46 protein-coding genes and 8 pseudogenes (2 of these 54 only partly in view) are annotated in these 57671 nt (G+C 66.7%); 22 read left to right on the forward strand and 32 right to left on the reverse strand.

Translation table 11 applies throughout. From position 1 onward, the window contains the following. Both LV780_RS18065 and LV780_RS18070 read right to left on the reverse strand, forming a co-directional pair. A protein-coding gene (locus tag LV780_RS18065; protein WP_233864034.1) for a Mu transposase C-terminal domain-containing protein crosses the window boundary here: on the reverse strand, window positions 1-423 show its 5' portion. It extends 1827 nt beyond the left edge of the window; only the first 423 of its 2250 coding nucleotides appear in the window; it begins with the start codon at window positions 421-423; its stop codon lies off the left edge, out of view. Between the two features lie 70 nt (window positions 424-493). Then, complete coding sequence (locus tag LV780_RS18070; protein ID WP_117345088.1) at window positions 494-1183, reverse strand: hypothetical protein; 690 nt, start codon at window positions 1181-1183, stop codon at window positions 494-496. A 477-nt stretch (window positions 1184-1660) separates the two neighbouring features. Between LV780_RS18070 and istA (LV780_RS18075) the strand changes: the two genes are divergently transcribed. Further along, window positions 1661-3199, forward strand: coding sequence for an IS21 family transposase (istA, locus tag LV780_RS18075; protein WP_117345026.1), 1539 nt, complete (start codon window positions 1661-1663; stop codon window positions 3197-3199). Between the two features lie 13 nt (window positions 3200-3212). Then, a complete protein-coding gene (istB, locus tag LV780_RS18080) occupies window positions 3213-3977 on the forward strand; it encodes an IS21-like element helper ATPase IstB (RefSeq protein ID WP_117345027.1) in 765 nt (254 codons plus the stop codon). 210 nt (window positions 3978-4187) lie between these two features. Here the strand turns inward: istB (LV780_RS18080) and LV780_RS18085 are convergent, their stop codons facing one another. From LV780_RS18085 to LV780_RS18110, 6 genes are read right to left on the reverse strand one after another with little or no spacing between them, the layout of a single operon-like run. Further along, window positions 4188-5237 carry a hypothetical protein gene (locus LV780_RS18085; protein WP_117345087.1) on the reverse strand — a complete coding sequence of 350 codons (1050 nt, stop codon included), beginning with the start codon at window positions 5235-5237 and terminating at the stop codon, window positions 4188-4190. Between the two features lie 41 nt (window positions 5238-5278). After that, entirely contained in the window at window positions 5279-8410 is a 3132-nt protein-coding gene (locus LV780_RS18090; RefSeq protein ID WP_117345086.1) for a type I restriction endonuclease subunit R, read from the reverse strand. Continuing rightward, window positions 8410-9630 (reverse strand): restriction endonuclease subunit S, encoded by a 1221-nt coding sequence (locus tag LV780_RS18095; protein ID WP_117345085.1) that lies wholly within the window; start codon window positions 9628-9630, stop codon window positions 8410-8412. Before LV780_RS18095 ends, LV780_RS18090 begins: the two co-directional genes overlap by 1 nt. Then, window positions 9627-11204, reverse strand: coding sequence for a type I restriction-modification system subunit M (locus LV780_RS18100; RefSeq protein ID WP_233864036.1), 1578 nt, complete (start codon window positions 11202-11204; stop codon window positions 9627-9629). The genes LV780_RS18095 and LV780_RS18100 overlap by 4 nt, the downstream gene beginning before the upstream one ends. Further along, window positions 11186-12898 carry an N-6 DNA methylase gene (locus LV780_RS18105; RefSeq protein WP_117345084.1) on the reverse strand — a complete coding sequence of 571 codons (1713 nt, stop codon included), beginning with the start codon at window positions 12896-12898 and terminating at the stop codon, window positions 11186-11188. Before LV780_RS18105 ends, LV780_RS18100 begins: the two co-directional genes overlap by 19 nt. Window positions 12899-12912: 14 nt before the next feature. Next, window positions 12913-13224, reverse strand: coding sequence for a DUF4258 domain-containing protein (locus LV780_RS18110; protein ID WP_117345083.1), 312 nt, complete (start codon window positions 13222-13224; stop codon window positions 12913-12915). A 279-nt stretch (window positions 13225-13503) separates the two neighbouring features. Here LV780_RS18110 and LV780_RS18115 point away from each other — a divergent pair, with 279 nt between their 5' ends. After that, window positions 13504-14493, forward strand: coding sequence for a hypothetical protein (locus LV780_RS18115; RefSeq protein ID WP_147326428.1), 990 nt, complete (start codon window positions 13504-13506; stop codon window positions 14491-14493). A gap of 267 nt (window positions 14494-14760) precedes the next feature. On the opposite strand, the gene LV780_RS18120 is transcribed toward LV780_RS18115, so the two are convergent. The 4 genes from LV780_RS18120 to LV780_RS22010 form a co-directional block, all read right to left on the reverse strand. Next, window positions 14761-17022, reverse strand: a complete 2262-nt coding sequence (locus tag LV780_RS18120) for an adenosylcobalamin-dependent ribonucleoside-diphosphate reductase (RefSeq protein WP_108222714.1) — start codon at window positions 17020-17022, stop codon at window positions 14761-14763. 139 nt (window positions 17023-17161) lie between these two features. Further along, the gene (locus LV780_RS18125) at window positions 17162-18079 is read right to left on the reverse strand and encodes an MBL fold metallo-hydrolase (protein WP_108222713.1); all 918 of its coding nucleotides are present in this window, start codon (window positions 18077-18079) and stop codon (window positions 17162-17164) included. A gap of 578 nt (window positions 18080-18657) precedes the next feature. Beyond that, window positions 18658-19362, reverse strand: coding sequence for a hypothetical protein (locus LV780_RS18130; RefSeq protein ID WP_205025768.1), 705 nt, complete (start codon window positions 19360-19362; stop codon window positions 18658-18660). Continuing rightward, window positions 19332-20012: a DUF6880 family protein gene (locus tag LV780_RS22010; RefSeq protein WP_326489523.1), complete on the reverse strand. Its 681-nt coding sequence runs from the start codon at window positions 20010-20012 to the stop codon at window positions 19332-19334. The genes LV780_RS18130 and LV780_RS22010 overlap by 31 nt, the downstream gene beginning before the upstream one ends. A 332-nt stretch (window positions 20013-20344) precedes the next feature. On the opposite strand from LV780_RS22010, the gene LV780_RS18140 reads away from it, so the two are divergent. Beyond that, window positions 20345-23761, forward strand: a complete 3417-nt coding sequence (locus LV780_RS18140) for a CheR family methyltransferase (RefSeq protein ID WP_233864205.1) — start codon at window positions 20345-20347, stop codon at window positions 23759-23761. A 65-nt stretch (window positions 23762-23826) separates the two neighbouring features. After that, complete coding sequence (locus LV780_RS18145; protein WP_108222710.1) at window positions 23827-24204, forward strand: response regulator; 378 nt, start codon at window positions 23827-23829, stop codon at window positions 24202-24204. A 310-nt stretch (window positions 24205-24514) separates the two neighbouring features. On the opposite strand, the pseudogene tnpC reads toward LV780_RS18145, so the two are convergent. Continuing rightward, window positions 24515-25558, reverse strand: a pseudogene (tnpC, locus tag LV780_RS18150) (IS66 family transposase); the annotation flags it as partial. Between the two features lie 78 nt (window positions 25559-25636). Between tnpC and LV780_RS18155 the strand changes: the two are divergent. Continuing rightward, entirely contained in the window at window positions 25637-26689 is a 1053-nt protein-coding gene (locus LV780_RS18155; RefSeq protein ID WP_108222804.1) for an IS110 family RNA-guided transposase, read from the forward strand. Between the two features lie 272 nt (window positions 26690-26961). On the opposite strand, the pseudogene LV780_RS18160 reads toward LV780_RS18155, so the two are convergent. The 4 genes and pseudogenes from LV780_RS18160 to LV780_RS18175 form a co-directional block, all read right to left on the reverse strand. Further along, window positions 26962-27654: pseudogene (locus LV780_RS18160) on the reverse strand (IS66 family transposase); the annotation flags it as partial. A 64-nt stretch (window positions 27655-27718) separates the two neighbouring features. Further along, the gene (gene tnpB / locus LV780_RS18165; RefSeq protein WP_108221760.1) at window positions 27719-28072 is read right to left on the reverse strand and encodes an IS66 family insertion sequence element accessory protein TnpB; all 354 of its coding nucleotides are present in this window, start codon (window positions 28070-28072) and stop codon (window positions 27719-27721) included. Next, window positions 28069-28473 carry an IS66-like element accessory protein TnpA gene (gene tnpA / locus LV780_RS18170; protein WP_044247894.1) on the reverse strand — a complete coding sequence of 135 codons (405 nt, stop codon included), beginning with the start codon at window positions 28471-28473 and terminating at the stop codon, window positions 28069-28071. The genes tnpB (LV780_RS18165) and tnpA (LV780_RS18170) overlap by 4 nt, the downstream gene beginning before the upstream one ends. 66 nt (window positions 28474-28539) lie before the next feature. Beyond that, window positions 28540-28857 (reverse strand): DUF2382 domain-containing protein, encoded by a 318-nt coding sequence (locus tag LV780_RS18175; protein WP_108222814.1) that lies wholly within the window; start codon window positions 28855-28857, stop codon window positions 28540-28542. Window positions 28858-28916: 59 nt separating this feature from the next. On the opposite strand from LV780_RS18175, the gene LV780_RS21965 reads away from it, so the two are divergent. The 6 genes from LV780_RS21965 to LV780_RS18200 all read left to right on the forward strand — a co-directional run bounded on the left by LV780_RS21965 (window position 28917) and on the right by LV780_RS18200 (window position 32352). Then, window positions 28917-29039 carry a Mu transposase domain-containing protein gene (locus LV780_RS21965; RefSeq protein ID WP_267964964.1) on the forward strand — a complete coding sequence of 41 codons (123 nt, stop codon included), beginning with the start codon at window positions 28917-28919 and terminating at the stop codon, window positions 29037-29039. A gap of 164 nt (window positions 29040-29203) precedes the next feature. Beyond that, window positions 29204-29707: an ATP-binding protein gene (locus tag LV780_RS18180; protein WP_108222815.1), complete on the forward strand. Its 504-nt coding sequence runs from the start codon at window positions 29204-29206 to the stop codon at window positions 29705-29707. A 168-nt stretch (window positions 29708-29875) separates the two neighbouring features. Continuing rightward, window positions 29876-30088 carry a hypothetical protein gene (locus LV780_RS18185; RefSeq protein ID WP_117344987.1) on the forward strand — a complete coding sequence of 71 codons (213 nt, stop codon included), beginning with the start codon at window positions 29876-29878 and terminating at the stop codon, window positions 30086-30088. An 81-nt stretch (window positions 30089-30169) separates the two neighbouring features. Then, window positions 30170-31231 carry a transposase gene (locus LV780_RS18190; RefSeq protein WP_233864038.1) on the forward strand — a complete coding sequence of 354 codons (1062 nt, stop codon included), beginning with the start codon at window positions 30170-30172 and terminating at the stop codon, window positions 31229-31231. Window positions 31232-31312: 81 nt separating this feature from the next. Next, window positions 31313-31723 carry an ATP-binding protein gene (locus tag LV780_RS18195; protein WP_280523355.1) on the forward strand — a complete coding sequence of 137 codons (411 nt, stop codon included), beginning with the start codon at window positions 31313-31315 and terminating at the stop codon, window positions 31721-31723. A gap of 68 nt (window positions 31724-31791) precedes the next feature. Next, the gene (locus LV780_RS18200; protein WP_407647920.1) at window positions 31792-32352 is read left to right on the forward strand and encodes an AAA family ATPase; all 561 of its coding nucleotides are present in this window, start codon (window positions 31792-31794) and stop codon (window positions 32350-32352) included. 500 nt (window positions 32353-32852) lie between these two features. Here LV780_RS18200 and LV780_RS18205 read toward each other — a convergent pair whose 3' ends face one another. The 5 genes and pseudogenes from LV780_RS18205 to tnpA (LV780_RS18220) form a co-directional block, all read right to left on the reverse strand. After that, entirely contained in the window at window positions 32853-33884 is a 1032-nt protein-coding gene (locus LV780_RS18205; RefSeq protein WP_108222809.1) for an IS110 family RNA-guided transposase, read from the reverse strand. A 112-nt stretch (window positions 33885-33996) separates the two neighbouring features. Beyond that, a pseudogene (locus LV780_RS18210) lies at window positions 33997-34570 on the reverse strand (IS5 family transposase); the annotation flags it as partial. Window positions 34571-34608: 38 nt separating this feature from the next. Beyond that, complete coding sequence (locus LV780_RS22015) at window positions 34609-34851, reverse strand: IS1096 element passenger TnpR family protein (RefSeq protein WP_326489521.1); 243 nt, start codon at window positions 34849-34851, stop codon at window positions 34609-34611. Continuing rightward, window positions 34742-35077 (reverse strand): IS66 family insertion sequence element accessory protein TnpB, encoded by a 336-nt coding sequence (gene tnpB, locus LV780_RS18215; protein WP_108222709.1) that lies wholly within the window; start codon window positions 35075-35077, stop codon window positions 34742-34744. Before tnpB (LV780_RS18215) ends, LV780_RS22015 begins: the two co-directional genes overlap by 110 nt. Beyond that, window positions 35074-35481, reverse strand: coding sequence for an IS66-like element accessory protein TnpA (gene tnpA, locus LV780_RS18220; RefSeq protein ID WP_108222708.1), 408 nt, complete (start codon window positions 35479-35481; stop codon window positions 35074-35076). The genes tnpB (LV780_RS18215) and tnpA (LV780_RS18220) overlap by 4 nt, the downstream gene beginning before the upstream one ends. Window positions 35482-35964: 483 nt before the next feature. On the opposite strand from tnpA (LV780_RS18220), the gene LV780_RS18225 reads away from it, so the two are divergent. From LV780_RS18225 to LV780_RS18235, 3 genes are all read left to right on the forward strand, one after another. Next, complete coding sequence (locus LV780_RS18225; RefSeq protein WP_233864040.1) at window positions 35965-36648, forward strand: SOS response-associated peptidase; 684 nt, start codon at window positions 35965-35967, stop codon at window positions 36646-36648. Then, complete coding sequence (locus tag LV780_RS18230) at window positions 36645-36989, forward strand: hypothetical protein (RefSeq protein ID WP_146172353.1); 345 nt, start codon at window positions 36645-36647, stop codon at window positions 36987-36989. Before LV780_RS18225 ends, LV780_RS18230 begins: the two co-directional genes overlap by 4 nt. A 253-nt stretch (window positions 36990-37242) precedes the next feature. Next, window positions 37243-37656 (forward strand): hypothetical protein, encoded by a 414-nt coding sequence (locus LV780_RS18235; RefSeq protein WP_108222706.1) that lies wholly within the window; start codon window positions 37243-37245, stop codon window positions 37654-37656. 170 nt (window positions 37657-37826) lie between these two features. On the opposite strand, the gene LV780_RS18240 is transcribed toward LV780_RS18235, so the two are convergent. From LV780_RS18240 to LV780_RS18250, 3 genes are read right to left on the reverse strand one after another with little or no spacing between them, the layout of a single operon-like run. Then, the gene (locus tag LV780_RS18240; RefSeq protein ID WP_108222705.1) at window positions 37827-38099 is read right to left on the reverse strand and encodes a hypothetical protein; all 273 of its coding nucleotides are present in this window, start codon (window positions 38097-38099) and stop codon (window positions 37827-37829) included. Window positions 38100-38157: 58 nt separating this feature from the next. Beyond that, window positions 38158-46437 (reverse strand): GH36-type glycosyl hydrolase domain-containing protein, encoded by an 8280-nt coding sequence (locus LV780_RS18245; protein WP_181969647.1) that lies wholly within the window; start codon window positions 46435-46437, stop codon window positions 38158-38160. Between the two features lie 38 nt (window positions 46438-46475). Next, window positions 46476-46646: a hypothetical protein gene (locus tag LV780_RS18250; protein ID WP_181318587.1), complete on the reverse strand. Its 171-nt coding sequence runs from the start codon at window positions 46644-46646 to the stop codon at window positions 46476-46478. Window positions 46647-47116: 470 nt separating this feature from the next. On the opposite strand from LV780_RS18250, the gene LV780_RS18255 reads away from it, so the two are divergent. Next, on the forward strand, window positions 47117-47845 hold the full coding sequence (locus LV780_RS18255; RefSeq protein WP_101342317.1) for a sensor histidine kinase: 729 nt from the start codon (window positions 47117-47119) through the stop codon (window positions 47843-47845). 123 nt (window positions 47846-47968) lie between these two features. Here the strand turns inward: LV780_RS18255 and LV780_RS18260 are convergent, their stop codons facing one another. Next, on the reverse strand, window positions 47969-48208 hold the full coding sequence (locus tag LV780_RS18260) for a hypothetical protein (RefSeq protein ID WP_011910420.1): 240 nt from the start codon (window positions 48206-48208) through the stop codon (window positions 47969-47971). A gap of 176 nt (window positions 48209-48384) precedes the next feature. Between LV780_RS18260 and LV780_RS18265 the strand changes: the two genes are divergently transcribed. Together LV780_RS18265 and LV780_RS18270 are read left to right on the forward strand one after the other, a co-directional pair. Continuing rightward, window positions 48385-49116, forward strand: a complete 732-nt coding sequence (locus LV780_RS18265; RefSeq protein ID WP_101342318.1) for a Crp/Fnr family transcriptional regulator — start codon at window positions 48385-48387, stop codon at window positions 49114-49116. A gap of 22 nt (window positions 49117-49138) precedes the next feature. Continuing rightward, window positions 49139-49264 (forward strand): annotated as a pseudogene (locus LV780_RS18270) (IS5/IS1182 family transposase); the annotation flags it as partial. A 59-nt stretch (window positions 49265-49323) separates the two neighbouring features. Here the strand turns inward: LV780_RS18270 and LV780_RS18275 are convergent. Together LV780_RS18275 and LV780_RS18280 are read right to left on the reverse strand one after the other, a co-directional pair. After that, window positions 49324-49672 (reverse strand): annotated as a pseudogene (locus tag LV780_RS18275) (IS110 family transposase); the annotation flags it as partial. Window positions 49673-49929: 257 nt separating this feature from the next. Further along, window positions 49930-50073 (reverse strand): annotated as a pseudogene (locus LV780_RS18280) (IS256 family transposase); the annotation flags it as partial. Window positions 50074-50134: 61 nt separating this feature from the next. Here LV780_RS18280 and LV780_RS18285 point away from each other — a divergent pair. Next, on the forward strand, window positions 50135-51574 hold the full coding sequence (locus LV780_RS18285; protein ID WP_233864042.1) for an IS1182 family transposase: 1440 nt from the start codon (window positions 50135-50137) through the stop codon (window positions 51572-51574). Window positions 51575-51979: 405 nt separating this feature from the next. Here the strand turns inward: LV780_RS18285 and istB (LV780_RS18295) are convergent, their stop codons facing one another. Next, window positions 51980-52843, reverse strand: coding sequence for an IS21-like element helper ATPase IstB (gene istB / locus LV780_RS18295; protein ID WP_101339570.1), 864 nt, complete (start codon window positions 52841-52843; stop codon window positions 51980-51982). Next, window positions 52840-54373: pseudogene (gene istA, locus LV780_RS18300) on the reverse strand (IS21 family transposase). Before istA (LV780_RS18300) ends, istB (LV780_RS18295) begins: the two are co-directional and overlap by 4 nt. A gap of 373 nt (window positions 54374-54746) precedes the next feature. Here istA (LV780_RS18300) and LV780_RS18305 point away from each other — a divergent pair. Both LV780_RS18305 and LV780_RS18310 read left to right on the forward strand, forming a co-directional pair. After that, complete coding sequence (locus LV780_RS18305; protein ID WP_108222806.1) at window positions 54747-54989, forward strand: FitA-like ribbon-helix-helix domain-containing protein; 243 nt, start codon at window positions 54747-54749, stop codon at window positions 54987-54989. Between the two features lie 3 nt (window positions 54990-54992). After that, window positions 54993-55439 carry a type II toxin-antitoxin system VapC family toxin gene (locus LV780_RS18310; protein WP_108222805.1) on the forward strand — a complete coding sequence of 149 codons (447 nt, stop codon included), beginning with the start codon at window positions 54993-54995 and terminating at the stop codon, window positions 55437-55439. 500 nt (window positions 55440-55939) lie between these two features. Here LV780_RS18310 and LV780_RS18315 read toward each other — a convergent pair whose 3' ends face one another. Continuing rightward, window positions 55940-56179 carry a hypothetical protein gene (locus LV780_RS18315; RefSeq protein WP_205029390.1) on the reverse strand — a complete coding sequence of 80 codons (240 nt, stop codon included), beginning with the start codon at window positions 56177-56179 and terminating at the stop codon, window positions 55940-55942. A 70-nt stretch (window positions 56180-56249) separates the two neighbouring features. Between LV780_RS18315 and LV780_RS18320 the strand changes: the two genes are divergently transcribed. After that, window positions 56250-57337, forward strand: a protein-coding gene (locus LV780_RS18320; protein ID WP_117345046.1) for an IS3 family transposase whose coding sequence is annotated in 2 segments (ribosomal slippage) — window positions 56250-56511 and window positions 56511-57337 — 1089 coding nt in all. Because the reading frame shifts where the segments join, the coding sequence is not laid out codon by codon here. 117 nt (window positions 57338-57454) lie between these two features. Here LV780_RS18320 and LV780_RS18325 read toward each other — a convergent pair. Then, window positions 57455-57671 (reverse strand): annotated as a pseudogene (locus LV780_RS18325) (IS110 family transposase) (its annotated part continues 368 nt past the right edge of the window); the annotation flags it as partial.

A 57671-nucleotide genomic window follows, 5' to 3' on the forward strand; every position in this document is an offset into this window, starting at 1 on the left:
AAGGTATTCCGCGGCCTTTTTCACCAGAAGCGCCATGTTGGCATTGATGGACGCGTCGGAACGCTTCAGCCGCGCTGAATACCAGAGGTCGTAGAAGGCCTGAACGAAGGCATCGCGTCGGCTCATCCGCTGCCTTGCGGGAGCCGTCAGTCGCGAAGTCATCGTTTCGGCAGGATCATGCAGCCGCCGCACCGCACGTTCCGGAAGAAAGTAGTTCGGCTCGTGCTTCAGCTTGCCCTCGGCGGCCAGGCGCCCGAGCTGCGTGTGCGTGAAACTCTCGGCCAGGCCGGAGCCATCGGCGCGCTGCATCACGTGGCCAATGTCATTCTTGAAGCACGGACGCCATTCGATGCCGTGGATCGTCACCCGGTCGTACGTCGTGAAAGCCAGCCGGCGGCCCTCGGGATTGAAGCGGAGCGTCATGGGGAAGGTCTCGCGAAGGCGGATTTCCACGGCCCCTGCTCGGTACCGTGGTGGTAGCGAGGATGGATCATCACGCCGCCATCGCCTCGGGCTCCTGCCCGCGGATGACTTTCATGAGTGGGGTGAAGCGACCAGGCTCGGCCGCGAGGAGGCGCCCTTGCGCGATCAGGCGGAACAGGGCGCGGAGACCCCGGCTGCCGAGACCGATCCGGCGGGTCAGCTCGTCCAGCCCCGCGACCCCGTCGAGAGCGCCGACCGCGGCCGCCGCGCGGGTGTCAGCTTCGGGATCCGGATGCCGCATGCCGTGCAGCAGCCAGGCGTTGTGCAGCTCGACCGGGTCGAGGTCTTCCTTCACCACGAGCCGGACGTCGTCAACGAACCCTCGCTCCATGGCCTGGGCCTTGATCATCCCCATCTTCGTCAGGAACGCCGGCGTGGCATAGCGGCTCGCCTTGAAGGTATAGGCCACCTCGGAGCCGTCGGTGTGGACCGCCACGCAGTCGAAGTAGTGATCGAACACCTCTCCGTTCTCGTCGTGCCACTCGAAGCCCACCTGCTCGAAGATTTCCCGCACGTCCGGACGGTACTGCAGGCACAGGAAGCCCTCGGTCTCGAGATGGCTCTCGGTCAGGCTGACGCGGCCGGGGCCGCTCCCCATCACGACGTGGCCGGTGAAATGGCCCTTGGAGGCGATGGGAACATCCCGGTCGGCGGTGCTCGGGAGGGGAAGCCGGAATTTTCCGGAGGGAAGAATTTGCATGCGAACCTCGCTTCAGCAGAGGTCCACCCCGGCAGTTCATCTGCCGGAGGCGGACGCCAAGCGCTGTTCACCGGGGACGCAGGACCGCCGTGGCGGAGGTCCCGGACCTCAGCAACAGCCTATGCGGCTGAAGGTGAGGAGACGAGAATACAGGGATGCGATGCGGGCCGCGATGGCGGGCTGGCACGGATGGTCGAGGAAAGCGGGGGAGAACATTCAGGCCTCGTCGTATGCGCATCAACCGGCCGGAAGGCCGGGTCTCAAGTCAGGAGAGGGGGATGCGTATGACGGGTCCGTGGCTCATGGTGCGTGTTCCACGGGATGGTGGGCAGGGATTCCACGGGATGATGGGCGCGGGATCCACGTGATCGTGGGCAGCGATTCCACGCGATCGTGGGCGCGCGTTCCACGGGATGGTGGGCAGTTCTGGCCGACAGTCTGAAGCTACGGTGCCCTCGTTTGAGCGAGGGAACCTGAATGCCAACGGAACGACTGTCGATGCGCCTGATACGTGATGTGCTGCGTTTGAAGCATGCCCAGAGGCTGAGCGAGCGGGCGATCGCCGCCTCGCTCGGGCTGGGCAAGGGAACCGTGGGAGCCTACTTGGGCCGGGCGCGGAAGGCCGGCCTGACATGGCCGCTTCCCGAGACATTGACCGACGACGACCTTGAGTTGCTGCTGTTCCCGGCGGCACCTTCCGTTCCGGATCACGAGCGTCCCGTGCCTGACTGGTCCGTGGTCGACAGGGAACTGCGGCGCCCCGGCGTCACGCGGGCCTTGCTCTGGGAGGAATACCGCGCGGCCCATCCCCTCGGGTTTGGCTACGCCTGGTTCTGCGAGCACTATGAGGCCTGGAAGGGCCGGGTCCGCCCCACGATGCGCCAGACGCATGTGGCCGGCGAGAAGGTCTTCGTCGACTTCGCGGGCGACACGGCCGAGCTGATCGACGCGGAGACCGGCGAGGTCCAGGCGGTGAAGCTGTTTGTCGCCGCGATGGGAGCGTCAAACTACACCTACGCGGAAGCCGTGGCATCGGAGGGCCTCGAGGACTGGATCGGCGCACATGTCCGGATGTTTGCCTTCCTGGGCGGCGTGCCGAAGGTGGTGGTGCCTGACAACCTCAAGTCGGCAGTGTTCAAGGCGGATCGGTTCGACCCGGGACTGAACCGAACCTACGCCGAGATGGCCGGCCACTACGGCACCGCTGTCCTGCCGGCGCGTCCCTACCGGCCGCGCGACAAGGCGAAGGTCGAAGTCGCGGTGCAGGTCGCGCAGCGCTGGATCCTGGCGCGTCTGCGCAATCGGCGGTTCTTCTCGCTGGCCGAGCTGAACGCTGCGATCCGGCAGCTGGTCGATGAACTGAACATGCGCGTGATGCGTGGCTACGGCGCCAGCCGTGCCGATCTCTTCGCCACCCTCGACCGACCGAACCTGCAACCGCTGCCGCCGGAGCCCTACATGTTCGCCCGCTGGAAGCGCGCCCGCATCGCACCGGATTACCACGTCGAGGTCGACAGCTGCTGGTATTCCGTGCCGTTCGGGCTGATCCGCCAGGAGGTGGATGTCCGCATCTGCGGCGGAACCGTCGAGATCTTCCACAAGGGCCAACGGGTTGCCAGCCACGCCCGCAGTTCCGGACGGCGCAGCCATGTCACGGTGCCCGAGCACATGCCCTCGGCGCATCGCCGCTACGCCGAATGGACACCGGCACGCATGCTGGCGCAGGCGGCGAAGCTCGGCCCCTCGGTTGCCGCCTTCTGTGAGGTGGTGATGGCCGATCGCCCCCACCCCGAGCAGGGATTTCGCACCTGCCTCGGCGTCCTCGCCCTCGCCAGAAGCTTCGGTCCGGCGCGTCTCGACGCGGCCTGCCGGCGAGGCCTGTCCATCCGCGCGCGTTCGGTCGCCTCGATCCGGTCGATCCTGCAGAGCGGGCTCGACCGCGCCTTTCTTGAGGAGGAGGCCGGGCAGCTTCCCCTGCAGCACCCCAACATCCGCGGCCAAGGCTACTATCATTGAAAGGAGACTGACCTTGCTGACCCATCCCACTTCCGAGCGCCTCACCGCCCTCGGGTTGACCGGCATGGCGAAGGCGCTGGACGAGCAGCGCTACGCCCCGGCCACCTTCGACAGCCTCGGCTTCGAAGAGCGGCTCGGCCTTCTGGTCGATCGCGAGGCCACCGAGCGGGACGCCAAGCGGCTGGTTGCCCGGCTCAAGTTCGCCGCCTTGCGGCAGGCCGCCTGCGTTGAGGATCTCGATCTGCGCACCCCGCGCGGCATAGACCGCACCGTGATGGCCCACTTGGTCGACGGTGCCTGGATCGCCCGCCACGAGAACCTGCTCATCACCGGCCCCACCGGCCTCGGCAAGAGCTGGATCGCCTGCGCACTCGGCCAAAAGGCCTGCCGGGACGGGCGAGTGGTAGTCTACCACCGGGTCCCGCGCCTCTTCGAAGCGCTTGCCATCGCCCGGGGCGACGGACGGCACGCCCGGATGCTCAAGGCTCTGGCGCGGACTGATCTGCTCATTCTCGACGACTGGGGACTTGCCGTCCTGACATCATTCGAGAGGCGCGACCTGCTGGAGATCCTCGAGGACCGCCACGGCCGCGGCGCTACCATCGTCACCAGCCAGCTCCCGCTCGAGCACTGGCACGAGGCCATCGGCGACCCGACGCTGGCCGACGCCATTCTGGACCGGCTCGTTCACAATGCCCACCGCCTGACGCTGGCGGGTGAAAGCATGCGTAGGCGCGCAACGAGGCTGAAACCGCTTGACCCTACCGATCAAGCCTGACTCCATGTGCGGGTCGGCCAAGCTGCCCGAGCCGTGGAACGGCTGCCCACGATGCCGTGGAATCCGTGCCCACCATCGCGTGGAATCGATGCCCATCATCCGTAGAATGCGCATCATGGCGGGCAACGTACGATCGCGGAGAATTTCGCGCAAGCGGTGTCGGTCTTGGCTCGTGCTGTCTTTCGTATGGGCGTAGACGCCGATGCGCGTTCAGCAGCTATCACGAGTTCGCCACAATTCACCGATGTCGTTTGCCGTCAACCAGGCCTTCATGGTGCGGACAGCGTTGTCCGAATACTGCGGGATCCGCTGTTTGCCGAACTCAAACGCGTGGTGGCAGGAAGGGTCCGTATCAATGCCCAGATGGTCGCGTAGGAGCTTGGCCTTTGGTGGGGTGAGGCCGAGCTTCTCTGCAAGCACCGTTCGACTGAGATGAAATTTCTTCTGCAGATCCAACGTTCGTACGGCGGCTGCATCGGTGGGATCATCCCCGCCGATATACCGTACCGGAGCTCCCTCCTTCTTCGAGAAGTGAACCGTCAGTGTAAGGCCTTCGCCTTCAACTCGGGTGCCGATCGTGGCGAGCCGAGGGAAGACGGCATTCACCTCGGCGCCTGCTCGGATCGCCTTCTCGATCCGGCCAATGTCCATCTCTGACACTTCGGACTCCTCCACGGCCACCGCCTCCATCGCGAGAAGAGACCGAATCCGCGCCCGCGCTTCGTCCCGCGCGCGACGGCCTGGCTGCAGAAGCTCGCTGATGACCTTGTATTCCCGGTCCACGAGGAATTCGAAATCGCCGGGCGGCATCGTCGAGACGGGTAGTACCCGCGGCGGAATATGCGAACGCAGATCGTCCCCAAGCGCGCGCTTCAGATACTCATCGAAAGCCGTGATCAGGGCCCGGACATTCAGATACAGGATGTCTTCAGCCACGACGACAAACCAGTGCTGGGCAGCATCTCTCAGGCTGTCCATTGCGCGCATGATGCCGGCCTCCTGTTCCGTCAGCCCGTGTTTTGCCGTGCAGAGGCACACGCAGCGCTCGAAGCCGATCGACTTTCCGGTCTTCAAGTCGAACACGGTCTCGTTTCTCTGCACGAGGACCGCCTTCAGAAGCATCTCGCACGCATGCTGCGAATGCAGCAAGACGCTCGTGATCCGGCCTTCCTCCTCGAACCTGTTGAAGGCGGTCATACCCGCCTTCAACGAGTGAATGGCCTTCGTTTTCAGGGTCTTGGCGTCACGAACAAGCTTCATGGATACTCACTTGAGCCACTGGCATCGCATTCAGCGAGAGGTCAAGCGAACTCTCGGGCCAGCACCTCCGCCTGCTGAACCACCTTCTTGATCGCGTCGGACTGGAGGTCTGGAGGGAAGCCGTGCTTCCGCAGGATGCGCCGGATTGAAACCCGCATCTTTTTCCGTACATCGTCGCGGCGCCACCAGTCGACCCGGGCGTTCTCCCGGACGGTGGTCACCAGTTCTGCAGCAATGATACGCAACTCCTCATTGCCCATGATGTCCCGGGCACTGTCATTGGCCGCCAGCGCATCGTAGAAGGCCACTTCCTCCGGCGAGAGCCCGTCCTCGGGCTCCTTTTGGAGGTCCTTCGCGATCTGGATCATCTCCTGAATGACCTGCAGGGCGTCGACGCTCCGGTTGTGATAGCGCGCCAGTGCCTCCTCGAGTCGTTGCGAGAACGCCTGCTTCTTGGTCGTGTTCGTCCGGGTGCGAGCCTGGATTTCACCGTTGAGGAGCTTCTTCAAGGCTTCGACCGCAAGGTTCTTGTGGGGCGTGTTCTTCAGCCCAAGGAGGAAATCTTCGTTCAGGATACCGATATCGGGCCTATCGACGCCCGCGGCCTCGAGAATGTCGATCACCTCCGTCGAGGCGACCGCGCGGTTCAGAAGCTGCGAGATTGCCAGATCGGCTTCATCAATGGTCATCCCGGAGCGCGATCCGGCATCCATCTTCCGGATCGCCGCCTGCACGGCCATGAAGAAGCCGACCTCGTCCTTCACGTCCTCCGCTTCGGGCGTGCCCGCGGCGATCCGGAACGCTTTCACCAGGCCGGCCACCGCCTTCATGAACCGCTTCTTGGACTCGTTCCGGTCCTTCGGGTTCTCGCCATCCACCGAGAGGTTGAGGACATGCTCGATGGCGACCGGCAGCATCTTGATCCGATCCTTGGGTGACCCGCGGACCGCCGCCATGTAGTCAATGGCGTGGAACATCGACCGCATGATGTCGATCTGGGTCAGTAGGGCGTGGACGGCCTCGCCCTGATCGATGCCGGTCTGCTTCCGGTCGGCGTTCGAATAGTGGTTCAACGCGGCCTTCAGGTCCGCCGCCAGCCCGATGTAATCGACCACCAGCCCCGAGGGCTTCGCGCCGAACACCCGGTTGATCCGGGTGATGGCCTGCATCAGCCCGTGTCCCTTCATCGGTTTGTCGACATAGAGCGTGTGCATGCAGGGCGCGTCGAAGCCGGTGAGCCACATATCCCGGACGATCACCAGCTTGAAGGGATCGGAGGCATCCCTGTAGCGCATCCGCAGTGTCTCGAGGCGGGCCTTCGAGCGGATATGGGGCTGGAACTCGGCCGGATCCTGTGCCGCACCGGTCATGACGACCTTGACCTGGCCGCAGGCGTCGGTCTCGCCATGCCAATCCGGCCGCGCCTCGATGATCCTGTTGTAGACCTCGACACAGATCCGGCGCGACATGCAGACGATCATGGCCTTGCCGCCGTCCATGGCTTCCAGACGGGCATCGAAGTGCTGGAGGATGTCGGCCACCACGGTGTCCAGCCGCGGCCCTGCGCCCACGAGCGCCTCGACACGGCTCCACTTCCGGGCCATGGCGTTCCGGGTCTCGTCGTCGATCTCTGCCCCGGCGTCCTCCGCATCGTCGATGATCTCGTCGTACTCGGCGTCCAGGATTTCCCCGACGTCCTTTTCCAGTTCGATCCTGGCTACCCGGCCTTCATAATAGATCGGCACGGTCGCACCATCCTCGACAGCTTGAGCGATGTCGTAGACGTCGATGTAGTTGCCGAAGACCGACTGGGTGTCGGCGCCGACCAGCGAGATCGGCGTCCCGGTGAATCCGACATGGACCGCATTCGGCAGCGCCTCGCGCAGATAATGGGCGAAGCCATACCGGGTTTCGCCCGTCCTGGCGTCGACCTTGGCCTCGAACCCATACTGCGTGCGATGCGCCTCGTCGGCGAAGACAATCACGTTCGACCGGTCTGTCAGCCGGCCGAACTCCGTCTCTCCCTTGGCGGGACGGAACTTCTGCATGGTGCCGAAGATCACGCCACCAACCTGACGCTGGCCCAGCTTCCTGCGCAGGTCCGGGATGTCCTCGGCCTGCTCGGGCGACTCTCCGAACAGAGCCTCGCACCGGGAGAAGGTGGCGAAGAGCTGGTTGTCGAGGTCGTTGCGGTCGGTGATCACCACCAGCGTCGGGTTCTCAAGCTCGGGGTCCCGCATCAGCCGCCCGGCGAGGAAGGCCATCAACAACGACTTGCCCGAGCCTTGGGTGTGCCACATGACGCCGCCGCGGCCATCGAGCCTGCGAGCCCGGAGGACGGTGGCAACAGCCTTCCGAACGGCGTGGAACTGGTGGTAGCCGGCGATCTTCTTGATCGGCCCCTTGCCTTCATCCTCGAAGACGACACAGAACCGCGTCAACTCCAGGATCGTTGCCGGGTTCAGAAGTCCGCGGATCAGCGTCTGCAGCGCGAGCTCGCTTCCCTCCTCGACCAGCGTCTCTCCATCGACCGTCCGCCATCGCATGAAACGATCAAGGCTTGCCGAGATCGAGCCATAACGTGCCGTCACCCCCTCCGAGATTACCGAGAAGATGTTCGTCCGGAACAGCGCCGGGATCTGGGACTTGTAGGTCTCGATCTGATTGAAGGCACCCTTCAGGCTGCCGGTCTGGGTGCCCTTCAACTCGATCACGATGATCGGGATGCCGTTAAGGAAGATCACGACATCGGGACGGCGGAGGGTCTGACCTGCGACCTCGAACTGGTTCGCCACCAGCCAGTCGTTGGCGTGGTTGGTCCAGTCCGCGAGGCGGGCCACTGCGTTGCGCTCCTCGCCGCCCTCAAACCAGGTGACCGGCACTCCCTTGACCAGCAGGGCGTGGATGCGGCGGTTCTCCGAGATCAGGTCGCCCGCGAATTCGGTATCGCGTACCCTATTCACCACCGTCTGCACGGCGTCCGCCGGCAGAGCCGGATTCAGCTTGCGGATCGCCGCCTCAAGCCGTGGCAACAGCAGCACGTCATGATAGCTTTGCCGGACGGGGTTCTCGATTTCGGGCGAGAGGTCCGCGCCCGAGAGATAGGCGAAGCCCAGATCCCTCAGCTCATCGAGGGCCCATTGCTCGAGGTCGTCTTCCGATGCGAAGGCCATCACGCCACCTCCTCGATCTGCTCCCGGGCTTCGCCGACGCGGAGTTCGCCGGACATGAGCCGGGGCAACAGGCTGTCCCGGAGGGCGGCGAGAGATTTGTTTTCGTGAATCGTTGAAAGGATGCGGTCATGCATCGGCTTCACAATCTCCGAGAATGCTTGGAGCACTGCCGGCGTCGCTATCACAATCCCATAGTCCGCCAGATCCTGCCATCTCGCGCGAGGCATTCGCGTTCCGGTCGACGCTGCATTCACATGCTCGACCAAGTCCACGGAGGAGATCACCGACAGGACGAACTCACGCCAGATGTCGCTCTTAGCCTCGATGACAAGAATATCCGTCGAGCAAATTCCATTGATAGGGACAAGCCCAACCTTATGGAAATAGGGACGAAGCTTGCCGAAAAGAAACTGACCTGTACGCATCAGGGACTTGGTGCTCCCGACGTCATCCGCGACTCCCCAGTCGCTGACGGCGATGGACCGACGCGGGATATGCTCCAGTCCGATGTAAGGTGTGTCGGCGGCAATGGTCCTTGGGTCGGCACCCTGCCTTGGGTTTCTCGCCAGATCACCGAGAACGCCCAACGTCCACCCCTGCGGCAGGCCATCGTCTCCGAAGCTGTCCGGGAAGAGGGCAGCGGTGGCGGGGTCCATATGGGCGGGGGCGCGGCCTTCAAGCTTGGCCCAGATCGGATCGAAATCGACGAACCACGACCGATAGAGCGCCCGCGCCATCGCCTCCAGCGTCGCCGCCGTCTTGCGGTTCACCTCTATCTTGTCATCCAGCGCGCCGAGGATCGTCGCGATCTCCCTTTGTTCGTCGAGCGTAAATACAGCGACCTCAAGATTTCCAAGGTCTTTCTGAGTGACAAGTGGATTTGCGGCTCCTCGGTTGAGCCCAACTGCCTCGAAAATTACTGCCGAAACGGCATATCTGAGAAACCCTGCATCAACAGCATTCAAGATAGGTCTTAGAACCAGGGCGTTATCGGACGGCCAGCAGGGCTGATCAGCGACGTGAAGTTTTCCCAACGTCCCGACTCTTCCCGTAATAAGGACCCCTTTTGGTTCAATGGCACGATCAGTGAAACCGGACACTCCGCCTCCGCCGATGACTGGGACAAAGCACTCTTTCGTCAGATCCTTCGAAATCACAGTTGGACGTTTACCGCTACTGATATTGGCAATTACCGAGAGAGGAACAAACTGAACACTCATCCCAACACCCCCAGCCGCGCCTCGATCTCCGCCTCCAGCCGCCGCCCCTCGGCGAACTGTTCCCTGAGTGTCCCCACCAGGCGCTCGAACTTCTCCTCGAAGGGCTCGTCGTCCTCCTCCGCCGCGCCTGCGCCGACATAGCGGCCTGGCGTCAGGACGAAGTTGTGCTTCTCGATGTCGTCCAGGCTAGCCGATTTGCAGAAACCCGGCTCGTCCTGATAGGCATCCTCGCCCAGTTCGCCCCGCCAGGCGTGGTATGCCCGCGCGATCTTCGCGATCTCGTCATCGGAAAGCTGCTTCTGCTTGCGGCTCCCCGGGATCAGCGCGCCCATCTTGCGCGCGTCGATGAACAGAACCTCGTGCCGGCGGTCCCGCAGCCTGCGCCCCGCCGCCTGACCATTCGACTTGTCCTTGGCCAGGATCCAGAGGCAGGCCGGGATCCCGGTGCCGAAGAACAGCTGCCCGGGCAGCGCCACCATGGCGTCCACGGCGTCCTTCTCGACCATCGCCTTGCGGATGTCACCTTCGCCGGACTGCATCGACGACATCGAGCCGTTCGCCATCACCACACCGGCGATCCCGTTCGCCGACAGGTGATGGTGGATGTGGGACATCCAGGCGAAGTTGGCGTTCCCAACCGGGGGCGTGCCGAACTTCCAGCGCTGATCCTCGCGCAGCTGGTCGCCGTCCCAGTCCGAGATGTTGAACGGTGGGTTGGCGAGGATGAAGTCGAAACGCTCGTCCGGGAAGGCGTCGCGCTTCAGCGTACCTTCCTGGTTCCACCGTAACTCGCCGAGAATGCCGCGGATGGCCAGGTTCATCCGAGCCAGACGGAAGGTGGTGTGGTTCCGTTCCTGCCCATAGACGGCGATGTCACCGACCCGGCCCTGATGCGCCTCGATGAACTTCTCGGACTGGACAAAGAACCCGCCGGTGCCGCAGCACGGGTCGTAGACACGGCCGGTCGTGGGCTCCAGCATCTCGACCAGGATCGAGACGACCGATTTCGGCGTGTAGAACTCGCCGCCGCGCTTGCCCTCGGAAGAGGCGAACTCGCCGATGAAGTATTCGTAGATGCGGCCGATCAGGTCGAAGTCCGCGCTGGTTCCCTTCAGCTCGAAATTGGTGAACAGCTGGATGAGTCCGGAGACGATCGACCTGTCGAGGTTTGCGCGACCGTAAACCTTGGGCAATGCATCCTGCAGCGTCGGGTTGGCCTTTTCGATCTCCCGCATCGCATCGTCGACCTGGACGCCGATGTCGTTCGCCTTCGCATTGGCGGCGATGCCGCTCCATCGGGCCTTTTCTGGAACCCAGAACACGCTCTCAGCCTGATACTCCTCGGGATCCTCGAGATCGATGAGGTCGTCCTTGGTAAACTCGACCCTCTTCGCCTCAAACGCAGCCGACACGTAGCGGAGGAAGAGAAGGCCAAGCGCGACGTGCTTGTATTCGCCGGGATCCATGGCGCCGCGCATCTTGTCCGCGGCCGCGAAGAGCGTTTTCTCGATGCTCACAATCAGTTCCTTACATTCACGAGACAATATATGCGCAATCAGATCCGGTGGGGCCACGCATTTCGAGCGTTCTCCACAGCTTTGCGCAATTCCTTGATTTTACGATGGATTTCTTGGCGGGCCCGGAAGCATTCCTCGGTTTTCTCTTGAATGGTTGCGGCTGGCACGGGGATGCGAAGCGACTTCACGTCCTTGATGGAAAGGGTTTGCACGGCTGTTCCTGCCGCAAGCGACTTCAGGTAGTCACGCATGACCTGGCTGGACAGGAACTCGAAGAAAGTCACCGGGCTCAATGGCACTCCCTTCCGTAGGCGAAGTGCCACCAGGGACTGTCCCGGCACCCAGACCTCGTCCACGACAGCCGAAACTTCCTCCGGGACGAGCCCGACTGCGCCGATCGTGCCTTTTACCGCGAGCACCACATCGCCAGCTACGAGACGCTGGTCCGATGCTTTCGAGAGGCCTGCCAGGGTCATCCGCGAAACCTTGGAAGGAGGCAGAAGGTAACCATCCTCATCGATTTCGGCGGCGGCAGCTTCCCGAGCCAGAATGTCTCCAGCCTCGTCCTTCAACAGAGGCGCCGGCCGAATAACCTCCGCGAGGTCAGACAGCGCGAAGGTGTCCATACCTGCGCAGAGCTTCGCGACTTCATCTTCGGCGTCGGCAGCAAAGAAACGGTCAGGTGTCAGCACCCCCCCGCGTTCTTCGATTTCAGCGATGCTGACATCGCGCGCCCAACTGTCGCCGCTGACGCCCGAGGCCTCCACTGCATCACGCCACGACACCTCAGGACGAACTTCGTGGCGACCTCGTTCTCGTGGGCACGAAAACCGGGGGTTCTGGAGGTCGAGGAAACGGATCAGGGAAGACACTTCGTTCGATCGTGGCTCATCATCGATGACCAGAAGGCTGGAAGGGATCGCGGTCGCTTCGAACGCCATTCCGCTGGGAATGCGCAGCACGGAACGCAGGCGCCCTGAGAAGAGCAGGTTACTACGCGCGATCCTCTCCACCCCGACGTTCCGGAAGAGGGTTCCGGGCGCAACGAGAACCAGTTGGCGGCGAGCAGGATACTCGAGCGCATCTTCAATCGCGAGAACTTCAGCGGTGACCCTGGCCTTTACCTTATCCAGCCCCAGCCGTCGCGTGATCTGTCCGGGCACTCCCTTCAGGTCAGAGTAAAGCAAGCCGAACGGAGGCATGCTGAGTTCGAACTGGGCGGGTTGGCCATCTTCACGCAGGAACGGGTCTTGCTCGAGAATGTCCAGCTGAAGGTCGAAGATCAGGTTTGCGAGCCGCGCGATCTCTATCTCGGGACGATGGACGGAAACGAACCTCGCCTTTCGGTCCGCACGGTTCATGGCGATGATAAGCGTCGGAAACAGCGCCGGGCCGAACGCACACCGCACGTCTTGCGCCCCTTCAGCGAACTGCGCGATCTTCCTGGACGCATCAAGCCGCGTCCAGAATGGCTCTCCTCGCGAGCCCAGCATTCCGAACAGCTTGTCGAGAAACTCGAGCAGCTCCCCTTCGGAAAGATCCGAGAGCAACGCGGCAACGCGCGAGAGGCTTCCAGTGACTTGCTTCAAGTCGCTCCGGGCATGAAGTCCATACGAGATCGGTAGTTCTTCCCGCGACATGCCGGTCTTCTTGTGCGCGAGCTCGACCAGAAGCCCTAGAATATATTCGCTGGGAGCCAGAGCCCCGCGCAGCTTGCTCAGTTCCCCGAAGATCTCGTTCTCGTTGATCATGTGGATGCACCCGATCAGTGGCCGTGTCTGCCGGCCTCAGCGACCTGGAAGGCCGCTCGCCTCGCAAGAAACTTCGAGAAACTGTCGCAACGGAACGCGGTGATGGCGGCTTCGCCCTCCAATGCAACCACGATCCCGCCTTTCTGCGCTGCCTCCATGAGGAGCTTTCGCCGCCGATTCAACTCGGCGAGCTCAAGGTCGATCTGGCTTCGACCGAGAACGTACCGGTCTCCATCGATCTCCCCGCATTCAATCGCGAGCTCCACCAACTGCTTCCGGATCCCGCGCTGGTTCATTCGAACGTCCATGTGACTGGTGATATGCATGCCGGCCTCCCTTGCATCTCCTCATAAAGACCCTCTGACCATATAAGTCAAGCCTGATTTTTTGCCTAACTCCTGAGAATGGTCGGCGCATGAGTGTCTGCGCGCGACCCTTCCGCTCATGAACGAGACCCATGGGCTCCGGATCGCAGCGTCGCTGCTGCTCCCCTGATGCGCTCCAAAGGAAACATGCTAGACACCCTCACCCTCAGGTAACATCCTGCCTCATACTGGAGGCGGCGCCCGTGTTGCACTTGGTGTTTTCAGTGACGGAGAAAGGACTTGCCCAAGCGGAAGCCTAGTTCGGCCACGAGCGTGAATTCGTCGCATTGGATGCCGGGGACCTACCGGCTGTCGTCCGAGCAACGCAAGGCCGCCCGCAGGGCCCTTCTCTTTGCGGTCATCGATCAGATGTTGCTTGAAGGTGACAACGTGAAGCTTCCTCGATCCCTGCATCCTGACCTGAAGGCCGAGGTCACGCAGGCTGAAGGTCCGGTCGCCTGGGCGGTGTGGCAACCTGATTTCGAACACATTATGGCAGGAAGGCTCAGGAAGAAGCGAGCGAACGCGCCTGGAACAGATGCCGGTCCGGCGGAGCGCCCGTCCCAATGGGATCCGATCGTGCGGCGGGCAAGGGCCATGCGCGACATCTTCGACCTACGGGTAAACGGCGCTGATGCCTCGCCGCTTCCGCGGATTGATACGGACATCCTGAAGGAAATGAGGGCCGCCGGTGGGCCCTTTCAGTGGTTGATGGCGCAGCCCGGAGTCCGCGCCCTGGTCCGGGCGCGTTACCGGAAGCCGGCGGCGGCTGAGGTTCAACCGCGCCGCGAAGTGGTGCCGTCGTCCTGCAAATTGGTACCGCCGTTCACGGCCACCACCTCGATGTCACTGGAGGAGATCATGGTCCGCGGCAAGGCGCGGCTGCTCATCCTGCCCCACAAGCTGACGCCCGACGAGTTGGACGCGCTGACCGAAGCTGTCGGGATCTTGCCTTCCCCGCCCGGTCGGGGTTCGTCCCGTAAGGAGAGATCGAAACTGCGAAAGGCTTGGGAAGCTCGCTTGGACGACGCCCAGAGGGCCGCTTGGAACGGTCTTCTTCCGCAACAGCAGGAGGACTACACGATGAAGGGCGTCATCACCGTCGGGAAGCGTTCCAAGACGCTGCGTCGCCTTCGCGTCAACTCGGCATCGCATGCGATTCTCCGGAAAGCCAGCGCCATAGCGCGCGAGGAGTGGGACATCAGGAAGATCGACTGGAGTTCGACCTGACAGGGCGGTCCGCTCGAGGTTTTCGCAGAAGCGTTGTCCGGCCCGCCCCGTGGAACGACAACCGGAAACGGCAACGGGCCCCGTGGGGCCCGCCTTGGTCCATCAGCGTCCGTCAGTGGACACGAGTGGACAACTTATCTGAGCATCGAGAGTGGGCGAGGAGAACGTCAACGGGCCTCGTGAAGCCCGTCCTGATCGATCGACATCCGCTTGTGGACACGAGTGGCCAATTTATCTGAGCATCGAGAACTCTTCAGGCTGAACCACCTAGCCGCACTTCGAGAACCCGCAGCTGGCGCAGGTCATGCAGCCTTCGACCATCCTCAGGTCATAGCTGCCGCAGGACGAGCAGGCCTTGGCCTTTACACCCAGAACCTCGACGTCGGCCTTGGGATCCGTCTTCAACCCCATCCCTTCGCCGCCGATGAAACCGATCGCGATCAGGTGGCGCTCGATCACGCCGCCGATCGCCGCAAGGATCGAGGGGATGTAGCGCCCCTCCATCCAGGCGCCGCCGCGGGGGTCGAAGACGGCCTTCAGTTCCTCGACCACGAAGGAAATGTCGCCGCCGCGACGGAACACGGCCGAGATCATCCGCGTCAGCGCAACCGTCCAGGCGAAATGCTCCATGTTCTTCGAGTTGATGAACACCTCGAACGGGCGGCGGTGGCCGGCGATCACGATGTCGTTCACCGTGATGTAGATAGCATGTTCCGAGCCGGGCCATTTCACCTTGTAGGTCGCGCCCTCCAGCGCCGCAGGGCGGTCGAGCGGGTCGGTCAGATAGACCACCTCGCCGGCCTTCTCGGGCGTGGGGGCCGGGGCCGCGGCCGCCTCCGAGACCGTCAGGACCGAGCCCGTCACCTCGTTCGGCCGATAGGTCGTGCAACCCTTGCAGCCCTGATCCCAGGCGGCCCGATAGACATCGGCGAAATCGTCGAACGAGATGTCCTCGGGGCAGTTGATCGTCTTCGAGATCGAGCTGTCGATCCATTTCTGGGCCGCCGCCTGCATCCGCACATGGTCGAGCGGCGCGAGTGTCTGGGCATTCACGAAATAGTCCGGCAACGGCGCGTCGCCCATCTTCTCGCGCCAGAGCCGCACCGCATAATCCACCACTTCTTCCTCGGTACGGGTGCCGTCCTTCTGCAGGACCTTGCGCTTGTAGGCATAGGCGAAGACCGGCTCGATCCCCGATGAGACATTGCCGGCATAGAGGCTGATCGTGCCGGTCGGCGCGATCGAGGTCAGCAGCGCGTTGCGGATGCCGTGGGAGCGGATCGCCTCGCGCACATCCTCGTCCATGTGGGTGAGCGAGCCCGAGGCGAGGTATTTCTCGGCTTCGAACAACGGGAAGGCGCCCTTCTCGCGGGCAAGATCCACCGAGGCGAGATAGGCGGAGCGGGCAATGGCCTTCATCCAGTCCTCGGTCCGCTCGGCCGCCTCCTCGGATCCGTAGCGCAGGCCCACCATCAGGAGCGCGTCCGCAAGCCCCGTCACCCCGAGGCCGATCCGACGCTTCATCTGCGCCTCGTTGGCCTGCTCGGGCAGCGGGAAGCGCGAGGCATCCACCACATTGTCCATCATCCGAACGGCCAGCCGCACCAGATCGTCGAGCGCCGCCAGGTCCAGCTTGGCCTCATCCGAGAAGGCGCCCGTCACCAGCCGTGCGAGGTTCACCGAGCCGAGGAGGCAGGCGCCGTAGGGGGGCAGGGGCTGCTCGCCGCAGGGGTTGGTCGCGGCGATCGTCTCGCAATAGGCAAGATTGTTCATCCGGTTGATCCGGTCGATGAAGATCACCCCCGGCTCGGCGAAATCGTAGGTCGAGCGCATGATCCGGTTCCAGAGATCGCGCGCCTCAAGCGTCTTGTAGACCTTGCCGCCGAAGGTCAGATCCCACGGCCCGTCGGCCTTCACGGCCTCCATGAAGGCGTCGGTAACGAGGACCGAGAGGTTGAACATCCGCAGCCGGGCCGGATCCTTCTTGGCCTCGATGAAGCTCTCGATGTCGGGGTGGTCGCAGCGCATCGTGGCCATCATCGCACCGCGGCGGGAGCCCGCGGACATGATGGTGCGGCACATCGCATCCCACACATCCATGAAGGAGAGCGGCCCCGAGGCATCGGCGGCCACGCCCTTCACCTCGGCACCGCGCGGCCGGATGGTCGAGAAATCGTAGCCGATCCCGCCGCCCTGCTGCATGGTCAGCGCGGCCTCCTTCAGCGCGTCGAAGATGCCGGCCATGCTGTCGGGGACGGTGCCCATCACGAAGCAGTTGAACAGCGTCACCGTCCGTCCGGTGCCGGCGCCCGCCGTGATCCGGCCGGCCGGCAGGAAGCGGAAATCCTCGAGCGCGGCGTAGAAGCGGTCTTCCCACAGCTGCGGATCGGCCTCGACCTCGGCCAGCGAGCGCGCGATCCGGCGCCAGGTGTCCTCGACCGTCCCATCGAGCGGATGCCCCGCGGCATCCTTCAGCCGGTATTTCATGTCCCAGATCTGCTCGGCAATGGGGGCGTGGAAGCGGGACATGGGAGGGATCCTTGGATTAGTGGTTTGGCGGAGAAGTTCCCCAAGATATGCCCGTCCGCCGAAAGGGTCAAACCATTAGGGGTAGGATCCGCAGCGGCAGCCCCGGTCGGGGATTGGTGGATGGCGCACGGCCCGCAGGTCAGAAGCGGTTGACCGGCAGCTTCAGGAAGTGCCGCCCGTCGGTCTCGGCCGGGGGCAGGCGTCCGCCGCGGAGGTTGATCTGCATGGCGGCAAGGATGCGGTCCGGCAAGGGCAGGGTGCGGTCGCGCGCCTCGCGGAGGGCGATCCACTCGTCGCGGTCCGTCCCGTCGCGCACATGCACGTTTCCCGCCCGATGCTCGGCAACGGTCGCCTCCCACATCGGCTCGTCCCGCTCCTCGGCGCCATAATCGTGGCCGACGAAGAGGCGCGTGTCGCAGGGCAGGGTGAGGATGGACTGGATCGACTCCCACAGCTCGGCCGCGTTGCCGCCCGGAAAGTCGGCGCGCGAGGTGCCCACATCGGGCTGCATCAGCGTGTCATGGGTGAAGGCGGCATCGCCGCAGACCAGGGTGATCGAGCCGAGCGTATGGCCGGGCGACAGCATCACCCGCATCTCGAGATCCCCCAGCGCAAGGGTCTCGCCCGCGCTGAACCGCCGGTCGAAGTCGCGCCGAGGGTTGAAGGCATCCGGGAGGTTGTAGATACCGGCCCAGATCCGGGCGATGTCCTCCACCCTGGCGCCGATGGCATTGGGGGCGCCGGTGCGCTCTTTCAACAGAGCCGAAGCCATCATGTGATCGGCGTGCGGATGGGTGTCGAGCACCCAGGCCACGCGCAGCCGCTCCCGTTTCACGAGGTCCAGCACCTGATCCACGCTCTCGGTGGAAAAGCGGTAATGCTGGGGATCGAAGTTCCATACCACGTCGATCAGCGCCGCCTGCCGGGTCGAGGGATCGGCGCAGACATACTGGATCGAGCCTGTGTCCGGCTCGTAGATGCCCCAGACATCCGGGCTGCCCGCGCCGCGCGAGCGAGAGTGGCGCACGACGCGCTGCTTCATTTTTGACTCGGACATGCGACATGCGCTCCTTTGACCTGCATGGAGTCAATCTTGTGCAGAGCCAGAGCCCGGCAAGCATCCTCGGCAGAAAGACGAGGATCAAGCGCCCAAGTTGGCCAGACATGCCGAGGATGGTGCGAAGCCGGCCGCAAGATGCCATGCCGAAGCGTGCCCGGTGCGCGCCGGGCCAAGCGGGTGCGGCCAAGCGGGGAGGCTCTCCCTCATCCTCCGGCGGAAGCTTGGCTGGAGACGCGCATAGCCTGCGGCGCAGGCGAGGCAGAAGGCCGTGTAACCCACCGCTTGCCGTCCAAGGGGCATGCCGCCGTCGATCAGCCAGCCGGCGACGCCGGGGCCGATGCCCGGAGGCCGCGACAAGGGCCGCCGTCGCCATCGACCGGACCGCCTCGACATGGGCGGTGCCGTGAAGCTCGACCCAGACCGCGCTCATCTCCGGGTTCATCACCCCTTGTGCGAGGCCGAAGCCCAGGAAGATCCGCGGGATGGACCAGACCGGCGAGAGCGCGGCCAGCACAAGGCAGGCGCCCGCGCGGCAACAGCAGGAAGGGCATCAGCCGCCAGACGCGCGGCGTCGGTCAGGTTGAGCCACGGCTCGATGCCGTCAGGGGCCGGTCGGAACACCGGGATCCTGTGATGCGAGCGCAAGGCGTGACGCGCTCACGCGTCCAGCGATTGCCATGGCCGGTCAGCAGGCCGCTTCGATTGAGGATGCCGGCAATGAGGTCATCGGAGGCGATGAGCGCGAGGTGGCGCACCGCGACGATGATCTCGGGAGCGGTGCTGTTGCGATGTCCCCGCCGCCGCTTCGGCAGCCGAAGCTCGGTGTGCGCGCAGCCGATCCAATGGATCAGCAGGACGATTTCGGACGCGCCGTCATCAATGTCGGCAACCACTTCATGAATGACGCCACGGACGATACGCTTCTTCAGTCGCGCATCCGTTGTGGGGCCGGCCCAGATCGATCGAAGGTTCCCGGCGAGTCTGGTGGCGTCGAGCACCGCCAGCGAGGATGGTCCGGGCGCCGTGGCATCATGCGCCGCAATCCTGGCCTCGACGTCGGCAGCCTGCGCCTCTGCCTCGGTGGCGGCAGCGATGGCGCCGGGTTCGACCACCTGCGGCAGGGCTTCCTCGATGGCATCGTCGACCCGCAGGCCGCCGAAGGCGATGCAGCGTGGCTCGCCGTTGTCGAGCAGCCCGCGCCAGCAGGAAGAGCGCGGAATGTCGTGCTTGGCTCCGGTGTAGCGGATCGTCAGCTTGCGACCGCAGCGCCGGCAGCGCAACAGGCCCGCGAGCAGGGCATCGCCATGCTTGGGCGCGCGTCACGCCAGAGGCGTGCTTCCAGCACGACGGTGGTGGCTTGCGGAGATGTTGTTGCTGACCATCGTGCGGACGCGACCGCGATCGCCTGCCGGATGTCGGCCCATTCCGCCGCCGCCGAGCGGAACCAGCGGTCGCGCCCGGGCGCGCCGAGCGCCGCGCTGCGATCCGCCAGATCAGCGTCCCAGGCCGCCAGAACCGCAGGCGGCAGGTGGGGGATGATCGCCCGCGCGACCGGGGTCAGAGAGTCGTAGGCGCTCGCGCCAAGCGCCTCCGTCACCCGCTCGGGCAGGTCCGAGGCCGCCGCGCTCAGCCGCCCCACCAGCGGCCCCAGCGCCTCGATGGCCAGCGCATAGGTGTCGGCCACGCGGCCCGAGGAATCGTCGACGCGCTCGAAGACCGTGCCGTGGGTGACGAGGTAGCGGAGCAGCCGGTCGACCGCCAGCGCCGGATCGGCGGGGCCGAGGTCCTCGGCGAGGCCGCCACGCGGCGCTTGAAGCCCGGATTGTCCTGCGTCTCGTCGAGCACCTGCCGAGCGAGCTTTTCGGGGCCGAACTTGAGGAGGGTCTCGATGTCGAGAGCGGGCTTGCGGGCCATGGGGCGGGTCCGTGATCGTGGCGCCGGTCCGTCATGCCTGATGGAAGACCGCGCGGCAACGCTGGAGGAGATCAGTCGGTGAGGCTCGCCCTGAGCGTCGGGACGAGCCGGCGGCGGGGTCACCCAGACCGGGCCGCCCGGGCCGTCAGGCACACTTGCCGGAGACTGTTCCTGGTCACGCCGCGGGACGGGTGAGAGCCTGACCACTGGAGGCGACTATCGCTTGCAAGACCGGGCGGGATGCATCAGGTTGCAGGGATGGCAGATCCACCACCTTCAGGCTTTCCGGTGGTCGCCTTGGGCGGATCTGCCGGGGCCTTGCAGAGCTTCTTCGACTTCTTCGACGCGATGTCCCGAGAGGAGACGCGGACGAAGATGGCGTATGTCGTCATCCTCCACCTGTCCCCCGATCAGGAGAGCCACCTGGTCGAGTTGCTGCGCAGCAGGATCGACCTTCCTGTCGCGGCAGTGGACGATCCGACAATGATCGCCTGCGGGACCATCTATGTCCTGCCGCCCGACCGGACGCTCGATGTCGCGGATGGCGCCCTGATCCCGCGGCAGCGCGCCACCGGAAGCGCGCATCGGCCGGTCGACGACATCGTTCGCGGTCTTGCGCGAGAGTTTGGCGACCGGACGACGGCGATCATCTGCTCGGGCACCGGATCGAACGGCTCGACGGCGCTTGGGGGGGTGCGCGAAGCCGGCGGCTGCGTGATTGCACAGGCGCCCGACAGCGCCGAGTTCGACGAGATGCCGCGGCGGGCCATCGAGACGGGCTTCGTGGACATGGTGCTCGAGCCGGCACAGATGGTTCCGGCGCTTGTTCGCAATGCCACGCGGCTTCGGGACGGAAAGGTTGTGCGCGAGGCTATGCCCGGCGATGACGCCACGGGGCAGAGTGGCAAGGCAGGTGCCTCGAGGGTGGCGGAAAGCGAGACAACGCAAGTCGATCCCTTCGAGCGGATCCTGCGCGCGTTGCAACGCCAGAGTACCATCGACTTCCGGCAATACAAGATCGGGACGCTGTTCCGCCGGATCGACCGCCGCGTGCATTTCCTCGGGCTTGCGGATTGGGATGCCTATGCCGCGTATGTCGAGACTTCCGAAGAGGAAGCCGACCTTCTTCTGAAGGACGTGCTGATCACCGTGACCTCGTTCTTCCGGGATGGCAGGGCGTGGGAAAGTCTGACGGAAAAGGTGCTGAAGCCGCTTGTTGCGCGACGGTCGGCAGAGCGGCCGATCCGCATCTGGACCGCGGGCTGTGCCACCGGAGAAGAAGCCTATTCCGTCGCGATTTCGATCTTTGAACTCCTGCACCAGACGGGGTCCGAGGCGCAGGTGGAAATATTCGCGACCGACGCTTCGCTCGCGGCCCTGGCGCGGGCGCGGTCGGGCCGTTTTCCCGCGTCGGCGGTCGCGCACCTGCCCGAAAACCTGGTCGACCGCTGGTTTGATCGCTCGGGCGACTGCGTCCAGATCAGGTCGGTGATTCGCGACGTGATGATCTTCGCCCCGCAGAACCTGGTCCAGGATCCGCCGTTCTCGCGCGCGGACCTCGTGATCTGCCGCAACCTGCTGATCTATCTCAAGCCAGAGATCCAGCGGCGGCTGGTCCGCCTGTTCCACTTTGCGCTGGCCGAGGACGGGGCGCTGTTTCTCGGCTCTGCCGAGAGCGTCGGCGAGACGGGCGACCTCTTTGAGGCGCTGGACAAGGACGCCCGTATCTGGCGTCGGATCGGTCCGACACGGCACGATCTGCTGGACTTCCCGCTAATCCGCGAGCTGGAGCGCAGGCATGGCGGCGCATCGCGCACGGGTCCGCCGGGACTGCCGGCCGCGCGGCAGCGGCGCCTGTCGGATTGGGTAGCCGCAACCCTGGCCGATCGCTACGCTCCACCCGCCGTCGTCACGGACAGCGAAGCCGTCATCGTCTATTACCACGGCGACATGAGCCAATACCTTCGGCCGCAGGTGGGAGAGGTGACGCAGAACCTGATGGCGCTGGCACGGGAGGGGCTGGCGCCCTACATCCGCCGGGCGCTGGATGGGGCCGCGCGCACCGGCAAGCCGGAGTCGGTCAGGACGCACACGGTCCTCGGGAGCGACGAACACCTTCTGCTGATCGAGGCGACGCCGATCGCCGAGGCGGAGAGCCGGTTCGTCATCAGCTTCGTCGAGGAGCGGCCCGTCCGCAAGACGACGCCTGGCGACCTCCCGGCCGAGCCGCTGCGGGGGCAGGAGCTTGAAGAGGAAGTCCGCCTGCTGCGCGCGGAACTCGCCACGACAACCTGGGCCGCGCATCAGAATCTTGAGGAGACCCGCGCCTACAGCGAAGAGATGACCTCGATCAACGAGGAACTGCGTGCGGCGAACGAGGAGCTCGAGACCTCGAAGGAGGAACTGCAGTCGCTGAACGAGGAATTGCGGACCGTCAACGCGCAGCTTCGGGAAACGGTCTCGGAACTGCGCGAGCGGACGGCCGACCTCGACAACCTCATGCGGAGCACGAATGTCGCCACGCTCTTCCTGGATGCCGACCTTGCCGTGCGCTGGTTCTCGCCCAGCCTGACCGAGCTTTTCCGGATCCGGCAGGAGGATGTCGGCCGCCCCGTCGGCCACATCGTCCGCAGCTACGAGGATCCACGGCTGGAGGACGACTGTCGCCGCGTGCTCGCGACGCTCGAGCGGTGCGAGGGGCAGGTGGAGTCGGCCGGACACCGCACCTTCCTGCGCCGCATCACGCCCTACCGGGACGCGAACGACCGTATCGCCGGCGTCGTCGTCACCTTCGGCGAGGTGACCGAGATCCAGGACGCTCGGCGCTACGCCGAGCGGATCGTCGAAACCGTGCCGACACCTCTTCTGGTGCTTGACACCGAATTCCGCGTGGTTTCGGCGAACCCCGCCTTCTTCAGGACATTCAACGCCGAACCCGAGCGCACCGTGAACCGACTGGTCTACGATCTGGGCGACGGCCAGTGGAACATCCCCGAGCTGCGGCGCCTTCTGAACGAGGTGCTGCCGGAAGACGAAGCCTTCCAGGACTTCCAGGTCGAGCATGACTTCCGCACCATCGGCCACAGGATCCTGCTGCTGAGCGGCCGCAGGCTCGATCATGTCCAACTGATCCTGCTGGCCATCGAGGACATCACCGAGCGCCGGGCGTTCGAGGCGCATCAGGCGATCCTGATGGGCGAGCTTGGACACCGGGTGAAGAACGCGCTGGCGGTCGTGCAGGGTCTTGCCTCGCAGACCGCGCGCCGCAGCCGATCCCTTGAGGAATTCGTGGACGCCTTCTCCGGGCGGCTCTCTGCCTTTTCCCGGGCGCACAATCTGCTTCTCTCGCGCGACTGGCGCCCGGGCCCGCTGCGCGAAACCGTCCAGGCCACCCTCGACGCCCATTCGGTCGAGGCAGATCGGGTTTCGGTCGATGGTCCCGAAGTCCTTCTTTCGTCATCGCAGGCGCTGGCGCTGAGCCTTGTGCTGCATGAACTCGAGACGAACGCCACCAAGTATGGTGCCTTCTCCAACGCGACCGGCCGCGCCGCCGTGTCGTGGAGAGAACAGGACAATCATGTCCAACTGCTGTGGCGGGAAAGCGGTGGCCCGGCGCCAGAACCCGCCGAACGCGAAGGGTTCGGGTCGACGCTGATCCGCCAGTTGGTCGCATACCAGTTGCGCGGAGAGGCGGACCTGACTCTTGCCCCGGATGGCGCTCTCTGCCGCATATCGTTCCCGTTGACCCCTCCCGACGGGCCTTGAATGGCCGCGACACGCCTTCTGCCGCAGCGCTTTTCAACCCGTCGCCCAGCACAGGCGGAATCCGAATGGAACAGACCCAAGAAAACCGCACCCGGGTTCTGGTCGTCGACGACCAGTACCTGATCGCGATGGATCTGGTGTGCATGCTCGAGCAACTGGGCTACAGTCCGGTCGGCCCGGCGGCTTCGGTTGCCGAGGCCCTGGCGACGCTGGCGCGCGATGGGGCCGATCTGGCACTGCTGGATGAAACCCTCGCGGGCGAGTCGGCGTTGCCCGTCGCCGTGAGGCTCCAAGAACAGGGGATCCCGTTCGTCGTGGTCAGCGGTCATGTCCGTTCGATCTCGGGAAACCCGCTTCTGCAGGCTGCGCGCCGTCTCGAAAAGCCTCTGACCAACAAGCGCCTGGCAGAGACGCTGATGCTCTTGCGCGACCTGCGCAAGTAGGCCATCCGGCGACACTTTCGCGTCTGGCCTCCGGGCAGACCCCGCCCCTTCGGGAGCGGGGTGCCGTGCGGCCTCTGGATGTGGCCTTACTTCCGTGCAGCGCGATCGCCGATCCGCTCCACCTCGACGTGGGTCTTGCGGACGGTGTCCTTGACGGTCGTCGGCGCTCGGAAGCCTCCTTGCGAAGCTCGACCTCGCCGTAAGCGGCGTCTCCGCCCCATTGAGGTTTCGCTTGCGCTCTCGCCCGGCGACGCCGACGTCCGGTGGTTGTCTGAGCTCATACGAGCTCACTGGGTACTCACGGATGAGGTCATTTCACCGGTTGTGAGGGGGCCTTGGTGTTGGCCGCCGGGATGTAGGCCCAAGGCATCAGCGCGTCGATGTCCTTGTCGAGGTGGCCGTGGGCGAGCCGGGTGAACAGGTCGAGCAGGTAGGCGTAAGGCTCGACGCCGTTCATCTTGCAGGTGCCGATCAGGCTGGCGAAGCGCGCCCAGGACCGTCCGCCCTCGTCGTGGCCCGCGAAGAGCGCGTTGCGGCGGTTCATGGCCGGGCTGCGGATGGCGTTCTCGACCAGGTTGGAGTCGATGTCGAGGTGGCCATCCTCCAGAAAGAGCCGGAAGCCGTCCTGGCGGCGGAGCATGTAGGCCATGGCCTCGCCGAGGTCCGACTTGCGCGAGACCCGGGCGGCCTGGGCGGCCAGCCAGGCGAAGAAGGCGTCGACCAGCGGGCGGGAGAGTTCCTGCCTCACGGCCCGACGATGGTCGGGAGCCGAGCCGCGGATGGCGTCTTCGACCTTGTAAAGCGCCGCGATGCGCAGGAGCGCCTCGTCGACGATGGGCGAGCCCTTCTTCGGCGCGGCCTTGATCAGCTTTCTCCGACCGTGAGCCCAGCAGAACGCCAGCGCCAACGGCTTGCCGCCCTTGCGGTCAGGTTTGGCCAGGTGGCTGTAGCCACCATAGGCGTCAACCTGGATGGTGCCGTCGAAGCCGTCGAGGATCTCGTCGGCGAACTCGCCACTGCGCCCGGGGCGGTAGTGGAAGACGACGCCAGGAGGCAGGGGACCTCCCCATCCCCGGTCATCCCGCAGCATCGCCCAGAGGTAGCCGGTCCTGGTCTTGCCGCGTCCCGGGTCCAGCACCGGAGCCGTGGCGTTCTCCGGGGCTTACGCGGCTGCACTGCAGCCACGGTCCCCTTCGAACTCCATGTAGAGCCGAGAGCTGCCGGCCTTCAGCAACTCCGCCATCCTGTCGACCACCGGCGCGATCAGGGCACCGGTGCGCCCCATCCAGTCGGCCAGCACCGAGCGGTCGATCGGCACGCCAAGCCGCGCCATGACCACGGCCTGCCGGTTGAGATGCGCTGATCGGGCTTTGCGCCAAGCGTCGACGTTGAGACCCTGTCCTGCATCGCAACCGATCAAGGAGCTCATGCCATGGAGTTTTTCGTGGGTCTTGATGTGTCGCTCGACGAGACGCACATCTGCGTCGTCGACGAAGGCGGTCGCATCGTCAAGGAGACACGCGCTGCGAGCGAGCCGAAGGCGATTGCCAAGGCTATCCGGCACCAGGGCCGGCGCATCGAGCATGTCGGCCTCGAAGCCGGAAACCTTTCCCAGTGGCTCCACGAGGGGCTTGTCCGCGAGGGGTTCTCTGTCTCGGTGATGGAGGCGCGTCACGTCCGAGCGGCCTTCGCCGCGATGCGCGTCAAGACCGATCGCCATGACGCCCGCGGCATCGCCCAGCTCGTGCGCCTTGGCTGGTTCAAGCGCGTACACGTGAAGTCGCTGACCGCCCAGGAGACCCGCGTTCTGCTCACCGCGCGCACCTTCCTCATAGAAAAAGTGACGGCGACGGAGAACTCGCTCCGCGCCGCGCTGAGGACCTTCGGGCTGAAGATGGGATCTGTGACGCGGAAGACGTGGGAGGCCCGGGCGCGCGAACTTGCCGCCGGAAACCCGCTCCTCGAGGGCATCGTGGACGCCATGTTGCGGGTGCGAGCCCTGCTCCTTGACGAACTTGCCAGCCTCGACGGCCAGCTCATGGCACTCGCGAAGTCCGATCCCGTGACACGGCTGCTGATGACGACCCCGGGTGTGGGCGTGATCGTGGCGCTGACCTTCCGAAGTGCCGTCGATGACCCGGACCGCTTCCCACGCAGCAGGGATGTTGGCGCCTGGGCGGGACTGACCCCGCGAAGGTGGCAATCGGGCAAGACTGATATCGCCGGACGGATCACCAAGGCCGGTGATCCGCGGGTGCGCGTCATGCTCTTCGAGGCCGCGGCGAGCATTCTCGGGCGGGCGCGGGTCATGTCGCCCTTGAAGTCCTGGGGTTTGAGGATCGCGAAACGGACATCAATGAAGAAGGCGATCGTTGCCGTGAGCCGCAAGCTCGCAACGATCCTGCTGGCGATGTGGAAGTCCGGAACCGCATACTGGGCGGCGGGTCGGCCACCAGCCTCGGCCCAGGACCTCGCAGCAGCATGATGACGAAATTTATCAGGCCCCGCGAGCCACCAGGACCACGTGCTCGTCATCACTGAGATCCGGCGCCTTTGGGCGACGGTGTGAAGTCCCGAGTAGGGACGACGGACGGGATCAGCTCGGATTTGCCCATGGCTGAAGTGAAGCCGAGGTAGAGCTTAGGAGCATCCCGACCTCCACAGTCCGCATCTTGTGGCGGCGCGCCGACCACGGACAGAAGCATGGACCTGCTCGTTGGACCGTCATCGCCATTGACCGAACCCGCCCGATCACAGAAGCGGCATGTGTTCGGAATGCTTGGCCACGGCGACATGGGCAAGCAGCGCCTCGGTCGGCCAGCTGCCTTCCAGCAGATGCGCCGGAGCCTTGGCCTGGACGACGCCAATCCGCCCCTTCGGGCAGGCGTATTTCGGGCGGATCGTGACGATCACCTGGTACCGGGCCGGAATGATGTCGAGCCGCTCGGTTCGATCCTCGCCGATCCGGACCATGTCCCCGCAGCCGCAGGGGCAGACGATGTTGGCCGGCTCGATCACCCGTTCGACCCGCGGCAGGTGGTCCGGCAGGGCACGGGCCCTGCGGGGCGCGCGGGGCTTCTTCTCCGCATCGGGAGCGCTGGCTGCGATCCTCTCCTCGACCGCGGCGATGCGCGCCTCGGTCTCGGCGATGGCGGTCTCCAGATCCTCGAGGGCCAGTTCCAGCTGGGCCGGATCAAGCTTCTCGGACTTCGGCCCGAACTTCGCCTGCCGGTACTGCGCGACCTGGCCCTCCAGCGTCCCGATCAGTTCCTTGAGCTCGGCAATGAAGGCGTCCTTCTCGGCCACCACCGCCTGCTCGTGCAGGCGCGCGGCACGCTCGACGGAGGCCTCGAACCGGGCCGCTTCCAGAGCCGCATGCTGGGCCTGGAAGGCCGTCACCACCTCGGGCGGAAGATCGGGAAACCGGCTGAGATCGAGGGGCTGCGACATGCGCCCTTCGACCCGATCCGAGCCGCGGACCCCAGTAAAACAAGGTCGGAAACGACCGCCTGAGTCACCCCGCCGCAGCCGGAGGCGCCACCCGTTGTGCCACCACCCGACGCCACTCCAGCCCTTCGAACAGAGCCTCGTACTGCGCCCGGGACAGCCGCATGACCCCGTCCTGGATCCTCGGCCAGGCGAAGTTTCCCTGCTCGAGCCGCTTGTAGATCAGCACCAGGCCGCTGCCGTCCCAGACCAAAATCTTCAGCCGATCGCCCCGCTTCGAGCGGAAGATCACCGTCACGCCCGAATGCGGATCGAGCTTCAGCTCGTTCTGCACGATCAGCGCCAGCGCCGGATGGCCGCAGCGGAAGTCGACGGGCCGGGTCGCCACCACGATCGGCAGCCGCTGGCCGGCGACGATCATGGTGCCTCCTGCAGCGCCCGCACCAGCGCCGCCGCCCGTTCGGCCGGAACGTTACCCGGAACCCGCAGGATGACGGCGCCGATCTCGATGGTGACCACGCCTGACAGGCCATCCAGTCCGGCGCCACACTCCGGCTCCACCGTCAGGGGCACGAAGGCAGCCTCCAGGCCCTCCACCGCGTCCTCGGGCAGAGCGAGCAGCCCCTTACGGGCTTGCCGCCGCCAAGCCGAAAGCTGGTGCGCAAGCACCCCGTGCCGCCGCGCCACTTCTGCCACACGGACGCCCGGGCGAAAGCTCTCTGCCACGATCCGGGCCTTCACCTCGTCCGGCCAACGCCGATAGCCACGAGTGCGCCGGATCACCTCGATCCGGCCGTCGAACCCTTCACCGCCATCCGGCATGGTCGCCTCCTTCTGAACCCTCAGAACGAGACTCGCCCCTCCCATCCCGATCCGGAACCCGGGAACTCAATGGGCCATAGGCGGCGCATACACCTCGCCGACGACCCGAGCCTCCTTGTGGACCTCGGCCTCTTCGCGGGTTCCCATCATCTCGATGGTTTTCTCCTTGAAGGCGGTCTCGGCCTCATCGCCTTCCAGCGGGCGATTGGCGTCGCGGCGTTCGGCGCCCACCGTTTCCGTGCGCAGGGTGACGGTCGCCTCGACCGGCGTTTCACGGACGCTGGAGGTCACCCGGATGCCTGGACGCGCGAGGTGGCGAATGCGCGAGTCCACGGCACGACCGGCGAGGCGCCCCGGCTGCGGTTCGATCGGGACGAGGCACATGCCTTGCGGCCAGCCTCCGGGATCCCCCCTTCCTGGCAAGGCGGGAACTGGTTTGGAAGGTGACCTCCGACTGCTCGGTCGAGGTCGATGGCAATGCCTATTCCGCGCCTTGGACGCTGATCGGCGAGCGGGTGACGGTCATCGTGGCGGGGGCGGACCTGCGCGTTCAGCATGCCGGGTAGGATGTCGCGCGCCATGCCTTGCGCAGCGGTCGACATGGGCGCGTTGCCGATCCGGCCCATTTTGCCGGGATCGGCCGCCGCAAGGCCATCTGTCCGATGCCGGACGTGCCGACGCTGCTGCGACCGTTGAGCGAGTATGACGCTGTCGCGGGCGGGGCCTGGTGATGCTGCCCGATCTTGCCGACCACCTGGACCGGATGCTGACGCGCCTGAAGTTGACGGCCATCCGGGACCAGCTCGACAGCCTGCTCGATGAAGCCGGGCGCCGCGAACTCACGATCCGTGAGGCCCTCACCATGCTTTGCGAACGCGAGATCGCCCGCAAGGATCAGCGTCGGATCGAGATGAGCTTTGGCCTGGCGCGGTTCCCATTCCATCGCGATCTTGCTGGGTTCGACTTCGCCGCGCAGCCCTCCATCGACCGCGGCCAGATCCGGGACCTCGCCACCGGGCGCTTCATCGCCAACGGCGAGGCCGTGCTGCTTCTCGGGCCACCCGGCGTCGGCAAGACGCAGGTATCTATAGCGAGCCGGGTCCGATGCCACGGGGAAGTCGCAGAAGCATACGGCTTCGCGGAGGTGATCGCGGATCGGACCCGGTTCCCGGCGCGCCGGGAACCGGGTGAAGGTGTCGCCGCGAACCAGGCCGGTTCGGGTCGAAGACCCTGAGAGATCCGCGGATCGTCTCGTGACCGTGACGTCATTGCCCGACCCGGCCGCGTCGACGGGGCAAGAGTAACACGATTGCGGCGTGGCTTCCCACGGGAAGCACGGCCACGGATGACATACCTGACTGTGCCTGCGGCGTGCGGTTCTTCACCAGCAAGGATCCTCACCATGATCAACAGAACCATCGGCATCGACCTCGCCATCCGGGGTGATCATGTCGCGCAGATCCACGATGACGGCCGACCGGTCGGTCGCCCCATCCGCTTCCGCCACGACACGGGCTCGCTTGATGCCTTCATGGCGCAGGCGACCACGGGGCTCCGAACCGGCGACACCGTCCTCGCCGTCATGGCCTCGCCGTCATGGAACCCACCGGGATGAGCTGGTGCCCCGTCGCGTGCGCACAGGCTTGCCGACAGCGGCATTGTGGTAACCCGCGTCAAGGGCAAGCGCGTCAGGGCATTGCGCCGCTATCTCTCCGAACACGCCAAGACCGATCTGGCGGATGCGCATGTGCTGGCCGCCATTCCAGGCTTCGGGGGACCAGAGCTCGATCCGCTCCACCTCCCGGTGCCCAGGAGCCACGCCCTGCAGCGCCTCACCAGGCAGCGCGGCCGCTTCCAGGACGCGATCGCCGCAGCCAGGCGCCGTCTTCTGGATCTGATCCGCTGGGCCTCCCCGGCACTCGAGCGGGTCCTGCCCGACATCGGAACCCGGCTCTCCATGGCCCTGTTGCAGCGGTGGGTCGACCCCGAGGCGGTCCTCAGGGCGCGCAGGTCCACCATCGCCGGCTTCATCGCCCGGCACGCGAGTGGCAACCACCCCCACAGCGGGCCCTTTGTCGAGACCCTCGTCGAGGGGCTGCGCCAAGCCGCGCGCGAGGCCCGCGCCCTCCATCGGGACCATGTCGACTTCGCCGAACTCCAGGCGGAAATCGCCATCGAGATCGATGTCATGACCGCTCACATGACCGCCCGGGCCGATCTGGACCGCAAGATCGAGGCGCTCTACGCCGAGCTCCAGCCGGAAGATGTCCTGCGCACCATCCCCGGTGTCGGCCGCCATCTGGCGCCGGTGCTGTTTGGCCTGCTCCAGACCGCCGATCGCTTCAGGTCCGAGCGCCACATCCGCGGTTTCTGCGGCCTGTTCCCGCGCCGCTCGGACAGTGGCGGTGTGGAACGACCACGGCAGAAGATCACACAGGGCGGAAACGACCGCATCAAGCGCGCCCTCATGCTCGCCGCGGACACCGCCCGGAAGATCGATCCCGATCTGGCCGAGGTCTACTGGAGGCTGATGACCGGCAAGGGCCATCATCACAAGCAGGCCCTCTGCGCCGTGGCCAACCGCCTCGTCAACCGCATCTTCAGCGTCTTGCGATCCGGCAGACCCTACGTGCTGCGCGACGCGGACGGACGCGGGATCTCCGTTGCAGAGGCAAAGGCGATCGTCGCCGAGCGCTACAACGTGCCGGACGCCATCCGCGCCACACGGCGCGCCAACCGAACACAACTCGCCGCATGACCCCAAAATCGGCTTGCGCTATCGGTACAAGATCATCTCGCCGTCGCTATCGGCCGCGAGGCCATCGTCGCGTGCTACACCGTGCTGTTCGTGCCGGCGACGACCCTGGTCGCAACCTTGGCCAAGGCCCATGCCGAGGGACGGCTGGAGGAAAAGCTTGCTCATTGCGCCAAGCCGAAGCTGCTGATCATCGACGAACTCGGATACCTCCCCTTCGAGCCCGATGCCGCGCACCTGTTCTTCCAACTCGTGAGCCGCCGCTACGAACGAGGCGCCCTGCTGGTGACATCGAACCGGGCGGTGGGCGAATGGGGAACGGTCTTCGGCGATCCCGTGGTCGCCACCGCGATCCTCGACAGGATGCTGCACCACAGCCATGTCGTCACCATTCGCGGCCAGAGCTACCGGCGAAAGACAACACCAATGTTCAGCCCAGAATGGAGGGGGGCAGTTCCTCGTGACGCCGAGGGGTCAGTTCCTGATGTCGTTTGACAGGCGGTTGAGGCACGGAGCTTCCGATGCTACGCCGATGGGCTTTCGCGAACTGGCAGGAGGCCCTCATGAAACGAGTCATGATCGTCGGACAGCCCGGCTCGGGCAAATCCACATTGGCCCGGGAGATCGGCAGGCGCGTCGGGCTGCCGGTCTTTCACATCGACCATATCCACTGGAGTTCCGGATGGATCGAGCGGTCGCGGCAGGAGAAGACCCGCCTGTGCCAGGAGGTGCATGCGCGTGAGGAGTGGATCTTCGAGGGCGGACACTCTGCGACATGGCCGGAGCGGCTGGCACGCTGCGACACGCTGATCTGGCTCGATGTGCCGATCCATGTCCGGCTCTGGCGGGTGTTCCTGCGCTCGCTCCAGTATCGGGGGCGCACGCGCCCCGATCTGCCGGACGGCTGCCCCGAGCAGATCGACTGGTCTTTCTACCGCTGGATCTGGAGCACGAGAGTCGCCAGCCGAGTTCAGATCGAACGGCTGGTGGCTGGTGCGCCCGGCGACAAGGCCATCTTCCGGCTGCAGAGCGCGAGCGAGATCAGGATGTTCTTGGCGCGACTTCCGGAGAGCTCAGGCACGCTGTTGTCCTGCCCGGCGCAGCCCCTCGTCCCGAGGCGTTGAAGGTCTGGATCCAGCCCTGAGCTGCCGGACGTGCTCTGTGCAGCATGACAGCGGGCCCGATCAGGAAGGGCGGGAAGCCGACGGAGGGCGGTGCAGCATCGCAATCGCCGCAATCAGCGATATGCGCAGCGGAAAGGCCGATCGATGTTATCGACCAGAACTTGGAAACTAGGCTCCAGACTTCGGTAACGGGTCCGTCCCGGTCAAGCCGTTTTGCGCATGGGGATGTGCCGCCGAACGGCGATTTTCTGCCTTGAGCAAGTGATCTGCCTCCCTGTTCGGCGGCCTTCGACTGAGATCGCCCCGGGTGCATGCTTCGGTCCGTGGTCGGCGCGAAGGCCGCCAACATGATGCTGGTTCAATGCAGTTTCGGTGTGCCCATCTCATTGGCGTGCTCGATGCTATCGGCATCAGTCCTGAGCACGGCATCACCGGAACCGCGTCCCGTGGGGACCTCGAAGGCCCGCGATCAGGCGGGCAGCGGTCTGGAACCTCTATCTTCAGCCGGCAGGAAACACCGGAAGATCGAAGCGGAAGTCGGTGTCGTCCTTCCACATGCGGTGCAGGATCACGGCGATGCGCCGCGCCAGTGCAACCATTGCGCGCTTGGCACCACGACGGCGCGCGAGTTTCGCCGCCCAGCTTCGCAGCCAGTTCGCCCTCCCGCGATGCATCATGACGGTGGCAGCCTGACAGAGCGCGCGTCGAAGATTGACGTCGCCCGCCTTGGTGATCCCGCCAGAGACATCGCGCTCGCCCGATTGGTTGCGAGACGGCGTCAGGCCGACCCACGGCCCGACCTTCTTCGAGGACGTGAATCGAGCCGGGTCGTCGACAGCGGATCGATAGGTCAGTGCCACGACCGCGCCAATCCCGGGCATCGACATGAGGCGCAGACAGACCGGATCCTCATGGGCGAGTTGGCGGACGAGGCGTTCAAGGCCCGCCAGCTCACGCCGCAGCGCCGAGCGTGCGCGGAGCATGGGTTCGGTCGCCGCTATCAGCATCGGGTTTCCCGCAGCCAGTTCGCGGATCCGCTGTTCGAACCCGCCACGCGATATGGTGCCGACCTTGAGCCCGAAGTTCCGCAGCAGCCCGCGCAGGGACATTTCCAGAGTGATGAACCCCTGTTGCACAGCCTTGCGGGCGCTGAGCACCGCGCGGACCTCCTGTGCAGACACCGATTTGCAGTGAACCGGCCGGAACCAGCCGAGATGCAACAGACGCGCGATGCCCTCCGCGTCCCGGCGATCGGTCTTGATCGGCATGGCCTTCAGTGCGCCCTTCACCTGCCGGGTCTCCATCAGCACGACGTCCAGTCCCGCCCCGGTCAGCCCGCGGTGCAGCCATTGCGACAGGGGGCCGGCTTCAAGGCCGATGGCGGCGATGGTGCCGTCCTGGTCCCCAATCCAGCGCGCCAGCGCTTCCGGCTCGCTGGCTGCCTGCGCCTCCCTCACGATCTTCCCATGCTCGTTGATCACGCAGATCGCGGTCTTCTCCAGCGATACGTCCAGTCCGACAAACAGCTTCATCCCGCAGTCCTCCCGATGGATCCGATACGGGAATGGCGCCAGCGTGCCCTCGATTTGGCAACGGGTACGGGCAGGTCGCGACGCAGGCCCCGTTACGGCATCTCATTGCGTTTCAGAGCCCGAACAGGCCGATGGCTGCGAGTGCGATAGCAGAGAAGAACGTCTCCGGGCTGCGGTCGTATCGGGTGGCAACGCGCCTCCAGTCCTTCAGCCGACCGAACATGATCTCGATGCGATTGCGGCGCTTGTACCTCCGCTTGTCGTATCTGACGGCTTTCTTGCGAGATTTCCGGCCGGGGATGCAGACCTTCATCCCCTTGTCTTTCAACGCTTCTCTCAGCCAGTCCGCGTCGTAGCCCCGGTCGGCCAGCAACCAGTCCGCCTTCGGCAGGCTGCCCAGCAGCGCCGCCGCGCCTGAGTAGTCGCTGACCTGTCCAGCGGACATGAAGAACCCGATCGGCCGGCCCTTCGCATCGGCGACGGCATGCAACTTGGTGTTCATGCCCCCCGTTCTCAGGGAAACAGTCCCCCGGACTGTTTCCTGATCTTCGAACTGCGACCTATCTGACGCGCGCGCCCCCCTTTTTCACGCACAGGCTGGAAGCCGTGCGATGCGCCTTCAGCTAGGTCGCGTCGATCATGATCGTCTTGTGCTCGGCCCTCTCGGCCGCCAGGCCCATCATGATCGTAAGCATCCGGCGAGGGCCGCGGCCGCGGAGGTAGTTCAGAGCGGCCTGCTGGTGACCTTCGGCGCCCATTTCTTCGCGAGGCGCTCGAAGTTGTCGAGGATGCGGTCGATGCCGGCGTCGTCCGGATCGAACGTGCCGCCATGGAGGTCCATCATCTCGGCGTGAGCCTCATGGTTGGGATCGGCCTGCGCCTCGAGGAACTCCGCATAGCCGGGGGCAGCCGAGCTGGGCTGCGGATATCGCAACGGCCTCGCCCGTGGTGCTCGACGGCCAGACAAACTTGCCCGCCTCGAGGCGCTTCGCATAAAGCGACACGTCCACCCCGTCGAACCACAGCAGCTTCACCATGTCCGCCTTGCGGCCGCGGAAGCAGAAGATCTCGCCGCCATGCGGGTCGCGGCCGAGCCCCTGCTGGATCTTGAGCGCGAGCGAGTTCATCCCGCACCGCATGTCCGTGACGCCGCCGGCGATCCAGACCCGCGTTCCCGCTGGAAAGGCGATCATGCCCGCTCCAGAACCTGCACGAGGCGCGTCAGCGTCACCGCCTCGATGTCTGCCGACACGGCGAGGCGTCGGCCGTTCGCCAGCGTGATTTCGATCCGCGCGTGGGCATCCGCTCCTTGCATGGCCGGTGTCACCCGCTGTCGGTCATGAAGATCTGGGCCGATCTCCACCGGCGTGACAACCGGGCGTCCGCCGTCCAGCAGCCCCTTGTGCCAGGCGCGCCGCCATTGCGTCAGCAGCGCGCGCGAGATGCCGTGCCGGCGTGCGACCACCGAGCCCTGCCGGTGACCGAGATAGCTCTCTTCGACGATGCGGATCTTCTCCGCGTCTAACCAGGTCCGGCGGCGGCCAAGCTCGCCCGCCGCGAAGACCTCGAATTGTGAAATGACCTTAGCGCGTGACATACATCATGACGTAAGTCATAAAATCAGGCCCCGGCAGGCGGCCCTCGGCGGAGCCTTACGTTCGTCTCATCAAATCGGCAGTGTCAGCGGCGGCTTCGTCCCGCGCAGCAGACGGCCAAGCATGCCCTGTCCGGCCGCAGCTGCTGGTCGTTCTCTGTATCCACGCGAGGTTCGCTCTTGTCTACGAGGTCGGCGCTGTCGCCGCCTCAAGATGGTGGTTCGAAGACTGAGAGCTGCTATCTACAGGCGAGCTCAGGAAAGGCACAAAGATTGCAGCGCAGTCATCCCGGCCTCGCCCTCGCGGGACAGCTGGTCGGCTGAGTGATCGAGATCAGGATCTATCGCTTCTCATGCCGGCCGTGCCTCTTTGCCAAAATCGTAGGTCGAGCCGTTCTTCCACAGCGAATGCATGAGAACGGCGATCTTCCGAGCCAGTCCAGTATAGTAGTCCATGACTTCCTCCATGATGATGAGAGCAGAAGCTTGAGGCCAAGATCGCGCTGCTGCAATCACCCCATCTACAGCCAGACCCGCGCGCAGGACGCGATGCGGCAGCTCTTCTCGGGTCAGGAGATCCTCGACAGCCTCGGCAACCTGCCGCCGCAGCCCGAGATCTACCCCGACCAGCCGGCGCCGATCGTCCGGGCGGGCTCCTCCGGCGGCCTCGCGTTCGCGAGGGCGCGCTGGGGTTTGCTGACGCCTCCGCAATATCTTGTGGGCCGGAAGGTCGCCCGCGGCGTCACCAACGTGCGCAATGCCGGCTCGCCGCACTGGCGGCGCTGGCTTGGCCGCGAGAACCGGTGCCTGGTTCCGCTCACCAGCTTTGCCGAGCCGCACGGCGCGGGGCTTGGCAACGCCTGGTTCGCGCACGCGCAGGGGGCGCCGATGTTCTTCGCCGGCATCCACGTCCCCGGCTGGACCTCGGTCCGCAAGCAGAAGGACAGGGCGACCACTGACGACCTCTTTGCCTTCCTGATCACGGCGCCGAACGCCGAGGTCGCCGCCGTGCCTCCCAAGGCGATGCCCGTGATCCTCACCCACCCGTCGGAGTGGAAGACCTGGCTCGAGGCCGGGTGGAGCGAGGCGCGGCTTCTGCAGCGGCCGTTGCCCGACGGGTCGCTGCTGGTGGGTGAAGCCTCGGCGGACCCGGCAGGGGCCGGCGGATGAACGTCGGCTGCCGATGCCGCGGCTTGATGCCGTGGGGCTGGGACTGCGCCCGCGAGCAATGCGGGATCTGGCACGGTGCGGCGATGCCGGCGCCGCCCCACAGCGCAAGGCGGTTGCCGAGGCAGGGGTCATGCCCCATGAGGGATGATGAAACATCGAGCGAGAAGGACATCACGATGGGCCGCGGAAAATCCAAGGAACCCCTGCCGAAGAAGAACACGCCGCGTCACAGCGAGCACAATGCCAAGGGGACTGCGCAGAATCCCTTTGCTCCGGGCGGTCCGAAGGCGGACCTGCTTGCCCGCATGAAGGCGGCCGCCGAGGCGAAGAAGAAGGCCTGACCTGCCATCGCGGCAGGCCCGGACCCCTGAAGGACTGCTGCCCTCTGCGGTCCCGGGGGCGGAGCTTCTGCTGCGGAAGCCTCCCGGGCCTCCTGCCGGCCCTGCACCGGGTTCTCGCGGATGTCGGGCGGGTCGGCCGCCATCCAGGAGGCGATGCAGGCCTCGGCCGCGCCGCCCCGCCGGACGAGGGGCTGCTTCTGGTCCGTCGGATGCTGAGATCGACCCCGCGCGCGAGGCGACCTATCGGCTGGGGATGGACCTGCACGCCGCGCGGCGCGAACGCGACCAGGCGCTGAGGCATTACGCAAGCTGCAAGGCGATGCTCGCGCGCGAACATGGCGTGCCCCCCGGCGTCGAGACCCAGCACCTCCGGCAGCGGCTGATCGACAGCCTCCCGCTTCAGAGGGCGGCCGCCCGGCGCCGGCCCACGGTCCGCGTCCTGACCTTCGAGAATCTCTCGGCCGATCCGGGGCAGGACCGCTATCTGCGCGGGCTGAAGGAGGCGATCGTCATCGAGCTTTCCTCATTGCGCGAGCTGGACGTGATCCACCACGAGGGAAGCGAGCCGGGCGAACCGGCCGATTTCGTGCTTCGCGGCAGTTTCCTGGCCGACGAGGGTGCGGTGCAGATCATCCTGCGGCTCGTCCATGCCGCCTCGGGGCTGTAGATCCCGGGCGAGCGGTTCCGCGGCACGCCGGGCCAGCAGATCGGCCTTCTGGACGAGATCGCGCAGCTGGCGACGCGCTTCGCGATGCTGCACGACCGCTGGCGGCTGCGCGACCAGATCCGGGCCGATCCGTTCCCGATCCGGCTGCTGCTCCTGCGGGCCCAAGCGCGCTACTGCGAGCTGACCGCCGCCTCGCTCGTCGAGGCGATCCGGCTGGCCGAGGAGGCGCTGGCGCTTGACCCCACCGGCCTCCGGGCGCAGCGGATGCTGGCGCTGGCGATCTCGGGTGCGCTGGTCCAGGGGGCCATCCCCCGCACGTCCGCGACGGTGGACCATGCCATCGAGCTTGTGCGCAACATGGCCCGCGCCGCAGCGCCCCGGCCTGCGGCGTGGGCCATGTTGCGCCGGGATTCATGCCGCGCTACCAGCAGGAGGCCCACCACGGGCGTCTCCTCGAGATGCTCCGCCGGGCGGGGCTGCCGGACCAGCGCCGCGTGCGGTTCAGCCCGTCTCGATCGTCACCTGCCGGCTCCCGGGCGAAAGCGGCAGGATGACCGTTCGCCCCCGCACCTCCAGCGGAAGGCCGTCCTGCGTCGCGCCGAGGATGCGCCCGGTGACGCCGCGGTTCTCCATCCGGATCAGGCTGCGCGAGGCGCCGTGAACGACCGTGGCCTCGATCCGCGGCCAGTGCTTCGGCAGGCAGGGGGCGATCAGCAGCCGGTCGCCCGACCGGCTCAGCCCGAGGATGCCTTCGATGCCGGCCCGATACATCCAGCCGGCCGAGCCGGTGTACCAGGTCCAGCCGCCGCGCCCCTCGTGCGGCGGGGTGGAATAGACATCGGCGGCGACCACATAGGGCTCGACCTTGTAGCGCGCGGCCTCGGCCGGGGTAAGCGCGTGGTTGATCGGGTTCAGCAGCGCAAACAGCGCCTGCGCGCGGTCGCCGTCGCCCAGCCGCGCATGGGCCAGGATCGCCCACATCGCCGCGTGGCTGTATTGTCCGCCATTTTCGCGCAGGCCGGGCGGGTAGCCCTTGATATAGCCCGGGTCCAGCGGCGTGCGGTCGAAGGGCGGGGTGAACAGCAGCGCAAGGCCGGGATCGGGGAGGATCAGATGCGTCTCGAGCGAGGCCATCGCCTGTGCCGCCCGCCCCGGATCGGCCGCCCCCGACAGGACGGCCCAGGTCTGGGCGATGCTGTCGATGCGGCATTCGCCCGAGGCCGCCGAGCCCAGCAGCGTGCCGTCGTCGAAGGTGCCGCGGCGATACCAGGCGCCGTCCCAGCCCTCAGCCTCGATCGCCTGCCGCAGACTCTCGGCATGGGCGCGCCAGCGGGCCGCGCGGGCGGGATCGCGCGCGTCGGCCAGGGGCGCCATCTGGTCCAGCGTGGCGATCAGCAGCCAGCCCAGCCAGACGCTGGTGCCCCGGCCGCCCTCGCCCACCCGGTTCATGCCGTCGTTCCAGTCGCCGGTGCCGATCAGCGGCATTCCGTTCGTGCCCGTCAGCGCGATCGCCTGATCCAGCCCGCGGGCGCAATGCTCGAACAGGCTGGCCGTCGCCTCCGAGACCTTCGGCTGGAAGAAGGCATCATGCGCCCCGGGATCGAGCGGCGGCCCTTCGAGGAAGGGCACCTGTTCGTCCAGCACCGCAAGATCGCCGGTGACGGCGACGTGGCGGGCGACGCCGTGGGCCAGCCACACCCGGTCGTCCGAGATCCGCGTCCGCACCCCTTGCCCCGAATGCGGCAGCCACCAGTGCTGCACGTCGCCCTCGGGGAACTGGCGGGCGGCGGCGCGCAGCAGGTGGGCGCGCGTCATCCCGGGGCGCGAGAAGGTCAGCGCCATGCCGTCCTGCAGCTGGTCGCGGAAACCATAGGCGCCGCTGGCCTGATAGAAGCCCGCCCGCGCCCAGATCCGGCAGGCCAGGGTCTGATAGAGCAGCCAGCCGTTCAGCAGGATGTCCATCGCCCGGTCGGGAGTGCTGATCTGCACCGAGGTCAGCAGGTCGGTCCAGTGCTGCGCGACCTGCGCTTCCAGCGCATCGAGATCGGCGGTGCGCAGCTTCGCGATCAGGGCGCGGGCGGCCTCGGGGCCCTCGGTCTGGCCCAGCAGGATCACCAGCTCGGCGCTTTCGCCGGGGGCGAGGGTCAGGTCGCGCTGCAACGCGGCGCAAGGGTCCAGCCCCGCGCCGCTGCGGCCCGAGAGCGGATGGGCAAGCCCGGCAGGCGCGGCCATGCTGCCGCCCCGGCCCAGGAACGCGGCGCGGTCGCAGGTCCAGCCCGTCATCCCCGCGCCGATGTCGGCGAAGGCCACGCGGCCGGGAAAGGCCGAACTCCACGGGTTGCGGGCAAACAGGCTGCCCTCCGCCGCATCCGTCACCAGATAGGGCGCGGTCGCGCAGCGGTGCGGCCCCAGCACCCATTCGGCATAGGCGGTGACCGACAGGTGCCGCACCCGGCCCGAGCGGTTGGTCAGCCGCAGCCGGGTGATCTTCACCGGATCGTCCAGAGGCACGAACTGGCCCATCGTGGCCTCAATGCCGCCCGCGCCATGCGCGAAGCGGCTGTAGCCGAAGCCGTGGCGCGCGACATAGGTGCCCCGGCCGCGGATCGGCAGGGCGGTGGGCGTCCAGACCTCGCCCGTGTCCCGGTCGCGCAGATAGACCGCCTCGCCCGCGGGATCGCAGACCGGATCGTTGCTCCAGGGCGTCAGCTGGTTCTCGCGGCTGTTCTCGGCCCAGCTGTGGCCGCTGCCTTCGGCCGAGACCTGAAAGCCGAAGCCGGGGTTGGCGATCACGTTCAGCCAGGGCGCCGGGGTCGTGGCGCCCTCCTGCAGCAGGATGACATATTCGCGGCCATTCTTCGCGAAGCCGCCGGTGCCGTTGAAGAACTCCAGCGCCTCGGGCGGCGGCGCGGGATCGGGGGCGGGGCGGGCGGCGGCCACGGCCCGCGGCGGCGGCACGGGCATCGGCAGGCTCTCCAGCTGCTGGCCGATGCTGCCGCGCCGCGCCACCAGCACCACCCGCGCCACCGACAGCAGCAGCGCCCGCGCCTCGGGCGTGATCCGGTCGGCGCGCAGCACGAAGACGCCGCCGCGCCCCTCGGCCACGCCCGCATCCGTCCGGGGCCGCGACTGCGACCTGCGCAGGGCGGTCTCAATCGCCCCCTGCAGATCCTGCACATAGCTGGCGGCGCGGTCGTTCAGGATCACCAGATCCACCGGAAGCTGCCGCGCACGCCAGTATTCGTGCGCGGCCAGAAGCTGGGCGACCTTGCCCATGTCCTCGATGTCCTCGATCTGCAGCAGCACGATGGGCAGGTCGCCCGAGATGCCCTGCGGCCAGAGCCCCGCCTGCGGCCCGGCGCCCGCCGCGATCCGCGCCCGCGAGGGGCGCAGGCGGCCGTCGCCGCGCAGGATGAACCCGGCCAGCCGCTGGAAATCGGCAGCCTCGGCGCTGCTCACGTCCAGATGGCGCAGCTGCACCTGCGCCTTGGTCCAGGCCAGCGTCACCGCCCGCTCGAAGGCGGACGGATCGCGGTGGCGGTCCACCATGTCGAGAAGCCCGTCCGAACTGTCCGCCAGCATCGTCCAGAAGGTCAGGCGCGCCATGCCCCCCGCCGGCACGAGAAGCCGGCGCCGGATCGCCAGGATCGGGTCCAGCACCGTGCCGGTGGTTCCCGACAGCGGCGCCTGCGCCATCGCCGGATCGGCCAGCGAGCGGCCGCGCCCGATGAAGCGCGCGCGGTCGGTCTCGATCTGGTGGGGCGCGGTCTCGGCGCCTTCCACCACCGCGATATGGGCCGCCCAGACCTCGGGCTCGTCGGGCGAGCGGCGCCGGCGGGTGGCGATGATGACCCCCAGTTCGGGCAGGTGGTCGGTCACGACGAACAGCTTGGAAAAGGCCGGATGCGCCAGATCGGCGGCGGCGGGCGCCAGAACCAGTTCCGCGCAGGAGGTCAGGTCGATCTCGCGCGGGTGGCGGCCGGTGTTGCCCAGCGTGACCCGCCGCGCCTCGGCATCGTCCTCGGCCGAGACCACGACCTCGGTCGTGGTCAGAAGCGTGCCCTGCCGGTGGGTGAAGGTGGCCTGATGCTCGCTGAAGACGGCCGAGCAGCGCCCCGGCCCCGGCAGCGGCTGCGCCCCCGCCGACCAGACCGCGCCAGAGCCGACGTCGCGCGCATAGATGAACGTCCCCAGCGCGTCGCGGGTGGCATCGGAGCGCCAGCGCGTCACCGCCATGTCGCGCCACTGGCTGAAGCCGGCGCCGGTGGGCGTCAGCATCACCCCGTAGCGGCCGTTCGACAGCAGATGCGCGGTCGGGGGCGCGGTCTCGGGCGCCTCGAAGCGGCGGACGGCGGGGGCGGCCTCGGTCTCGTCGGCGGCGACCAGAACCTCCTCGGCGCGCGGAGGGGCGGCGTTCACGTCGCGCGGCACCCGTTCCTGCAGCAGCAGGTCCACCGCCTGCACCAGAGGGTCGGCGTGGAAGCGGCGGCGCAGAAGGCCGCCCTGCACCACATTGGCGATGGCCGCGATGGTCATGCCCTGATGATGGGCCATGAAGCTTCGCACCACGGCCGCGCTCTCGCCCTCGGGCAGGCGGTTGGCGGTGAAATCCACCGCCTCGTAGAAGCCGTGGCGCCCCTCGGCCCCCAGCGCGCGCAGGGCGTGGAAGTTGCGCACCGCCCCGGCCGGATCGACCATGGCGGCCAGCGCCGTGGCATAGGGCGCGATCACCCGGTTCTCGCCCAGCCCGCGCTTCAGCCCCAGACCCGGCACGCCGAAGTTGGAATATTGATAGGTCATCTCCAGGTCGCGGGCGTTGTAGGAGGATTCCGAGATCCCCCACGGCGTCCCCATCGCCCGGCCATGATCCTGCTGGCGTGCCACGATCAGCCGGTTGGTCTGTTCCAGCAGCGAGCCCCGCGGCGCACGCATCACCAGCGAGGGCATCAGATATTCGAACATGCTGCCCGACCACGAGATCAGCGCCGCCCCCGCCCGCACCGGCGTGGCGCCCCGCCCCAGACGGAACCAGTGCCGCGTCGGGACATCGCCCTTGGCGATGGCGAACAGGCTGGCCAGCCGCGCCTCGGAGGCAAGAAGGTCGTAGCAGTTGGCATCGAGGCTGTTGGTCTCGGCGGAAAAGCCGATCGAGAGCAGCTTCTTCTCGGGGTCGAGCAGGAAGGCGAAATCCATGGCCAGCGCCATCCGGCGCGCCTGCGTCTCGACCGCCTGCAGCCGCGCGGTGAAGTCGGTGCGCGCCTCGGCGCGATGATCGGCCAGCCGCTCGCGCAGCGCCAGAAGCCAGCCGGGGGGCGGGTCGGGCGTGGCCGTCTCGATCAGCCCTTCCAGAGCCTCGGGCGGGGCGGCCTGCATCCGCGCCCGAAGCCCGGTCGGTTCGCAGCCCTCCTGCTCGGCCAGCGCCAGCGCATCCCTCAGGCCCGCGTGCAGGCCCGCCTGCGTCACCGGCGCCCGCCAGTCGCGGCAGGACCGCGCCACCGCCAGCAGGTGCCCGGCCAGGTTTCCGCTGTCGACCGACGAGACATAGGCCGGCGGCAGCACCCGAAGGTCGGTCGTGTCATACCAGTTGAAGAAATGCCCGCGGAAGCGCCGCATCCGCTGCAGGGTGGCCAGCGTCTCCTCCAGCCGGCGCAAGGCCCTTTCCTGACCGATCCAGCCCATGTCGCGCGCCACGACCGTGGACAGCAGGTAAAGCCCGATGTTGGTGGGCGAGGTGCGCTGCGCGATGACCGGCCGCGGGGTCTCCTGGAAGTTGTCGGGCGGCAGGTGGTGGCTGGCTTCGGTGACGAAGGTCTCGAAATAGCGCCATGTGCGGCGGGCGATCAGGCGCAGGTGGCGCGCATCCTGCGGTGTCACGGGGGCAAGCCCCGCGCGGCCGGGCCGGCTGATCCGCCAGGCCAGCGCCGGTGCCGCCAGCCACAGAAGCGCGAAGGGCAGGACCAGCGGCCAGACCGGCGGGTTCAGCAGCAGGGCGGCGCCGCTGACGCCAAGGCCAAGGCCTGCACCGCCCGCCATGCCGCGATAGCTGCCCGCAAGACCGGGCCGCCTGCCGCCCGCCGATTGCGCCGCGGTCACCCATTCCAGCAGATGCCGGCGACTGACCCGCAGCCGCCAGGCCGTGCGGCCGATCGCGTCCAGCATCCGCCAGCCGGCATCCGGCAGCAGCGTGATCTCCAGCGCGATCTGGCGCAGCGCCGCCGCGGTGTCGCTCGCCAGGGCGCTGAAATGGCTGCGCGAGGTCATGCCGGCGCGCCCCGGCAGGATGGCGAAGGGCAACGACAGCAGCCGGCCCAGCGACAGCATCGCCAGAACCAGCAGGCTGGCCAGCGCCGCCTGCGGCAGGGGCAGCAGCCAGCCCGCCGCCAGCGCCGCCAGCGCGAAGGGTGCCACCAGCGATCGGCGCAGGTTGTCGGCGATCTTCCAGCGCCCCAGCGGCGTCACCCCATGCCGCCTGGCGCCGAAGACCCAGGGCCAGAGCTGCCAGTCGCCGCGCACCCAGCGGTGCTGCCGCCGGGCGGCGACATCGTGGCGGGCGGGAAATTCCTCGACCAGTTCCACGTCCGAGACCAGCGCGGCGCGGGCGAAGATCCCTTCGTAAAGGTCGTGGCTGAGCATGGCGTTTTCCGGCACCCGCCCGGCCAGCGCCGCCTGGAAGGCGTCCAGGTCATAGAGGCCCTTGCCGGTGAACGAGCCCTCGCCGAACAGGTCCTGGTAGACGTCCGAGACCGCCGCCGCATAGGGCTCGATCCCGCCGGGGGCGGAACTGATGCGCTGGAAGCCGGAGCCGTCCTGCCCGACCGGAAGCGCGGGCGTCACGCGCGGCTGCAGGATCCCGTAGCCTTCGGTGACGCGCTGGCGGTCGGGGTCGAGACGGGGGCGGTTCAGCGGATGGGCGAGCTTGCCGATCAGCCGCCGCACCGCGTCGCGCGGCAGGCGCGTGTCGGCATCCAGCGTCAGCACGAAGCGCACATCCTGCGGCACGTCGCAGGCGAGAAAGCCGGTATCGGTCGCGCCGCGCAGCAGCCGGTTCAGCTCGGCCAGCTTGCCGCGCTTGCGCTCCCATCCCATCCAGCAGCCTTCGGACGGGTTCCAGTGCCGGCGGCGGTGCAGAAGCAGGAAGCGGTCGCCGCGGCCCGAGGGATGGGCGGCGTTCAGCCGGGCGATGCAGGCCATCGCCTGCGCGATCAGCGGCGCATCCGCGGGCGTCGTCTCGGTCGCGGCGTCCGTCCCGTCGGAGACCAGCGCGTAATGCACCGCCCCGCCGACGCTGGACAGGTGATGCACCTCGAGCCGCTCCAGATGCTCGGCCAGATCCTGCGCCCCGGTCAGCAGCACCGGCACCGCGACCAGCGTGCGCAGATCGTCCGGCACGCCCGCGGCCAGATCCAGCCCGGGCAGCGGCGCGGGCGAGACGCTGCGGGTGACGGCCAGATTGACCAGCGCGGTCGCGGCCTCGGTCGCCGGCAGCAGCGCGAGCAGCCCCAGCGGCAGCAGCGCCGCGGCCGGCGCACCCGCGGCGGCCAGCGCCCAGCCCGCACCGCCCAGAACCCCGGCCGTGGCCAGTCCGATGGCGCCGCCGTAGCCCGCCAGCCCCACCCGGCCGATGCGGCGGAATAGCCGCCGGCCCAGCGGCGGGCGATAGGCGATCCGCGCCTCGAGCGCGGCGCGGCCCGTGCCGATCAGCGCATGGCCGGGCTCGCGCTCGCGCGGGGTCGGGCCCTCGGCGGCCAGCGCCAGCGCGGCCTCGGCCACCTCCAGCTCGCTGGCGGCCGAGCCGCGGGCCAGCGTCTCGATCGCCGCCCGATAGCGGTCGCGGGTGGCGAAGTCCATCGCGCCGAACGCCGAGACCGCGCGAAGCCGCGCATCCACCCGGCTCATCTCCTCGAAGAACTCGGCCCAGTCGATTTCCGAAAGGGTGCGCATGCTGGTGACGATGTTGCGCATCGTGACGTTCGAGGCGCCCTGCCGCGCCTGCGCCCGGGCCACCACGTCGTCCGGGTCGGTGCCCTGACGGCGCAGCCGATCCTCGAGCCAGCCGAGCAAGGGGGTCTCGACCGGGTCGCAGCCGCGCAGCCGCTTGGCGATCTGCGCGGCCAGGATCTCGGGCAACTCGCCGCTGTCGGCCGGCAGCGGTGCCCCGGCCCCCGCGTCCACCAGCGCGTCCGCCGCCAGCCGCAGCGCGTGCGCCTCGTTGATCTGCACGGCGAGACGGCGCATGTTCTCGACCAGCACGATCCGCAGGGTGATCGCCACGGCCCAGAGCTCGCCGATCATCAGCGGCTGCACCTGCTGGTAGGCCTGCACGAAGCGGCCCAGCATCGGGCGGGCGACCAGACTGTCGGTATGGGCGACATAGGCCCAGGCCAGTTCCAGCACGCGCGGGTAGCCGGCGAAGGGTCCGGCGGCCAGCTTCGGCAACTGCCGGTAATAGCCCGGCGGCAGGTCCAGCGCGATCTGCGCCAGCTGCTTCTCGACCAGGTGGAAATTGTCCAGCAGCCACTGCGCGGCTGGCGGCACCGACTGGTGGCTGACCAGCGCCGCGCCGTTGTAGCGATAGGCCGCCAGCAGCACCGCGGCATTGTCCTTCAGCCGCCGGTTCAGCGCCAGAACCCGCCGGGGCCGACGCGCCACCGACTGCACCCGCGCAAGGCTCGTCGCGTGATCCTCCAGCCGCTCGGGGCCGAACAGTTCCTCCCGGATCGGGGAAAGGTCGCGCCACGGCGCCTGCGGCGCGGCGCCGGCCCAGGCGGGCCGCCGTTGCACGAGCGACCTGAGGCCCGCGCGTCCCCTGGCGGCCAGGCTCACTCGGATGCGGGAAGCGCGGCCGCGGAGGCATCGGCCGGGGCAGGGGGATCATCCCCGCTCGACGGAGCCCGCGCCGCGCCGGAGAGCCCGACGGGCCGCGCGGCGGGGGCGGACTGCACGCGCCGCGCCATCTCGTCCCATCTCTGCGTGATCTGGTTCCAGTTCATGACCCGTCCTCCTTTTCCGGTTGCGACGGAGGCCGGCCCGCGGGTGCCGGCGCCCGGATCTGCGCCTTGCGAAGCGCCCTTGGCAGCGGGGGCGGGCGGTCGGAGGGAAGAGGGCCCCGTGACCCGCGCCCGGCCTGCGGGGAGGCGAGGAGCCCGTCCGGCCTGGGCGGTCATGCGCCGTCCTTGCATCCTGAGCGCGACTTGATCGCCCCGCACTAACCTGCATCAGCTTGCGGGGACGGGGGCCGTGTCACTGTCCCGTTGCGGCGAGCGGCCCGCCGCAGGGCGCCCGCCCGTCGGGCGCTTCCCGCTGCGGATGCGGCGACGCGGCAGAAGCCTGCTGCGGCAGGCCCGAAGGCAGCCGATGTCAGGGACAAGGCGACATGGCGCGGCCCGGAAGGGCCAAGGCTGCACGCCCGGACATGGCGGGCCGGCGGCTGACGGACGCAAGGACATCACAAGGGGGTTTCATGGAATTCGGGAACGAAGGGGTCGACCGGACGGATGCGTCCGAGGCCGATCACAGGATCGCCAATCACCTGGCCATGCTGGCCGGCTATGTGCGGCTGAAGATGTCGGAAGTCTCGACCGGGGCGGAGGCGCCGGACAGGGCCTGCGTCCTGCGGCTGGTCGAGGGCATCGGCGCGCAGATGGCGGCGGTGGCGGACCTGCACAGGATGCTCTCGACCGGCGCCTGCCTTTCCTCAAGCGACATCGGCGTCCAGATCGGCCGGATCTGCGCCGCCTTCCGCGAGGGTCCGGCCTGTGGTGCCACGATCAGCTACAGCTCGGGGCCGGGGTGCCTGCTGCCGCTGCGCCAGATCCTTCCGGTCCTGCAGATCGTCAGCGAGGTGATGACGAACGCGCTGAAGCATGGCCACAAGGCGGACACGGCCACGGCGATCCGCGTCAGCTGCCGCAAGGACAGCCGTGACCGCATCGTGATTGCCATCAGGGATGCAGGCGAGGGAATCGCCCCGCAGGCCGGGGCAGGGCCACCGTCCGGCATCGGGCGGCGGCTGGTCGAGAACCTGGCCCGGCAGGTGGGCGGCACGATCCGCTACCGCTCATCGGCGACGGGGTTGGACTTCCGCCTGTCGCTTCCCGCGCTGGTCCGGCCGACGGCCGATCCGCGGCCGGTCGCGCCCGGCGGCGGCCCGCTTCGGGGGGCGAACCTTCAGAGCTCCCCCGGCCCGTGAGCCCTGCCCGGCGGGCAGGAAAAGGGCCGGCCCATCGTGACGATGCGCCGGCCCGACCGTTCAAGAGATTGGTTTTCAAGGGATGGGGTTCAAATGTCCTGCTGAAATGCCGTGAAACCAGGGTTACCTGCGGCGGACGGAGTTGCCGCCGGCAAGGATGCCGTTGATCAGCGCGGCAACGGCCGCGTGAAGCTCTGCCTGACCGTCTTCGCCGGTATCGTTGGCGTGGGCGGCAGCGGCATCCTGAAGGATGCCGACGATCTCGCGCTCCGGCAGCACGTTGCGGTCATTCAGCGCCAGAAGCAGCGATTCGCAGATCGCGAGGGCTGCCGTGCCGGGGACATCTGCAGGAGTTCTGGACATGAGGACCCTTCCGGGTGACATCGCGAGGCAAGAACTGCCCCGACGAGCGGACACCGGTCATCTTCGCAGTTTTGGCGGGGCAGACGCTGATCTGAAGCAGTATCTGGCGCCCCATCCCGGTTAAATTATCATCGAGCAGGTTTCTTCCCGGAGCAGGTCAAGGATGCGAGGCAGTCATGCAGGTTCAGGACACTCCGCTGGTTCGAAAACTGGGTGCCTTCGTCGCCCTGTCCGATCCCGAGCTGGAGATCCTGGGCAGGATGCACGGCCGCCCGCGCAGCTTCCCCGCCGGCGTGGACATGGTCCACGAGGGGCAGGTGAAGCGGTCGGCCTATGTGCTCGCCTCGGGCTGGGTCTGCTCCTACAAGACCGTCGCCGGGGGCGGCCGGCAGATCGTGGACTTCCAGGTGCCGGGGGATTTCCTTGGCCTGCGGTCGCTGCTGTTCCGCACGGCTGACCACAACATCGAGCCGGTCACGCGGGTCGAAGCCTCCGAGGTGCTGATCAGCGAGCTGATCGACGGCTTCACCCGCGCGCCGCGGCTGGCCACGGCCGTCCTCTGGGCCGCCTCGCGCGACGAGGCCATGGTGGTCGAGCATCTGGTCAGCATCGGGCGGCGCAACGCGCAGGAGCGCACGGCGCATTTCCTTCTGGAACTGGGGGCGCGGCTGACGCTCGTCGGGCTGGGGACGCAGGAAGGCTATGCCTGCCCGCTCTCGCAATATCTGCTGGCCGATGCGCTGGGGCTGAGCGCCGTCCACATCAACCGCGTGCTGCGCGAGCTGCGCGAGGCGGGGCTGATGAGCTTCCAGAAGGGCCGGGTGGAGTTCCACGACTTTGCGGGGCTCGTCGCCCTGGCCGATTTCGACCTGGCCTATCTGGACCACGACGGGCCGCTGCTGAAGTGACCCCGCAAGTGGGACGGCGGGGCAGGCCTTCGGGGAACGCATCATGGCGAGGGACCCCGACCGCCAGTCCGCCGAAATCCACATCCGCGTCGCACTCATCAACCGGTTCAACGCCCTCGGCACCGCCGAGATCGTCCGCGTCGCCTGACGTCAGGGGGGAAGGGGGGGCTATGCCTTCGTTCAATCCGCTGACGCGGACCAGCTTGAACTCGGACACAGGGCCGCTTCGAAGATCGCTTCGGCGTCGGCGGCGTCGTTCGGCGGGAAAACGATCCTGTCTACGGGAATTGGGCTATTGTGAGCGTGCGGACGGTTTGACGTAGAAGGGCGGGATCAGCCGCACCTCATGCCCGGGCTTGCCGATCTCGCGGCCCCAGAAATGCGCCCCGCCGCACGCTTCCATGGCCACCATGCAAGGCGCCAGGCGGCCGAAAAAGTCGAGCACCTGATCCCGCCGAAGCTTCTTCCGAAGCGCAGTTCTTCCCGAGGCGTCGGCGCCATGCGCCTGAAACACGTTCTTCGCCAGATCGAGCCCGACCGTGGTGATCTCTGACATGACCGCTCTCCTCTGTGGATCGCCGCAGACCCGACCTGGCACATCGATGCCGTCGGGCGGGCGGTCACATCATGTGTGGGTAGCCCCGGTTTTAGCGGGCTGTCGCCTCTGCGGTCATGATACGATCCAATGCGTCCATGTGTCAGGCCTCTTCATCAGTGGGCACTCTTCCCTTGGCCGGTATGGGATCCGGTCGTGTCGCGACTTCCGTGGAAATTGCCTGACAGCGTGCTCCGGGCATTTGAAGGTTGGGTTTCTCAGGCGGCGAGGTCAATGGGCAGGGGTCGAGAGGTCGGGCCAAGCGTCTCCCAGCCATCCACCTTGCGCATCTGGATCTGGCCGGACGCCAGCAGCGCCCAGAGCAGCATCGGCACGGTCTCGGCGCGGGGCAGCACGGTCTGAGCCGAGGCTGTGTGAAAACCCCTACCTGTGGTAGACTTTCTGAGGTCGGAGGGGTTCGGGATGGCAGGTTTCATCGAGGGCGTCGAGCGCAGCCAGACGGTGCTGTTTCCGGATCGGCTTGAGGATTGGATGAGTGAGGATGCCCTTGTGCGCGTCGTCGATCTCTTCGTTGACGAACTGGATCTGGCGGAACTCGGCTTCGTCCGCTCGGCTGCGGCACGCACGGGTCGGCCGGGGTATCACCCGGCCGTGCTGCTCAAGCTGTTCATCTACGGGTACCTGAACCGCATCCCGTCGAGCCGCCGACTGGAGCGGGAGGCCGGCCGGAACGTCGAGGTGATGTGGCTGACCGGCAAGCTGGTGCCCGACCACAAGACCATCGCCGACTTCCGGCGCGACAATGCAGCTGCCATCCGCAAGACCTGCGCGCAGTTCGTCGAACTCTGCCGCCGGATCGGCGTGCTGAAGGGCGACTGCGTCGCCATCGACGGAAGCAAGTTCAAGGCGGTCAACAACCGCGACAGGAACTTCACCAAGGGCAAGATCGCCAGCCGGCTGACCCATCTCGAAGCGGATGTCGCGCGCTGCATCAATGAGATGGTCCGGATCGACCGGCAGGAGGAGGGAGAGGCGCGGGCGGAGAAGGTTGCCCATCTCGCCCGCCGCTACGGCCGCATCCGGCGGGAAATCGAGCGGCTGAAGGCGATGGACAAGGCCTTGGCCGACGCACCGGACGGGCAGATCTCGCTGACTGATCCTGATGCCCGTGCGATGGCGACCAGTGCCAGGAACAGCGGCCTGGTCGGATACAACGCGCAGTGCGCGGTCGATGCCGAGACGCACCTGATTGTCACCCATGATGTCACCAACCACGGCTTCGACCGCGACCAGCTGAGCCCGATGGCGACGGCGGCCAGGGAGGCTCTTGGTCACGACGACCTGCACGCAATCGCCGACAAGGGCTATTTCAGCGGCACCGAGATCCTCGCCTGCCATGAGGCCGGCATCACCACGACCGTGCCGCGGCCCATGACCTCCGGCAACGAGGCCAAGGGCATGTTCGTGAAGACGGACTTTCTCTACGACCCGGCGCGCGACATCTACACCTGCCCGGCTGGCAACGGGTTGACCTACCGCGGCACCCGCGAGGAAGGCGGCCTGCAGGTCCGCCGATACTGGATCAACGACTGCCAGACCTGTCCCATCCAGCGCCGCTGCACGAGCGGCACGGAGCGGCGGATCACCCGTTGGGAGCACGAGCACCTGATCGACGCGATGCGGGAACGCCGCGCCCGCGATCCCGACCCGATGACGCTCCGGCGCTGCACGGTCGAGCATGTTTTCGGCACCCTCAAGGCCTGGATGGGCACGACCCATTTCCTGACGCGGCGTCTGAAGAACGTCCGGACGGAGATGGCGCTGAACGTGCTGGCCTACAACATGAAGCGGATGATCTCGTTGATCGGTGCCCGGCGCCTGATGGAGGCGATTCCCGGCTGATTCGCAAAAATGACCGCAGGAAACGCACCTGAGCGCCCGAAAAACGGTGAGATGTCCTTGACGGCTCCTGACCGATCGTCGGCCACGCCGACACACGAAACCACCCGCAGGGCCGCCAAGCCGGGAGTTTCCACACAGCCTCGGCCTTGACCCGATGGCGGAACTCCTCGTTGAGCCGCTCGATGGCGTTGGCCGTGCGCGCCGATTACCATTGTGACGGGTCGAGGCGGGTGAAGGCGAGGAATTGCTGCGCGACAACTTCTTGCGAAACGCAACTTCGCCCTGGGCTGTTGCGCCGTGAACTGGGAAGACCTGCTTGGCCAGGTCCACGCCTGTAGAGCGTCAACCTTCTTGGCCGTGACCGACAACCAGGATGGCCGGTTTTGACCGCTGCGGTCGTTGGTGTTACTCGGCGCTGATCTCCCTAAGCTTGTCGTTGATGTTGTCGGTGGCTTCGACGCCGATGTTGTCGCTGGAGGCTGTCGGCGCAGCGACAGGCTCGGAGGATCGGCGTCGTGCGGCGGCGCGGCGGCGGAAGCTCTCGCCGTTCATCTCGAGGATGGTGGCGTGGTGAACCAGCCGGTCGATGGCGGCGACGGTCATGGCCTGATCGGGGAAGACGCGGTTCCAGGCGCTGAACGGCTGGTTGGCGGCGATGGCGAGGCTTCGCGTCTCGTAGCGCCGGGCGATGAGCTCGAAGAGCACCGAGCTCTCGGCCTGGTCCTTCTGGGCGTAGGTGATGTCGTCGAGAATGATCAGGTCGAACTTGTCGAGCTTCGCGAGTGCGGCCTCGAGGACCAGATCGCGGCGGGCGGCCTGCAGCCTCTGCACGATGTCGGTGGTGGGGGTGTAGAGGACGCGCTTGCCGGCCTCGACGAGAGCATGGCCGATGGCACAGAGAACGTGGCTCTTGCCGGCGCCCGAGTTGCCGATGGCGATGAGATTGGCGCCGGTCTCAACCCAATCCCCGGCGGCCAGCGCCTCGATGCGGGCCCGGGTCACGCCGGGCAGTGCCTTGAAGTCGAGCGTTGCCAGCGTCTTGCCGCCGGGGAGTTCGGACTGCTGCAGATGGCGCTGGATGCGGCGGGCATCGCGATCGGCGAGCTCGACCTCGGCCAAAGCTGCGAGGAAGCGCGACGCGGGCCAGCCCTCGGCGTCGGCGCGGTCTGCGAGCATCGTCCAGTGGCGCTGGATGCTGGGCAGGCGGAGAGCCGTGAGCATGGCGGGCAACGCATGCACATCGACGGGGCGCGGGGCAGCGGCGGTCATGCGCGCGCCTCCAGCAGTTCGTCGAAGCGGGCGAGATCGGTGAGGTTGACGGGCGTGTCGTCGGGCAGCTCGCGCCGGCGCGGCTCCAGCTTACTCCTTAGCGCATGGGCTTCGGGCAATTCGCCATGACCGAGGGTCTGGGCAATCAGCGCGGCCAGTTCAGCCTCACAGCCCTCCTCATGGGCGAGCCACAGCAGATCGACCATGCGACGGCAGGCGTCGCGACGCGGCAAGGCGGCGGACAACGCGACCCAGGCCTCGGCGTATTCCGATCGCGGGAACAGGCCGTCGCGGTAAACGGAACCGGCCAGCGCCTGCGGCTTGCGGCGCAGGGCGTGGATGACATGGCGATAGTTGACGCAGTGGACGCGGGTGCCGTCATCGCGGCCGCGACGGCGGGGGTGCGTGACGACAGGGGTCGCTCCGAGAAAGGCCTCGATCCGGTCGTCGTAGACATGGACCCGTTTCGCCGGAGGCGAACCTCCGGTTCGACCGCTTGCCGATCAGTTGGGAGGGCGCCGAGTAGAAGACCTGGTGGACCAGGAAGCCCCCGGTCTTCGTGACCCGCGCGACCACCTCGGTGAAGTCGGTGGTGCGCCGGGCCGGCAGCGGCCTGAGCGCCGCCATCTCAATGCGCACCGCGGACTCGCGCCGGCGGTTGCGTCGAGCAACCAGTTCATCGACGAAGCGGCGCCAGCTGGCGAGATCGGCGAAGTCGCGGGAGCCGCGCAGGATCAGGGCCTGATCAAGGGCGACCTTCAGGTGGTTGTTGTGGGCCTCGACAGATCCATTCTCGTGCGCCTCGCCCGGATTGTTGCGGCTGGCGAGCATGCCGTAGTGGGCGCAGAAGGCGTCATAGCGCTTGGTGACGTCCGCCGCGGCCTCGGCATCGAGGTTCCGATAAGCTGCGGACAGGCTGTCGGTGCGATGCTCGCCAGGCACTCCGCCAAGGGTCCAGAGCGCGTTCTGGAGGTTCTCGGCCAGCGCCGGGAAGCTCTCGCCGCCCAGCACCACGGCGGCATGTTCCCAGCCGCTGTAGGCCAGGACGAAGTGGTAGAGGCGCTGCTCAAGCGGCTGCCCCGCGATCGTCACGCAGAGTTCGTTCGCATCGGTGAAGTCCGACAGCGCCATCCGGCCGGGTTCCGGCGTCTGGCGGAAGATCACGTCGCGCTCGGGTCCGTTCAGGGCACGCCAGTCGCGGACGCGCCGCTCGAGCGTCCGGCGCACGCGGTCGTCGGGGAAGGCCTCCGGATCGCTCGTCTGAAGGTGCCGCAACAGGGTGACGGCCTGAACGGCTGGATCACGCGCGAGGATCGGCAGCAGCACCGGTTCCCACACCGCCTCGAGCGGGTCGGGCACGGTGCGGCCCCGGGGGGCCGGACGTTGCGATGGAAGGCGCGGATCGGCATCGATGCGGCGGGCGGTGCGTTCGCTGAAGCCGGCGCGGGCGGCGGCGACACGCTGGCTGTGCTGGAGACGGTCGGTCATGTAGACTCTCACTTGCTGGTCGGTGACGGGTTTGCCCGGCACGGTCGGATCTCCGTTTGGTAGCAGAGACCTCGACCCTACCGGCCCGCAGCGGCCAGCACCTACCCTTCTCCCCCGAAACGAGGGCCAGCCGCTGGGTTCAGCCTCCGGGACGGGCTACGCCCGTCCTCCGGCTGAACCCAGCGGCCAACTTGCCTGACGGTTTCGGCCAACTTGGTTGTCGCTCATCACACGCCGATGATCGATACTTCGTTCATGGCCATACACTCCTGATCCCGTCGGGCTCATAGTGGTACAAGTGCCGTCAGGAGGGGCTGCCCAACCCATCATCATAGCCATGCCGCGCGTGGGGAGCCACCCGCGTCTTGATTGCAATGCAATCAGTGCTTACTATAGCGGGAAACTGGAGAGCGGCATGGCCAGCATAACGATCCGCAACCTTGACGACGACGTGAAGCGACGCCTGCGCGTGCGCGCCGCTGAGCACGGCCGCTCGATGGAACAGGAGGCCCGGGAAATCCTGCGACAGGTCGTGGGACAGCCAAACGCGCCGAGGAACCTTGGCCGAGCCATCCATGCCAGGTTCGCCGCTGCAGGGGGAATAGATCTGGTGCCGCCGAGCCGCGGCCCGATGCGCAGCACGCCCGACTTCGACTGACCGATGCTCCTGCTCGACACAAACGTCATATCCGAACTCATGCGTGTTGAGCCGGCCGCAACGGTCCTCGACTGGTTTGGCATCCAGGATCCGGCCAACCTGGTCATTTCTGCCGTCACCGAGGCCGAGCTGCGTGCGGGCGTGGCATTCCTGCCGAACGGGCAGCGACGCGACAAGCTTCAGTCGGCACTGGAGGGAATGATCGCGGAGGACTTCCCTGGCCGCGTCCTGCCCTTCGACAGTCGGGCTGCCCGGGCCTATGCAGACATCGCCGCATTGCGCCGGAACGCGGGCCGGCCGATCTTTGAAGCCGATTGCCAGATCGCCGCCATCGCGCGGGCCGCAGGCGCAACAGTCGTAACCCGGAACACAAAGGACTTCGACGGCTGCGGCGTCGAGCTGATCAACCCTTGGATCGGCACATCGAGACTTCCGGTAGGGGAGCCATGATTTCGCGCATGAAGGGGAGATGCCGGCACAGGGGCAGCTTTCAGGCGAGAGCCGCCTGTGATGTTGCAGCACTGCATCCGCGGCAATTGGCGAAAGCGGCCTCCGCGACCCGTGTCGAGAGCGACGCAATGCGAAGGCAGCGGACTCCCTGCCGCCCCGGCCTGCGTGACAACTTGGCGCGCTCGGTCCGGAACGCCCGGTCGAGAGCGCAGCGACGCCGCAACGTGGCTTCCGCAGAACGTCGTTCATACGCGCCGGGGCATGCAGGGCCAGGCAGCGTCTGCGGAGGAAAGTTCGCCGCCGCTTGGACGCGAAGCAAGAGGATGCCCTGACAGCAAGCGGGATAATCGTGAAGCCAAAACTGTATCTTCTCGGTGCATCGTGCTCGGGCGTGTCGACACTGGGCGCGGCCTTGTCTGAACGGCTGAATGTCCAGCATATTGATGTCAACGTTTACTATTGGATGCCAACCGTAAGCTGACGCCGAGGGCCGTCTGGACTTACCGGCTTTTCTCATCTGCCATGATGCGCTCGATGACGTCAGGTTCGCACTTTTCGGCACGCAGGAACCCGAGGATCCCGCCATTCCAGGTACGGATGTCGGCGAGGAGTTCCTGCAGGCATTCGACGCCGCGGTCGGTGAAGGTCGTAATGCCTTCCTCGGTTCCGTTGTCGACCCAGATCTTCTCGCCATAGTCGATGTTGTCGGAATTGGCGCTGATGAACTCGACAAGTTCCACGGTAATCCTCCCCAAGGTTAGAGGGATGCGGAAGTAGAATTTTCTCGGCAGGATGGACGAGGAGATTCCGATGAAGAAGAGCCGTTTCACCGAAGCCCAGATCATGGGCGTGCTGCGTCAGGCGGAGGGCGGTTTGGCCGTGGCCGAACTGTGCCGCGAGCATGGGATCAGCACTGCGACGTTCTACAAGTGGCGGGCGAAGTATGGCGGCATGGACGCGTCCATGATGAGCCAGATGAAGGCCCTCGAGGACGAGAACCGGCGGCTGAAGCGCATGTTCGCCGACCTGAGTATGCAGGCCGACCTGCTTCGCGAGGCCCTTGGAAAAAAGTGACGCGGCCAGCTCAGCGCCGCGAGCTGGCCGAGAAGGCGGTGGCGACGAAGGGTGTGAGCATCGCGCTGGCCTGCCGGGCGTTTGGCGTCAGCGAGACCTGTTTCCGCTACAGCCCGAAGCGCGACGAAGAGAACGAGATGATCGCAGACCTGCTGGTCGGGCTGACCAATGTCCACAAGACCTGGGGGTTCGGGCTGTGTTTCCTGCACCTGCGGAACGTCAAAGGGCACGTCTGGAACCACAAGCGGGTCCATCGGATCTACTGCGAACTGGAACTGAACCTGCGCATCAAGCCGCGGCGACGGCTGAAGCGGGAGAAGCCCGAGGAACTGGCCGTGCCCGAGGCGCCGAACCTGGTCTGGTCGATGGATTTCATGGCCGATCGGCTGGCGGATGGGCGGCAGTTCCGGCTGTTGAACGTGCTGGACGACTTCAACCGCGAAGGTCTGGGTATCGAGGTCGACTTCTCGCTGCCCGCCGAGCGGGTCGTCCGGTCGCTGAACCAGATCATCGAGTGGCGCGGCAAGCCCTTGGCGATCAGGGTGGACAACGGCCCGGAATACGTCAGTTCCACGCTGATGACCTGGGCTTCGAAGCAGGGCATCGCCCTGACCTACATCCAGCCCGGCAAGCCGCAGCAGAACGCTTACGTCGAGCGCTACAACCGGACGGTCCGGCATGAATGGCTGGACCTCTACATCTTTGAAACCATCGAGGAAGTGCAGCAGATCGCCACCGAATGGCTCTGGAACTACAACAATGAACGCCCCAACATGGGCATCGGCGGGGTCACACCTGCCATGAAGCTGAAGATGGCCGCGTGAATTCTACGGCCGGATCCCGCTAAAACCGGGAGGATTACCGGTTGGAGGGCTGCGCGGAGAAGGCCTATCGGCGGCTCAGGGCCGAGGCCGTGATCTGATCGGACGTCATATCGCAGGGGCTTTCTTGTCTGCGAGGGCTATCCAGGCCTCCAGCAGGGGCAGCAGGGCGTTTTCGATGCTGCCCCGTCCCGCTAGAAGTCGCCGGACTTCCGTCTCGAACCGGCCTCCCTTGGCACTTGGCACGATCAGGCCGAACGTCTTCATCAGGCCTCGGATCTGGTTGGAAAGCTCGGTCGAAACCCGGACCAGGCGCCTGCGCGCCGCGACCAGGGTG

Origin of the sequence: Cereibacter azotoformans, assembly GCF_021391315.1 — a bacterium.
Classification (GTDB): domain Bacteria; phylum Pseudomonadota; class Alphaproteobacteria; order Rhodobacterales; family Rhodobacteraceae; genus Cereibacter_A; species Cereibacter_A azotoformans.

Bases quoted from the DNA above. Each gene is read 5' to 3' on its own strand.
- LV780_RS18070 (WP_117345088.1), bottom strand. From the start codon at position 1,183: ATGCAAATTCTTCCCTCCGGAAAATTCCGGCTTCCCCTCCCGAGCACC.
- istA (WP_117345026.1), top strand. From the start codon at position 1,661: ATGCCAACGGAACGACTGTCGATGCGCCTGATACGTGATGTGCTGCGT.
- LV780_RS18085 (WP_117345087.1), bottom strand. From the start codon at position 5,237: ATGAAGCTTGTTCGTGACGCCAAGACCCTGAAAACGAAGGCCATTCAC.
- LV780_RS18090 (WP_117345086.1), bottom strand. From the start codon at position 8,410: ATGGCCTTCGCATCGGAAGACGACCTCGAGCAATGGGCCCTCGATGAG.
- LV780_RS18095 (WP_117345085.1), bottom strand. From the start codon at position 9,630: ATGAGTGTTCAGTTTGTTCCTCTCTCGGTAATTGCCAATATCAGTAGC.
- LV780_RS18105 (WP_117345084.1), bottom strand. From the start codon at position 12,898: ATGATCAACGAGAACGAGATCTTCGGGGAACTGAGCAAGCTGCGCGGG.
- LV780_RS18110 (WP_117345083.1), bottom strand. From the start codon at position 13,224: ATGCATATCACCAGTCACATGGACGTTCGAATGAACCAGCGCGGGATC.
- LV780_RS18120 (WP_108222714.1), bottom strand. From the start codon at position 17,022: ATGTCCCGCTTCCACGCCCCCATTGCCGAGCAGATCTGGGACATGAAA.
- LV780_RS18125 (WP_108222713.1), bottom strand. From the start codon at position 18,079: ATGTCCGAGTCAAAAATGAAGCAGCGCGTCGTGCGCCACTCTCGCTCG.
- LV780_RS18140 (WP_233864205.1), top strand. From the start codon at position 20,345: ATGTCCCGAGAGGAGACGCGGACGAAGATGGCGTATGTCGTCATCCTC.
- LV780_RS18145 (WP_108222710.1), top strand. From the start codon at position 23,827: ATGGAACAGACCCAAGAAAACCGCACCCGGGTTCTGGTCGTCGACGAC.
- LV780_RS18155 (WP_108222804.1), top strand. From the start codon at position 25,637: ATGGAGTTTTTCGTGGGTCTTGATGTGTCGCTCGACGAGACGCACATC.
- tnpB (WP_108221760.1), bottom strand. From the start codon at position 28,072: ATGATCGTCGCCGGCCAGCGGCTGCCGATCGTGGTGGCGACCCGGCCC.
- tnpA (WP_044247894.1), bottom strand. From the start codon at position 28,473: ATGCCGGATGGCGGTGAAGGGTTCGACGGCCGGATCGAGGTGATCCGG.
- LV780_RS18175 (WP_108222814.1), bottom strand. From the start codon at position 28,857: ATGTGCCTCGTCCCGATCGAACCGCAGCCGGGGCGCCTCGCCGGTCGT.
- LV780_RS18180 (WP_108222815.1), top strand. From the start codon at position 29,204: ATGCTGCCCGATCTTGCCGACCACCTGGACCGGATGCTGACGCGCCTG.
- LV780_RS18185 (WP_117344987.1), top strand. From the start codon at position 29,876: ATGATCAACAGAACCATCGGCATCGACCTCGCCATCCGGGGTGATCAT.
- LV780_RS18200 (WP_407647920.1), top strand. From the start codon at position 31,792: ATGAAACGAGTCATGATCGTCGGACAGCCCGGCTCGGGCAAATCCACA.
- LV780_RS18205 (WP_108222809.1), bottom strand. From the start codon at position 33,884: ATGAAGCTGTTTGTCGGACTGGACGTATCGCTGGAGAAGACCGCGATC.
- tnpB (WP_108222709.1), bottom strand. From the start codon at position 35,077: ATGATCGCCTTTCCAGCGGGAACGCGGGTCTGGATCGCCGGCGGCGTC.
- tnpA (WP_108222708.1), bottom strand. From the start codon at position 35,481: ATGTCACGCGCTAAGGTCATTTCACAATTCGAGGTCTTCGCGGCGGGC.
- LV780_RS18230 (WP_146172353.1), top strand. From the start codon at position 36,645: ATGAACGTCGGCTGCCGATGCCGCGGCTTGATGCCGTGGGGCTGGGAC.
- LV780_RS18235 (WP_108222706.1), top strand. From the start codon at position 37,243: ATGGACCTGCACGCCGCGCGGCGCGAACGCGACCAGGCGCTGAGGCAT.
- LV780_RS18250 (WP_181318587.1), bottom strand. From the start codon at position 46,646: ATGAACTGGAACCAGATCACGCAGAGATGGGACGAGATGGCGCGGCGC.
- LV780_RS18255 (WP_101342317.1), top strand. From the start codon at position 47,117: ATGGAATTCGGGAACGAAGGGGTCGACCGGACGGATGCGTCCGAGGCC.
- LV780_RS18260 (WP_011910420.1), bottom strand. From the start codon at position 48,208: ATGTCCAGAACTCCTGCAGATGTCCCCGGCACGGCAGCCCTCGCGATC.
- LV780_RS18265 (WP_101342318.1), top strand. From the start codon at position 48,385: ATGCAGGTTCAGGACACTCCGCTGGTTCGAAAACTGGGTGCCTTCGTC.
- LV780_RS18285 (WP_233864042.1), top strand. From the start codon at position 50,135: ATGGCAGGTTTCATCGAGGGCGTCGAGCGCAGCCAGACGGTGCTGTTT.
- istB (WP_101339570.1), bottom strand. From the start codon at position 52,843: ATGACCGCCGCTGCCCCGCGCCCCGTCGATGTGCATGCGTTGCCCGCC.
- LV780_RS18305 (WP_108222806.1), top strand. From the start codon at position 54,747: ATGGCCAGCATAACGATCCGCAACCTTGACGACGACGTGAAGCGACGC.
- LV780_RS18310 (WP_108222805.1), top strand. From the start codon at position 54,993: ATGCTCCTGCTCGACACAAACGTCATATCCGAACTCATGCGTGTTGAG.